At 64.6% G+C, this 55,628-nt stretch carries 54 protein-coding genes (1 of these 54 running past the window's edge); 31 read left to right on the plus strand and 23 right to left on the minus strand.

Going from position 1 to position 55,628, the window contains the following annotated elements:
• The 5 genes from E8F20_RS27160 to E8F20_RS27180 form a co-directional block, all read right to left on the minus strand.
• Positions 1-737 (minus strand): formyltetrahydrofolate deformylase (locus tag E8F20_RS27160; RefSeq protein WP_280286519.1); only part of this gene is annotated, 737 nt, incomplete at its 3' end.
• A 35-nt stretch (positions 738-772) separates the two neighbouring features.
• A complete protein-coding gene (locus tag E8F20_RS27165) occupies positions 773-1,903 on the minus strand; it encodes an aminomethyltransferase family protein (protein WP_280286520.1) in 1,131 nt (376 codons plus the stop codon).
• 41 nt (positions 1,904-1,944) lie between these two features.
• Complete coding sequence (locus E8F20_RS27170; RefSeq protein ID WP_280286521.1) at positions 1,945-2,961, minus strand: DUF3445 domain-containing protein; 1,017 nt, start codon at positions 2,959-2,961, stop codon at positions 1,945-1,947.
• A gap of 17 nt (positions 2,962-2,978) precedes the next feature.
• Positions 2,979-3,908 (minus strand): PDR/VanB family oxidoreductase, encoded by a 930-nt coding sequence (locus tag E8F20_RS27175; RefSeq protein ID WP_280286522.1) that lies wholly within the window; start codon positions 3,906-3,908, stop codon positions 2,979-2,981.
• Positions 3,905-4,432 (minus strand): dimethylamine monooxygenase subunit DmmA family protein, encoded by a 528-nt coding sequence (locus tag E8F20_RS27180; protein WP_280286523.1) that lies wholly within the window; start codon positions 4,430-4,432, stop codon positions 3,905-3,907. Before E8F20_RS27180 ends, E8F20_RS27175 begins: the two co-directional genes overlap by 4 nt.
• A 174-nt stretch (positions 4,433-4,606) precedes the next feature.
• Here E8F20_RS27180 and E8F20_RS27185 point away from each other — a divergent pair, with 174 nt between their 5' ends.
• On the plus strand, positions 4,607-5,275 hold the full coding sequence (locus tag E8F20_RS27185) for a LuxR C-terminal-related transcriptional regulator (RefSeq protein WP_280286524.1): 669 nt from the start codon (positions 4,607-4,609) through the stop codon (positions 5,273-5,275).
• A 247-nt stretch (positions 5,276-5,522) separates the two neighbouring features.
• On the opposite strand, the gene E8F20_RS27190 is transcribed toward E8F20_RS27185, so the two are convergent.
• From E8F20_RS27190 to E8F20_RS27210, 5 genes are all read right to left on the minus strand, one after another.
• The gene (locus tag E8F20_RS27190) at positions 5,523-6,878 is read right to left on the minus strand and encodes a cytosine permease (protein ID WP_280286525.1); all 1,356 of its coding nucleotides are present in this window, start codon (positions 6,876-6,878) and stop codon (positions 5,523-5,525) included.
• 5 nt (positions 6,879-6,883) lie between these two features.
• A complete protein-coding gene (locus E8F20_RS27195; RefSeq protein ID WP_280286526.1) occupies positions 6,884-7,570 on the minus strand; it encodes an isochorismatase family cysteine hydrolase in 687 nt (228 codons plus the stop codon).
• Positions 7,571-7,695: 125 nt separating this feature from the next.
• Positions 7,696-7,854, minus strand: a complete 159-nt coding sequence (locus E8F20_RS27200; RefSeq protein WP_274801613.1) for a hypothetical protein — start codon at positions 7,852-7,854, stop codon at positions 7,696-7,698.
• Between the two features lie 68 nt (positions 7,855-7,922).
• Positions 7,923-8,966 carry an LLM class flavin-dependent oxidoreductase gene (locus tag E8F20_RS27205; protein ID WP_280286527.1) on the minus strand — a complete coding sequence of 348 codons (1,044 nt, stop codon included), beginning with the start codon at positions 8,964-8,966 and terminating at the stop codon, positions 7,923-7,925.
• Positions 8,967-9,463: 497 nt separating this feature from the next.
• Entirely contained in the window at positions 9,464-9,949 is a 486-nt protein-coding gene (locus E8F20_RS27210) for a flavin reductase family protein (protein ID WP_280286528.1), read from the minus strand.
• Between the two features lie 348 nt (positions 9,950-10,297).
• On the opposite strand from E8F20_RS27210, the gene E8F20_RS27215 reads away from it, so the two are divergent.
• The 3 genes from E8F20_RS27215 (at position 10,298) to E8F20_RS27225 (ending at position 14,177) form a co-directional block, all read left to right on the plus strand.
• Entirely contained in the window at positions 10,298-11,695 is a 1,398-nt protein-coding gene (locus tag E8F20_RS27215; RefSeq protein ID WP_280286529.1) for a cytosine permease, read from the plus strand.
• 150 nt (positions 11,696-11,845) lie between these two features.
• On the plus strand, positions 11,846-12,670 hold the full coding sequence (ppk2, locus tag E8F20_RS27220) for a polyphosphate kinase 2 (protein ID WP_280286530.1): 825 nt from the start codon (positions 11,846-11,848) through the stop codon (positions 12,668-12,670).
• 31 nt (positions 12,671-12,701) lie between these two features.
• Positions 12,702-14,177, plus strand: coding sequence for a lytic transglycosylase F (locus E8F20_RS27225; protein ID WP_280286531.1), 1,476 nt, complete (start codon positions 12,702-12,704; stop codon positions 14,175-14,177).
• A 1-nt stretch (position 14,178) separates the two neighbouring features.
• Here the strand turns inward: E8F20_RS27225 and E8F20_RS27230 are convergent, their stop codons facing one another.
• The 3 genes from E8F20_RS27230 to E8F20_RS27240 form a co-directional block, all read right to left on the minus strand.
• A complete protein-coding gene (locus tag E8F20_RS27230) occupies positions 14,179-14,496 on the minus strand; it encodes a heavy metal-binding domain-containing protein (protein WP_280286532.1) in 318 nt (105 codons plus the stop codon).
• Positions 14,497-14,693: 197 nt separating this feature from the next.
• Complete coding sequence (locus E8F20_RS27235; RefSeq protein ID WP_280286533.1) at positions 14,694-15,119, minus strand: organic hydroperoxide resistance protein; 426 nt, start codon at positions 15,117-15,119, stop codon at positions 14,694-14,696.
• 64 nt (positions 15,120-15,183) lie between these two features.
• Positions 15,184-15,330 carry a hypothetical protein gene (locus E8F20_RS27240; RefSeq protein WP_280286534.1) on the minus strand — a complete coding sequence of 49 codons (147 nt, stop codon included), beginning with the start codon at positions 15,328-15,330 and terminating at the stop codon, positions 15,184-15,186.
• A 360-nt stretch (positions 15,331-15,690) separates the two neighbouring features.
• On the opposite strand from E8F20_RS27240, the gene edd reads away from it, so the two are divergent.
• The 10 genes from edd (at position 15,691) to E8F20_RS27290 (ending at position 27,560) form a co-directional block, all read left to right on the plus strand.
• Positions 15,691-17,517: a phosphogluconate dehydratase gene (edd, locus tag E8F20_RS27245; protein WP_280286535.1), complete on the plus strand. Its 1,827-nt coding sequence runs from the start codon at positions 15,691-15,693 to the stop codon at positions 17,515-17,517.
• A complete protein-coding gene (locus E8F20_RS27250) occupies positions 17,514-18,482 on the plus strand; it encodes a glucokinase (protein WP_280286536.1) in 969 nt (322 codons plus the stop codon). The genes edd and E8F20_RS27250 overlap by 4 nt, the downstream gene beginning before the upstream one ends.
• Before the next feature lie 119 nt (positions 18,483-18,601).
• Entirely contained in the window at positions 18,602-19,333 is a 732-nt protein-coding gene (locus E8F20_RS27255; RefSeq protein WP_028630341.1) for a response regulator, read from the plus strand.
• Between the two features lie 4 nt (positions 19,334-19,337).
• Positions 19,338-20,753, plus strand: coding sequence for an ATP-binding protein (locus E8F20_RS27260; RefSeq protein WP_280286537.1), 1,416 nt, complete (start codon positions 19,338-19,340; stop codon positions 20,751-20,753).
• 166 nt (positions 20,754-20,919) lie between these two features.
• A complete protein-coding gene (locus tag E8F20_RS27265) occupies positions 20,920-22,173 on the plus strand; it encodes an ABC transporter substrate-binding protein (RefSeq protein WP_280286538.1) in 1,254 nt (417 codons plus the stop codon).
• Positions 22,174-22,399: 226 nt separating this feature from the next.
• A complete protein-coding gene (locus tag E8F20_RS27270) occupies positions 22,400-23,308 on the plus strand; it encodes a sugar ABC transporter permease (protein ID WP_028630344.1) in 909 nt (302 codons plus the stop codon).
• Positions 23,301-24,146 (plus strand): carbohydrate ABC transporter permease, encoded by an 846-nt coding sequence (locus E8F20_RS27275; RefSeq protein ID WP_280286539.1) that lies wholly within the window; start codon positions 23,301-23,303, stop codon positions 24,144-24,146. Before E8F20_RS27270 ends, E8F20_RS27275 begins: the two co-directional genes overlap by 8 nt.
• Before the next feature lie 11 nt (positions 24,147-24,157).
• Positions 24,158-25,309, plus strand: a complete 1,152-nt coding sequence (gene ugpC, locus E8F20_RS27280) for a sn-glycerol-3-phosphate ABC transporter ATP-binding protein UgpC (protein WP_280286540.1) — start codon at positions 24,158-24,160, stop codon at positions 25,307-25,309.
• A 202-nt stretch (positions 25,310-25,511) separates the two neighbouring features.
• Positions 25,512-26,645: a carbohydrate porin gene (locus E8F20_RS27285; RefSeq protein WP_280286677.1), complete on the plus strand. Its 1,134-nt coding sequence runs from the start codon at positions 25,512-25,514 to the stop codon at positions 26,643-26,645.
• Between the two features lie 12 nt (positions 26,646-26,657).
• Positions 26,658-27,560, plus strand: a complete 903-nt coding sequence (locus E8F20_RS27290; protein ID WP_280286541.1) for a D-hexose-6-phosphate mutarotase — start codon at positions 26,658-26,660, stop codon at positions 27,558-27,560.
• Positions 27,561-27,668: 108 nt separating this feature from the next.
• Here the strand turns inward: E8F20_RS27290 and E8F20_RS27295 are convergent, their stop codons facing one another.
• On the minus strand, positions 27,669-28,529 hold the full coding sequence (locus E8F20_RS27295) for a MurR/RpiR family transcriptional regulator (protein ID WP_171016547.1): 861 nt from the start codon (positions 28,527-28,529) through the stop codon (positions 27,669-27,671).
• A gap of 182 nt (positions 28,530-28,711) precedes the next feature.
• On the opposite strand from E8F20_RS27295, the gene zwf reads away from it, so the two are divergent.
• From zwf to E8F20_RS27320, 5 genes are all read left to right on the plus strand, one after another.
• On the plus strand, positions 28,712-30,181 hold the full coding sequence (gene zwf, locus E8F20_RS27300) for a glucose-6-phosphate dehydrogenase (RefSeq protein ID WP_280286542.1): 1,470 nt from the start codon (positions 28,712-28,714) through the stop codon (positions 30,179-30,181).
• Positions 30,168-30,881: a 6-phosphogluconolactonase gene (gene pgl / locus E8F20_RS27305; protein WP_280286543.1), complete on the plus strand. Its 714-nt coding sequence runs from the start codon at positions 30,168-30,170 to the stop codon at positions 30,879-30,881. Before zwf ends, pgl begins: the two co-directional genes overlap by 14 nt.
• A 16-nt stretch (positions 30,882-30,897) precedes the next feature.
• Complete coding sequence (locus E8F20_RS27310; RefSeq protein WP_280286544.1) at positions 30,898-31,587, plus strand: bifunctional 4-hydroxy-2-oxoglutarate aldolase/2-dehydro-3-deoxy-phosphogluconate aldolase; 690 nt, start codon at positions 30,898-30,900, stop codon at positions 31,585-31,587.
• Between the two features lie 260 nt (positions 31,588-31,847).
• On the plus strand, positions 31,848-33,473 hold the full coding sequence (locus tag E8F20_RS27315; RefSeq protein ID WP_280286545.1) for an NADP-dependent glyceraldehyde-3-phosphate dehydrogenase: 1,626 nt from the start codon (positions 31,848-31,850) through the stop codon (positions 33,471-33,473).
• Between the two features lie 74 nt (positions 33,474-33,547).
• The gene (locus tag E8F20_RS27320; protein WP_280286546.1) at positions 33,548-34,366 is read left to right on the plus strand and encodes a shikimate 5-dehydrogenase; all 819 of its coding nucleotides are present in this window, start codon (positions 33,548-33,550) and stop codon (positions 34,364-34,366) included.
• Between the two features lie 124 nt (positions 34,367-34,490).
• Here E8F20_RS27320 and E8F20_RS27325 read toward each other — a convergent pair whose 3' ends face one another.
• From E8F20_RS27325 to E8F20_RS27360, 8 genes are all read right to left on the minus strand, one after another.
• Entirely contained in the window at positions 34,491-34,967 is a 477-nt protein-coding gene (locus tag E8F20_RS27325) for a MarR family transcriptional regulator (protein WP_137822911.1), read from the minus strand.
• A gap of 133 nt (positions 34,968-35,100) precedes the next feature.
• Positions 35,101-36,642, minus strand: a complete 1,542-nt coding sequence (locus tag E8F20_RS27330) for a methyl-accepting chemotaxis protein (protein WP_280286547.1) — start codon at positions 36,640-36,642, stop codon at positions 35,101-35,103.
• 13 nt (positions 36,643-36,655) lie between these two features.
• The gene (locus E8F20_RS27335) at positions 36,656-37,423 is read right to left on the minus strand and encodes a class II aldolase/adducin family protein (RefSeq protein WP_280286548.1); all 768 of its coding nucleotides are present in this window, start codon (positions 37,421-37,423) and stop codon (positions 36,656-36,658) included.
• 12 nt (positions 37,424-37,435) lie between these two features.
• Entirely contained in the window at positions 37,436-38,419 is a 984-nt protein-coding gene (locus E8F20_RS27340) for a 2-dehydropantoate 2-reductase (RefSeq protein ID WP_280286549.1), read from the minus strand.
• A 43-nt stretch (positions 38,420-38,462) separates the two neighbouring features.
• The gene (locus E8F20_RS27345) at positions 38,463-39,254 is read right to left on the minus strand and encodes an ABC transporter ATP-binding protein (RefSeq protein WP_028628776.1); all 792 of its coding nucleotides are present in this window, start codon (positions 39,252-39,254) and stop codon (positions 38,463-38,465) included.
• A complete protein-coding gene (locus tag E8F20_RS27350; RefSeq protein WP_280286550.1) occupies positions 39,254-41,050 on the minus strand; it encodes a branched-chain amino acid ABC transporter ATP-binding protein/permease in 1,797 nt (598 codons plus the stop codon). The genes E8F20_RS27345 and E8F20_RS27350 overlap by 1 nt, the downstream gene beginning before the upstream one ends.
• Positions 41,047-42,084 carry a branched-chain amino acid ABC transporter permease gene (locus E8F20_RS27355; protein WP_280286551.1) on the minus strand — a complete coding sequence of 346 codons (1,038 nt, stop codon included), beginning with the start codon at positions 42,082-42,084 and terminating at the stop codon, positions 41,047-41,049. Before E8F20_RS27355 ends, E8F20_RS27350 begins: the two co-directional genes overlap by 4 nt.
• A 243-nt stretch (positions 42,085-42,327) precedes the next feature.
• On the minus strand, positions 42,328-43,479 hold the full coding sequence (locus tag E8F20_RS27360; protein ID WP_280286552.1) for an ABC transporter substrate-binding protein: 1,152 nt from the start codon (positions 43,477-43,479) through the stop codon (positions 42,328-42,330).
• 737 nt (positions 43,480-44,216) lie between these two features.
• On the opposite strand from E8F20_RS27360, the gene E8F20_RS27365 reads away from it, so the two are divergent.
• The 11 genes from E8F20_RS27365 (at position 44,217) to E8F20_RS27415 (ending at position 53,921) form a co-directional block, all read left to right on the plus strand.
• Positions 44,217-45,329 carry an amidase gene (locus E8F20_RS27365; RefSeq protein ID WP_280286553.1) on the plus strand — a complete coding sequence of 371 codons (1,113 nt, stop codon included), beginning with the start codon at positions 44,217-44,219 and terminating at the stop codon, positions 45,327-45,329.
• 25 nt (positions 45,330-45,354) lie between these two features.
• Complete coding sequence (locus E8F20_RS27370; protein ID WP_280286554.1) at positions 45,355-46,527, plus strand: acyl-CoA dehydrogenase family protein; 1,173 nt, start codon at positions 45,355-45,357, stop codon at positions 46,525-46,527.
• A 27-nt stretch (positions 46,528-46,554) separates the two neighbouring features.
• A complete protein-coding gene (locus tag E8F20_RS27375) occupies positions 46,555-46,917 on the plus strand; it encodes an IacB protein (RefSeq protein ID WP_280286555.1) in 363 nt (120 codons plus the stop codon).
• A 5-nt stretch (positions 46,918-46,922) separates the two neighbouring features.
• Entirely contained in the window at positions 46,923-47,438 is a 516-nt protein-coding gene (locus E8F20_RS27380; protein ID WP_280286556.1) for a nuclear transport factor 2 family protein, read from the plus strand.
• A gap of 44 nt (positions 47,439-47,482) precedes the next feature.
• A complete protein-coding gene (locus E8F20_RS27385) occupies positions 47,483-48,757 on the plus strand; it encodes an aromatic ring-hydroxylating dioxygenase subunit alpha (protein ID WP_280286557.1) in 1,275 nt (424 codons plus the stop codon).
• 11 nt (positions 48,758-48,768) lie between these two features.
• Positions 48,769-49,245, plus strand: a complete 477-nt coding sequence (locus E8F20_RS27390) for an aromatic-ring-hydroxylating dioxygenase subunit beta (protein WP_280286558.1) — start codon at positions 48,769-48,771, stop codon at positions 49,243-49,245.
• Between the two features lie 10 nt (positions 49,246-49,255).
• On the plus strand, positions 49,256-49,996 hold the full coding sequence (locus E8F20_RS27395; protein WP_280286559.1) for an SDR family NAD(P)-dependent oxidoreductase: 741 nt from the start codon (positions 49,256-49,258) through the stop codon (positions 49,994-49,996).
• An 89-nt stretch (positions 49,997-50,085) separates the two neighbouring features.
• Positions 50,086-51,045, plus strand: a complete 960-nt coding sequence (locus tag E8F20_RS27400) for a PDR/VanB family oxidoreductase (RefSeq protein ID WP_280286560.1) — start codon at positions 50,086-50,088, stop codon at positions 51,043-51,045.
• Between the two features lie 18 nt (positions 51,046-51,063).
• Positions 51,064-51,564, plus strand: a complete 501-nt coding sequence (locus E8F20_RS27405) for a flavin reductase (RefSeq protein WP_280286561.1) — start codon at positions 51,064-51,066, stop codon at positions 51,562-51,564.
• A gap of 392 nt (positions 51,565-51,956) precedes the next feature.
• Complete coding sequence (locus tag E8F20_RS27410; protein WP_280286562.1) at positions 51,957-53,237, plus strand: OprD family porin; 1,281 nt, start codon at positions 51,957-51,959, stop codon at positions 53,235-53,237.
• Between the two features lie 60 nt (positions 53,238-53,297).
• Entirely contained in the window at positions 53,298-53,921 is a 624-nt protein-coding gene (locus tag E8F20_RS27415) for an NIPSNAP family protein (RefSeq protein WP_280286563.1), read from the plus strand.
• Positions 53,922-54,115: 194 nt separating this feature from the next.
• Here E8F20_RS27415 and E8F20_RS27420 read toward each other — a convergent pair whose 3' ends face one another.
• Positions 54,116-55,000, minus strand: coding sequence for a LysR family transcriptional regulator (locus E8F20_RS27420; protein ID WP_280286564.1), 885 nt, complete (start codon positions 54,998-55,000; stop codon positions 54,116-54,118).
• A 135-nt stretch (positions 55,001-55,135) separates the two neighbouring features.
• On the opposite strand from E8F20_RS27420, the gene E8F20_RS27425 reads away from it, so the two are divergent.
• Positions 55,136-55,628, plus strand: partial view of a muconate cycloisomerase family protein gene (locus E8F20_RS27425; protein WP_028628791.1) — the beginning only. 629 nt of this gene lie beyond the right edge of the window; the window shows 493 of its 1,122 coding nt (coding positions 1-493); it begins with the start codon at positions 55,136-55,138; its stop codon lies beyond the right edge, outside the window.

Raw genomic sequence — 55,628 nt, forward strand, 5'->3', positions numbered from 1 at the left:
GGCAGGTAGGCGTGGTCCACGCGCTGGACTTCCTGCTCGATGATCGGGCCTTCGTCGAGGTCCGAAGTCACGTAGTGCGCGGTGGCGCCAATCAGCTTCACGCCGCGCTCGTAGGCCTGGTGATAGGGCTTGGCGCCCTTGAAGCCGGGCAGGAAGGAATGGTGGATGTTGATCGCGCGCCCCGAGAGTTGCTTGCACAGGTCATCGGAGAGGATCTGCATGTAACGGGCCAGGACCACCAGTTCCGTCTGCGTTTCGTCGACGATCTTCATCAGCTCGGCTTCCTGCTGGGCCTTGGTGTCGCGGGTCACCGGCAGGTAGATGAAGCGGATGCCTTCGCGCTCGGCCATCGGCCGCAGGTCCAGATGGTTGGAGACGATGGCGGTGATCTGCATGTCCATCTCACCCTTCTGGTGGCGGTAGAGCAGGTCGGTGAGGCAATGGTCGTACTTGCTCACCATCAGCAGCACGCGCATGGGGCGGTTGCCTTCGAACAGCTCCCAGTCCATCTCGAAGGGCACGGCAACGTCATCGAAGCCCTGGCGCAGGGCGTCGATGTCCGGCTTGGCGCCAGTGTTGAAGCGGAACACCGCGCGCATGAAGAAGCGCCCGGTGTACTCGTCGTCGAATTGCGCCAGCTCGCTCAGGTAGCACTGCCGTCCGGCGAGGTAGGTGGTGACCGCGGCGACAATGCCGGAGGTGGCCGGGCAGCTGATCTTGAGGATGAAGTGATTCATGTCGGTTGCTCTCGTGCAGGCAAGTAGCGGCGCGCTCAGCCCTTGGCGGTGCGCTTCTTTTTCTCGGGGTCGTCGAACGGCAATGTGTGGGCGATGGCTTTCACGCTGAGGCTGCCGCGCACTTCCAGGGGCACCCCCTGCTCGGCGATCTGTGGCTCGACGCGGGCGATGGCCATGGAGCGTTCGGTGAGGCGCGAGTACATGGCGCAGGTGATGACGCCGACCTGGCGGCCTTCGTGCCAGAGGGTGTCGCCGTTCTGCGCGGCGACATGGCCGTCGAGCAGCACGCCGAAGATCTTGAAGCGCTCCTGACCCTTGAGCCGGTAATGCTCGCCGGCGCCACGGAAGTCCTGCTTGCCGGGCGATACGGTGAAGTCCAGGCCCAGTTCCCACAGGGTGTCGCCGGCTTTTTGGTCGGCGAAGGGGTACATCTGCGAGTTGTCGTAGGGGAAGAACAGCAGGTAGCTCTCCACCCGCAGCCAGTCCAGCGCGGTGAAGGCGCAGGGGATGATGCCGAGGTCCTTGCCCTTCTCCAGGATGCCGTCCCAGATGATTGGGGCGTCGGCGGCCTTGCAGAAGATCTCGTAGCCGCGCTCGCCGGTATAGCCGGTGCGGGAAATCATTACCGGGCGGTCGAACAGCTTGGTCTGGGTGTGGTGGAAGTAGGGCAGGTCGCGGATGCCCGGCACATGCTCGGCGAGGAAGTCCACGGCGCGAGGCCCTTGCAGGGACAGGTCGTGCAGGTCGTCGTCGAACAGCACCGCCACCTGGCGGCCCTGGGCCGAGCGGATCAGCACTTCGTGGCCCGAGCCTGCGCCATGCACCACCATGAAGGCGTTGGGGCCGGTGCGGTAGACGATGCAGTCGTCGATGAACTTGCCGTCTTCATCGAGCATGCAGGCGTAGACCGATTTGCCCGGATACAGCTTGCTGATGTCACGGGTGGTGGCGTATTCCAGCAGGCTTTCGGCATGCGAGCCGACGTAGTGCACTTTCTTCAGGCCGGACACATCCATCAGCCCGGCGCGGGTACGGATGGCCTCGTGGTGGTCGGCGAGGTCGCTGGCATAGGTCCAGGCGGTGCCCATGCCGTTCCAGTCTTCCAGGTTCGAACCAAGTGCCAGGTGGCGTTCGCGGAGCGCGCTGATGCGCCATGAGTGAGCCATGGGGGAATCCTCTTGTCGTGGTTGTTCTATGGCGTGATGCGTCAGGCGTCGGTGTCGAACCGGCGTAGCCAGTCCACCAGCGTCTGGCGGTAGCGGGTGATGCCCTTGTAATCGGCGATGGGATCGGGCAGGTCGCGCATCACCCGGTGCAGGCGCTGCGCCCAGGCCGGGTTGCTGACCAGTTCATCGAGGCTGATGAGGTAGGTTCGGATGCCAAACAGCAGCGCGTTGGAGCGCGGCAGGCGCGCCATCAGTTGCAGCTCGACGCGCAGGTGCACCAGGCGGCCGACGTTCTCCGGGGTGACCTTGCCGCGATCGTTGCCCCACTCGTGGTAGGTCTCGGGCGAGGTGTCCAGGCGCGGGTTGATGGTCAGGGTCCAGTTCAGGCGGCGCACCGGCTGGCCGACCTGTATGTTCAGCAGGTACTTCAGCGCGCGGTCGAACACGCCCATCTGGTGCGCCATGGGCACTGGCGAGTGCCACTGCTTGAAGCTCATGCCGGCGTCGAAGCGCAGCGACCAGTCCGCCGGGCAGGTGACCATGCCGGCGTCCATGTAGAGGTCGCCGTCGCGCTGGTCGAGCACCGCGAAGTCGCCCTGCATTTGCCGGGTGATGTACTCCAGCGGCTCGCAGGGCAGTGTGGCCGGGTCGCCGTAGGTGAAGTGCTGGTCGATGCCCAGCGCCAGGTTCTGCCAGTGCCAGGCCGTGCCGTCACGGGTCAGGCGGAAGTGCTGCGGGTAGTCGCGGGAAAGGTGCTCCATCAGCATTTCCAGAGTGTCCCAGGCGGCCTGGGCCATGTGCGGCATCACCAGGCAGCGGTCCGGGTCCAGTTCCAGCACGCGGGCGCGTTCGGCCATTTCCGAGATGTAGTGCTCGTCGACGTCGAAGCAGTGCTCGAACACCGAACCGGGATCGCGGGACACCGCCGGCTCCAGGTTGACCGAGTACATGTACTGGTCTTCCGGGAAGGGAAAGGGAAAGCGGGCGATGGCGGCCGGGCTGTTGCGGAAGCTGAAGTCTTCCCGGTAGCTCTCCAGCGGTTTGAAGGTCAGGGTCATGGGGGGCGTCTCCGGGGTCAGATATCGAGCAGGATCGGGCTGCCGCAGCCGCGCGATACGCAGGGCATCAGGCTGCTGGTGCGCTCGATGGCGCTGAGGAAGTGGTCGCGATGCTCCACGTCGCCTTTCAGCCAGGGCGTCTGGCACTGGCCGCAGACTCCGCCCCGGCAGAGGTTGGGCACCTCCACGCCGGCGGCTTCGAGGGCTTCCAGCAGGCTTTCGTCCGCCGCCACTTCCAGTTGCTGGCCACTGCGCGCCAGCTCGACGCGAAACGGCTGGCCGGGCTCCGCCGCGGCAAAGGCTTCCCAGTGCACGCGGCGCGGGCTCCAGCCCTGGGCGGTGGCCTGTTCCTGAAGGTCCAGCAGCAGCGATTGCGGGCCGCAGGCGTAGACGTGGGTGCCCAGCGTGCGGCCCTGCAGCAGGCTGGCGAGGTCGAGGCGGTGCTGGCCGCCGATGTATTCGCGCAGGCGTGGGCCCAACTGCTGGCGCAGTTCCTCGACATAGGCGTCGCTGGTGCCGGCGCGGTAGGCGTAGTGCAGCTCGAAGTCGGCGCCCCGGCGCAGGAGTTCCTGGCCGTAGGCGATGAAGGGGGTGATGCCGATGCCGGCGGCCACCAGGATGTGCTCCCGTGCCTCTCCGTGCAGCGGGAAGAGGTTGGCCGGTGGCGACAGGCGCAGGCGGTCGCCGACCTTCAGGTGCTGGTGCAGGTAGCGCGAACCGCCCCGCGAGGCGTCCTGCTGGCGCACGGCGATGCGGTACTGGCGGGTGTCGGCGGGGTCGCTCAGCAGCGAGTAGGCATTGCGCCGGCCGTTGGGCAGGTGCAGTTGCACGTGGCTGCCCGCCGAGAACCCCGGCAATGTGCCGGCCAGTGCTTCGAAGCGGTATTCGCGGATCACCGGGGTGAGCTCACGGATGGCGGCAACGCGGACGTCGAGCAGGGCGCTCATGGGCGAACCTCCTGGTAGGGCTGGTCGGCATCGGCGCAGACCCCGAGGTAGGCACCCAGGCGCTGCGAGAAGTGACGGCGCACCTCCAGCACTACGCCGCACTGGGCACAGGTCAGGTGCCCGGCGCTCGTTGCCGGCTGGCAGGTGGCGCAGTGCACGCAGAACACCCGGCGGGTGCCGTCCGGGTTACTGCTTATGAGAATTTCGTCGGCTTGCAGGCCAGCGGCCCGCGCCAGGGCGTGCAGCGGCCAGACGAAGGCTTCGTCGCCCCGCAGGTCCAGGCGCAGGCCGACGCGGGCATCCTTCAACTGGGTGCTCAGGACCAGTTGCAGGGCGGCGAGGTTGGGGAAGTCCGGCAGGGCCAGGTGGGTCAGCCGGGCCTGGCCCAGCTGCGCGGCGAGGGCGACGCAGTCATCCCGCCCCGTGCCCTGGGTCACCAGCAGGTGCGCGGTGGCTGTCAGGCTCGGCTGGCCGCTGGGGTAGCGCGGCACGCTGAACGGGTGGTCGGTTGCAGTGGTGTTCATGGTGTCCTCGCGGATTCGCCTGTTTCCTCGTGGAGAAAATATTTTCTCTTTGGGAATCGGCGCTCAATCCGCAGGAGGAGGTATGCCAAAAGGGGTAGTGCCCTTGCGGAGGCATGGAAGTTGCTGCTTCTGGGGACTTGCCAACCCAGAGGCGACCACCGGAGGAGGATAGGGATGCACAACGCCAGTCTGTTACCGTCCGCCGCGCCGCCGGTGCCTTCGGCCGATGAGCTGACCGAGCGCGAAGGGCAGACCCTGTCGCTGATCGCCTCGGGGCTGAGCAACAAGCAGATTGCTCGGGAACTGGGCATCAGCGACGGGACGGTGAAGATTTACGTGCGCAACCTGCTGCGCAAATTCCGTCTGCACTCGCGTCTGGAACTGGCCACCCGGGTCCACCGCAGCAGTGCCTCCTGGGCCAGGGTGGACGATGTCCCGCTGCACTGCGAGGGTGCGGGCCCGGCTGCGCCTGCACCGAATCCGCCCGCTCCGGGGCTGCTCGATGAACTACCGGGGCTGATCTACCGGGGCGACAACGATCGCACCTGGTACATGGAATACGTCAGCGCCGGCTGCCTGACCCTCACCGGCTACACGGCTGAATACCTGACCCGCGACCCCGAGCACAGCTACGGCTCGCTGATCCTCGACGAGTACGCCGACTACATCTGGTACTGCGTGCAATGCGCGCTGCTCAAGCGCGAGCCCTACCAGCTCAGCTACCGCATCCGCTGCGCCGATGGGCGCATCAAGAATGTCTGGGAGACCGGAGTGGGTGTGTACTCCAGTTCGGGCGAAGTGCTGGGGATCGAGGGTGCGATCTTCGAGCGCCGCGACGAGTAGGTAGCCCGGATTGGATCCGGGCTACCTGCCGCACGAGGGGCGCTTTTGTCGGATGTGGTTGAGCGAAGCGATACCCATCGGCGGAGGGGCGATGGGGCTCGCAAGCTCGCGGAACGCCACCCGCCCCATCCTACGGACTGCACGAGGGGCGCTTTTGTAGGATGTGGTTGAGCGAAGCGATACCCATCGGCGGAGGGGCGATGGGTACCGCAAGCTCGCGGAACGCCGCCCGATCCATCCTACGTTGCTATAAAAGCTGAAGGTCGCGCGCCAGGCTGCGGCGCATTGCCCAGTAGTAGGTCAGTGCCGGCACCAGCAATCCCACCACCCAGGCCAGGTCGACGCCATCCAGTGCCTGGGCGATGGGACCGACGTAGAGGGTGGTGTTCATGAAGGGAATCTCCAGCAGGATGGTCAGCAGGAAGCTGCCGCAGGCCACCCCGTTGATCCGACCGTAGCGGCCGTTCAGGTCGAAGATGTCCGGTACGCAGTAATCCCCTTTCCTCAGGCAGTAATAGTCCACCAGGTTGATGGCGGTCCATGGGATGAGGAAGTAGCTCATGAAGAAGATGAAGTTCAGGAAGTAGCTGATGAAGTTGTCCTGGCTGATGGTGCACAAGGCCGTGGCGATCACGCTGATGGCCAGCATGAATAGCCCACGCACGGCAGGCGTGACGCGCAGGCGCGAGAACGGCTCGATCACCGTCACCGTGGACATGAAGGCGCCATAGAGGTTGAACACGTTGATCGCCACCTGGCCGTAGAGGATGAAGGCGAACACCGGTAGCGCGGCGACGCCGAACAGCAGGGCCAGATGGCTGCCGACGTTGTCGGAGAAGCCGCTGATGGCAACGCTAAGCACGGCGCCGAGGATCATCATCCAGGCTCCGCCCACCACCGTGCCGGCGTAGCTGTACCAGAACACCCGCGACATGGGCGTCGAGCTCGGCAGGTAGCGCGAGTAGTCGGCGACATAGGGTGCGTAGGACAGCTGCCAGGTGACCGCGATGCTCACCGCCACCAGGAACTTCGACAGCGAGAAACCCGCCAGCGACCACTGGCCTTCCGGGATCGGCAGGCTGAGGGCTATGACGGTGGCGATCAGGAAGACCAGCAGCGAAAGCCACGACAGCACCTTCTGCAGGCGGTGGATCAGCCGGTAGCCATAGAGCGCCACCAGGAAGCACAACGCGCCGATCAGGTAGATGTTGGCATCGCCGTCCAGCGGGCTGACCGACGCGATGGCCTGGGCCGCCAGCAGGGTATTGCTGACGAAGAAACCCAGGTAGATGAGCATCACGAACAGCAGCGGCAGCACGGCACCTATCACCCCGAACTGGGCGCGGCTCTGGATCATCTGCGGGATGCCCAGCTTCGGTCCCTGGGCCGAGTGCGAGGCCATGAAGATGGCCCCGATCAGCGAGCCGAGGATGATCGCCAGGGCGCTCCAGAACAGGTTGAGGCCGAGCATTACCGGCAGCACGCCGGAGGCGATGGTGGTGATGTTCATGTTGGCGCCGAACCAGATGTAGAACAGCGACGCCGGCTGGCCGTGACGTTCGTTTTCGGGGATGAAATCGATGCTTCTTTTCTCGACGTGCATGGCGATCACTCCTGATTCCGGCGCGGCAGGCCGAGCGCGGTCTGCAAGCGGGCGATGGTGGCGACGAACTGGTCGGGGCGGTGGGCGAACTGGTCGGGTTCGGTCGGGCGGAAGGACCGGTGGGGCTCACCGTCCAGGGCCTTGAGGTACTGCGCGGTGGCGTAGATCTCGATGGAGTAGACCCAGTTGGCCATGATCAGCAGGGCGGCGCTGTGTGCCGCTTCCGTGGTGCTGGCACAGGCGTCGGCGATGAGGTCGACGCCGTAGCCCAGGGCGAAGGCGTCCAGCACCGTGGCCAGCACGCAGGCGTCGGTGAGTACACCGCTGACGATCAGCCGCTTCACGCCCAGTTCGCGCAATTGCCGGTCCAGGTCGGTTCGGTGGAAGGCGCTGTAGCGCGGTTTGTCGATCACCCGGTCGCCGGGGCGGGGCGCCAGGCGCTCGATGATCGCCACCTGGCGGGTGCCGGCGCAGTAGCTGAGCGGGCGTCCGGCGCTGTCCAGCGGCTCGCCGGGCGGCAGGTCGCTGCCGTCCGCCGCGTTGATGTGGCGGGTGTAGATGATGGGGATGTCGATGCCGCGCAGTGCTGCGAGCAGTTCGGCGTTGTTGTCGATGACCCGGTGCAGGTCATGCAGGGGGAAACCATCCTCCTGCTGCATGTCGATAACCAGGCAGGCGCTGTCTGTGTTCATGAGCAACTCTTGTTGTTGTTCAGCCATGAGTACGCGGCCGCGAACCGCATCGTCCAGGCGCACGGAGGCGCCTTGGTCGGGCGGTGAGACGTCGGACGCGGGCGAAGTTCAGCGTTGAGAGTTGGTCAGCGGACTATCTGCCAGAAGCCGTTCTGCTTGGCCGTGACGGAAGAGCGCAGGCGCTTGAGGAAGAGATGGGCGGGCGTCCACTTGCCGCGCAGATAGGCCATGGCGGCCCCGGGCAGTGGCTTGCGGGTGCAGAGGGTGAGGCCAGTCTTGTGCATGGCGTTCGACCACCTGTGGATAGGTAAATGGCAGCCGGATCGCCCGATCCGGCTGCCAGCGGCGGACTTTAGCGGAAAGCCGGCACCACGTGCTTGATGAAGAGTTCCAGGGACTGCTTCTTCTCGGCGTGGGAGAGGCTGTTGTCGGCCCAGAAGCTGAACTCGTCCACGCCCAGTTCCTGGTAGTGGCGAATACGCGCGATGACTTCTTCCGGGGTGCCGATCATGGTGTTCTTGCGGATGTTCTCCAGCTCGAACTCCGGGCGGTCCTTGAACTTCTCTTCCGGGCTCGGCGGGAGGAGGCCGTTGACCGGGGTTTGCTTGTTGCCGAACCAGGCATCGAAGGTGCGGTAGAAGCGCGAGATGGCGGCTGCGCCGACTTTCCAGCCTTCCGGGTCGTCCACGCTGTGCACGTGGGTATGACGCAGCACCATCAGTTGCGGGCGCGGCACGTCCGGGTTGTTGGCCAGGGCTGCTTCGAACTTGTTCTTCAGGTCCACCACTTCTTCGTCACCCTTCATCAGCGGGGTGACCATCACGTTGCAGCCATTGGCCACGGCGAAGTTGTGGGAGTCCGGATCGCGCGCGGCGATCCACATCGGCGGCGTGGGCTTCTGGAGCGGCCGGGGCGAGGAGGTGGAGGTGGGGAACTTCCAGATCTCGCCGTCGTGGGCAACGTCCCCCTGCCAGAGGGCTTTCACCACCGGGACCATTTCGCGCAAGGCCTGGCCGCCGCTGGTGGCGGGCATGCCGCCGGCCATGCGGTCGAATTCATACTGGTAGGCGCCTCGGGCCAGGCCCACTTCCATGCGGCCATTGCTGATCACGTCCAGCAGGGCGCACTCACCGGCGACGCGGATGGGGTGCCAGAAGGGCGCGATGATGGTGCCGGCGCCCAGGCGAATGGTCGTGGTGCGGGCGGCCAGGTAGGAGAGCAGCGGCATGGGGCTCGGCGAGATGGTGTACTCCATTGCATGGTGTTCGCCGATCCAGACCGTGCTGAATCCGCCGGCCTCGGCCATCAGCGTCAGCTCGGTCAGATCTTCGAAGAGCTGGCGGTGGCTGATCTGCTCGTCGTAGCGCTCCATGTGCACGAACAAAGAGAATTTCATGTCGCTTACCTCGAACCTTTTTCTGCGTGGCCACGGAGCGGCCGCTGCGGTGGGGTGACGCCGCCAGGGGCTTCTGACCTGTTGGGCGGCTTGCTGAATATTGGTATACCATAATACGGAATATCTGCAAGGTCTTTCCGCCAGAACAACTACCCGGCAAGGATGGCCCCGTGGTTGCCTCACGCCCAACGGGCGGTATGTCCGCAGGTGTTGGGCTTCTTCCCGGCAGGACTGCGTCCTGCTTGGCGAATGAATTGGCTCTGCCTGCATTACGTGTTGCAGGAAGCCGTATTGCCCGTAGGAGCTGGCTTGCCAGCGAATAGCCCCGTTTCGCTGGCAAGCCAGCTCCTACAAGGCTCTTGGACCGATGGTAAATCTCGTGCAACAGCTAACGCAGACATAGCGAATGAATTCGCCCCTAGAAAAACGCCCGGTGCGAGGGCGAAAAAAAGCCCCCAATCAAGGGGGCGGGAATCAAAGCACACATCAACTTGATGTCAGGCGAAGGCCTGCAGCGCGCCCATCTTGCCGCGGCAGTAGATCATCGGGATCACGTCCTGTTCGGGGACAATCAGGTTCTTCACGGCACCCACCAGGATGGCGTGGTCGCCGCCTTCGTATTCGCGCCACAACTCGCATTCGATGATGGCGGTGGCATTGGCCAGGATCGGGTTGCCCAGGTCGCTCAGGGTCCAGTCGATGCCCTGGGCCTTGTCCTTGCCCTTCTTCGCGAAGGCGTACGCCTCGTCGCGCTGCTCGGCGGACAGCAGGTGAATGGCGAAGCGTTTGCTCTTGATCAGCACCGGATAGGAGTCGGAGCTGTAGTTGGGGCAGAACAGCACCAGGGCCGGATCCATGGACAGGGAGCTGAAGGCGCTGGCGGTCAGCCCGACGATCTGGCCGTCGTCATCCAGGGTGGTGATGACAGTGACGCCGGAAGGGAAGGAGCCCATGACTTGTTTGTAGGCATTGGTGTCGATCATTTCGGGTACCTATCGGGAGCAAGTGGCTGCGACCGGCAGCGCATCTATGTCTGATGGTATACCGTAATACCTTCAATGCAAGCAGATTTTTCCCACAGCCGCGCGCAGGCCGACGAACGCGGGGGAAATCCGCTGGAGGCCAATAAATACGGGCGTGTAGCGGAAAAAGGTTGAACGTTTCAGCAAGAATCAGGGCAGCTTTCAGTACAGTTCTGATTCTAAAATACCCTTGTCTGAGTCTTGGAATACCATAATATGGTGTTCGCATTTGGGCGGTTGACGTCGTCGTCACAGGACCCGATTGCGCCCTTCGTGGCTTTCTACAAAGACAATAAGCAAGGCAAGACGATGTCCGAGAATTCCCAGCAGACGCTGATCGAGAACCATACCGTCGACTATGTGCCGCCCGCCGAGCGTCATGGCAAGGCCCGCGACCTGTTCACACTCTGGTTCAGCACCAACATTGCACCACTGCCGATCGTCACCGGGGCCATGGTGGTCCAGGTGTTCCACCTCGACCTGCTCTGGGGCCTGTTGGCCATCGTGCTGGGGCATATGGTTGGCGGCGTCTTCATTGCGCTGGCCTCCGCCCAGGGACCGCAGATGGGCATCCCGCAGATGGTCCAGAGCCGGGGCCAGTTCGGCCGCTATGGGGCGCTGCTGATCGTCCTGTTCGCGGCGGTCATCTATGTCGGATTCTTCATTTCCAACATCGTCCTGGCCGGCGAGTCGATCCACGGTATCGCGCCAGCGGTGCCGCTGCCGGCGGCCATCATCATTGGCGCCATCAGTGCCACCGCGATCGGTGTGATCGGCTATCGCTTCATCCACACCCTCAACCGCATCGGCACCTGGGTGATGGGCGGTGCGTTGCTGGCCGGTTTCATCACCATCTTTTGCAGTGAGCTGCCAGCGGATTTCTTCAGCCGTGGCGGCTTCAACCTGTCGGGCTTCCTGGCGACCATCTGCCTGGGGATCATCTGGCAGCTGAGTTTCTCGCCCTACGTTTCTGACTACTCCCGCTACCTGCCGGCCAGCATTGGTATCGCCAAGCCGTTCTGGGCCACTTACTTCGGCGCCTGCCTGGGCACCATCCTGTCCTTCAGCTTCGGCGCGGTGGCCGTGCTGGCGACCCCGGAAGGCACCGAGGCCATGGCGGCGGTGAAGCAGGCCACCGGCGTGCTCGGCCCGCTGCTGATGGTGCTGTTCCTGCTCAACATCATCAGTCACAACGCGCTCAACCTATACGGTGCGGTGCTGTCCATCGTCACCTCGATCCAGACCTTCGCCGGCAGCTGGACGCCGAGCATCCGCGTGCGGGTGGTCCTGTCGGCCGTAGTGCTGGCCGGTTGCTGCCTGATGGCCCTGAGCGCCTCGGCCAACTTCATCTCCCACTTCATCGGGCTGATCCTGGCGCTGCTGCTGGTCCTGGTGCCCTGGGCCACCATCAACCTGGTGGATTTCTACCTGATCAAGCGCGGCCGGTACGACATTGCCTCGATTTTCAGGGCCGATGGCGGGATCTACGGACGCTTCAACCCGCATGCCATCACCGCTTACTTCATCGGCATCCTGGTGCAACTGCCGTTTGCCAATACCGCGCTCTACGTCGGGCCCTACGCCAACTACATCGAAGGCGTCGACCTGTCCTGGCTGGCCGGCCTGCTGGTGACCGCGCCGCTGTATTACTGCCTGGCCACCCGCGGCAAGAAGGTGCTGACGGGGGCGTTGAGCCTGGCCGAATGACCGTCTGAGTCCGTTCTCGTGGAACGCCCCTACCTGCCTGGCAGGCCGGGGCGTTCCGCTTTCCGGGGCGTCGCCTGCCGTTTCGCCCTGCAAGATGCCAATGCTCAGCTAGCTTGTAATGATCGGATTCCCCCAGGAGTGGAGCAGGTCATGGCAAAGGGCAAGAAGAAGGCTGCCGCCGGTGCGACGGTGGAGCGCGAAAGCTTTGGTCGCAAGGAATATGAAAGCGAACTCAAGCGCCTGCACGTGGAGCTGGTGAAGCTCCAGCAGTGGGTGGTGGACCAGGGACTCAAGGTGTGCATCGTCTTCGAGGGGCGTGATGGCGCCGGCAAGGGCGGGACCATCAAGGCCATCACCGAGCGGGTCAGCCCCCGCGTGTTCCGCGTGGTGGCGCTGCCTGCACCCACTGATCGAGAGAAGACCCAGATGTACGGCCAGCGCTATCTGGCCCATATGCCGGCGGCCGGCGAAGTCGTGATCTTCGATCGCAGCTGGTACAACCGCGCTGGCGTCGAGCGGGTCATGGGCTTCTGTACCGAGGAGCAGGCGCGCAAGTTCCTCGCGGTGACGCCGCTGTTCGAGAAGATGATGGTCGAGTCCGGAATCATCCTGATCAAATACTGGCTGGAAGTGAGCGCCGAGGAGCAGACCCGGCGTCTCAAGGACCGCATCGATGATGGGCGCAAGATCTGGAAGCTGTCGCCCATGGACCTCAAGTCCTACGCCAGATGGGACGACTACACCCGTGCCCGCGACGAGATGTTCGCCGCCACCGATTCATCCTGGGCGCCCTGGTACATGGCGCATTCCGAAGACAAGCGGCGCGTGCGGCTGAACATCATCAGCCACCTGCTCAAGCAGATCCCTTACAAGGATCTGACCCGAGAGCAGAAAGTGGAGCTGCCCAAGCGCGGCAAGCTCGGCAAGTACAAGGCTGCCCCCTATCCGTTCCGCATGGTCGACGAAGTCTTCTGAAGCCGCAGACCGGGCGGCGAAGGTGGATGTCATGAAATCGATGCGCTGCTGGCTGTTGCTGGTGTGGGCCCTGTTGATGCTGGTGCGGGGAGCCTGGGCTGAGGAGCTGCCCAGCGCCGAACTGAGCAAGGCCGAGGAAGCCGAGGTGGATGCCTTGGTGCTCCCCTTGCCCAAGGCCTGGACAGGGGACTTCGAGGCCATGCGCGAGCGCCGCCTGGTGCGCATCCTGGTGCCGTACAGCAAGACCTTCTTCGCAGTGGACCGGGGACGCCAGCGGGGTATCGCCTATGAGATTGGCAAGGCGCTGGAGAACTGGCTGAACAAGAAGTACCCCCACAAGAGCAAGTCCCTGCAGTGGCGTGTGGTGTTCATTCCAGTCGGCCGTGGTGAGCTGCTTTCCAAACTCGTGAACGGGGAGGGGGACATTGCCGCCGGTGGTCTGTCGATCACCGACAAGCGCCAGCAAACGGTGGACTTCACCGCCCCGTTCGCCAGTGGTGTGCGCGAAGTGGTGGTCACCGGGCCGAAGAGCGTGAAGCTCGAGAAGCTGGAGGACCTGGCGGGCAAGGAGGTGATGGTGCGGCCATCCAGCAGCTACTACGAGCACCTGATCGAACTCAACGCCAGCTTCCGGGAAAAGGGACTGGAGCCCATCGTGATCAAGCCGGCGGACGAGAACCTGGAGTCCGAGGACCTGCTGGAGATGGTCAATGCCGGCCTGATCAACGCCGTAGTGGTGGACCGTTACATCGCCGAGACCTGGAAGAGCGTACTCGTCGACCTGGATATCCATGTGGACATGCCCGTCCGCGACGACATCCAGCTCGCCTGGGCCATCCGCAAAGAGAGTCCGCAGCTCCTCAAGGCACTGGATGGGTTCGTCAAGACTCACAAGCTGGGGACCTCGTTCGGTAACAGCCTGCGCAACAAGTATGTGAAGAACAGCAAGGCGCTCTTCGACGCCACCGATGAGGAGGAACTGGCACGCTTCGCCGCGCTGGTGGGCTTGTTCGAAAAACACGCCGGCACCTACGACTTCGACTACCTGATGCTCATGGCGCAGGGGTTTCAGGAGTCCCAGCTCAACCAGGAGGCGCGCAGCCATCGTGGCGCGGTTGGGGTCATGCAACTGCTGCCCAGCACCGCAGCCGACCCCAACGTGGCCATCGAGGAAATCGACAAGAGCGCCGACCGCAACATCGAGGCCGGCAGCAAGTACATGCGCCTGCTGGCCGACAAGTACCTGAACGACCCCGAGCTGACGCCGCTCAACCGCACCCTGATGACGTTCGCCGCCTACAACGCGGGGCCGGGAAACCTGCGCAAGTTCCGCCGCCTGGCGGAGAAGTCCGGCCTGGACAAGAACGTCTGGTTCGGCAACGTCGAGCACGCCGCTGCGCGCCTGGTCGGGCGCGAGACGGTCGATTACGTCGGCAACATCTACAAGTACTACGTGGCCTACAAGCTCGCCCGTGACAAGGAGATGGCGAAGGCCCGTAAGTCCTGACTCAGAGGGTCACGGCAGTGCCGCTGATGCTCACCATCAGCATGCTGCCGTTCTGCCCGACAACCTCGTAGTCGATATCGATGCCGACCACCGCATTGGCACCGAGCTTTTCTGCGCGCTCGGACAATTCCTCGAAGGCGATTTCGCGGGCCTTGGCCAGTTCCTTTTCATAGGCGCCGGAGCGGCCGCCGATGATGTCCCGGATGCCGGCGAACAGGTCGCGGAACACGTTGGCGCCGAGAATGGCTTCGCCGACCACGATGCCTTTGTACTCACGAATGGTCCGGCCTTCGAGGGTGGGGGTAGTGGACAAGATCATGTTGCACTCCTTGGCGGGTTTGAAGTGCGTTCAGTGTAGGGGGTGATTTCAACTAGAACTGTGCAGGAGCGGACTTGCTCGCGAACAGCCCGCGCTCGATCCTTCGCGAGCAAGCGCGTTCCTACGGCTGGATTTCCAGCCACCGAAAAAAGGGCGGGCCCCCCTTTCGGGATGCCCGCCCTTGTCGGTGGTGCGACTCAGACCAGGGTCAGGGTCACGTCGATATTGCCGCGAGTGGCGTTGGAGTAGGGGCACACGATGTGGGCCTTGTCCACGATGGCGCGGGCTTCCTCGCGGTCCAGGCCGGGGATGTCGATGCGCAGTTCCACTTCGATGCCGAAACCGGTGGGAATGGCGCCGATGCCTACGATGCCTTCGATGGAGGTCTCGGCCGGCAGCTTGTGCTTGTCGCGGGCGGCGACGAACTTCAGTGCGCCGAGGAAGCAGGCCGAGTAGCCGGCTGCGAACAGTTGCTCGGGGTTGGTGCCTTCGCCGCCGGCGCCGCCCAGCTCGCGCGGGGTGGTGAGGCTGACGTCGAGTACGCCGTCGGAGGAGATGGCGCGGCCGTCACGGCCGCCGGTGGCTTCTGCGTAGGCGCGGTAGAGAACGTTTTCGATGCTCATGATGGTTTCCTTTTCAGTCCGGTTTGGATTGCGTGGTGTGCGTGAGTGGTCGGGGTTATCTGGATCAGCCGTCGTGGTTGATCAGCCATTCCGGGTACTGGGCGCCGCTGCCGTTGCCGTTGCCGCTGCTTTTCTGCTCGCTGCTCCCGGTATCGGCGAAGCTGGTGGAGGAAAACGCGAGGATGGCGGTGAAGGTGATCAGGGCTTTCATGGCGATTCTCCGATGTAGTTGGTTCGTTAATGTTTTGCGTGCTAAGTAAGTTGGTGAGACAGAATTTACTGCTGAGTTATTTTGCGTGCAAGTTAATTTTTAGAGCATTTCGTTCTAGTGCCAAATCAGAAAAGACATAAGCCTCTGGAATGCGCCATGAGTGGAATAGGTGGCGGAGCGGGGCGGGCGTTATGCTGCGGGCCCGGCCCGAGTCGGTGGTCTATATGATTGAGAGCGGGTCTCTTTGATTTTGTTGTTGTAATAACAAAATATTTTGAATTACCTAGTGAATTTTTAATCGAATTGGCAGTATTGTGGTTTGTATAAAAACAAATTCACCCGCTACCTGGAGTCGAATCCATGCATCCCCGCGTACTTGAGGTAACCGAACGCCTGGTGGAGCGCAGCCGCGCAACCCGCGAGCGCTACCTGGCGATGATTCACAAGGCGGCCAGCGATGGGCCGCAGCGCGGCAAGCTGCAATGCGCCAACTTCGCCCATGGCGTGGCCGGTTGCGGTGGTGGCGACAAGCAGCGCCTGCGCCTGATGGATTCGGCCAACGTGGCCATCGTCACCGCCTACAACGACATGCTCTCGGCTCACCAGCCGTACGAGGACTACCCGGAAAAAATCCGCCAGGCCCTGCGCGACATCGGTTCGGTGGGCCAGGTGGCCGGCGGTGTACCGGCCATGTGCGATGGCGTCACCCAGGGGGAGCCGGGCATGGAGCTGGGCATCGCCAGCCGCGAAGTGATCGCCATGTCCACCGCGGTGGCGCTGTCGCACAACATGTTCGATGGGGCACTGTTCCTCGGTATCTGCGACAAGATCGTCCCCGGCCTGATGATGGGCGCGCTGCGCTTCGGCCACCTGCCGTCGATCTTCGTGCCGGCCGGGCCCATGCCGTCGGGCTTGTCGAACAAGGAAAAGGCCGAAGTGCGCCAGCGCTACGCCGAGGGCAAGGCCAGCCGCGATGAGCTGCTGGAGTCGGAGATGAAGGCCTATCACAGCCCCGGCACCTGCACTTTCTACGGCACCGCCAACACCAATCAGATGCTCATGGAAGTGATGGGCCTGCACCTGCCGGGCGCCTCCTTCGTCAACCCGAATACCCCGCTGCGCGAGGCACTGACCGTGGAGGCGGCGCGCCAGGTCACGCGCCTGACGAAGCAGGGCGGGCAGTTCGTGCCCATTGGCGAAATCGTCGATGAGCGTGTGCTGATCAACTCGATCGTTGCCCTGCACGCCACCGGTGGTTCCACCAACCACACCCTGCATATGCCTGCCATCGCCCAGGCGGCGGGCATCCAGCTCACCTGGCAGGACATGGCGGATCTCTCCGAGGTGGTGCCGACGCTGGCCCACGTCTATCCCAACGGCAAGGCCGACATCAATCACTTCCACGCCGCTGGCGGTGTGGCCTTCCTGGTGCGCGAGCTGCTCGATGCCGGCCTGCTCCATGAAGACGTCAACACTGTCATGGGGCGCGGCCTGCGCCATTACACCCGTGAGCCGTTCCTGGAGGACGGCACGCTGGTGTGGCGCGAAGGTTCGGGCACGAGTCTGGACGCATCCATCCTGCGCCCGGTTTCTACGCCCTTCTCGCCGGAAGGTGGTCTACGCGTGATGGTGGGCAATCTCGGTCGAGGCGTGATGAAGGTGTCCGCCGTGGCACCGGAGCACCAGGTGGTCGAGGCCCCGGCGCGGGTCTTCCATGACCAGCAGGCGCTGGCCGATGCCTTCAAGGCCGGTGAGCTGGACCGCGACCTGGTGGCGGTGATGCGCTTCCAGGGCCCGCGCAGCAATGGCATGCCCGAGCTGCACAAGATGACCCCCTTCCTCGGTGTGCTACAGGACCGTGGCTTCAAGGTGGCCCTGGTCACTGATGGGCGCATGTCCGGCGCCTCGGGCAAGATTCCCGCCGCCATCCACGTCTGCCCGGAAGCCTTCGACGGCGGGCCGCTGGCACGGGTGCGCGACGGCGACCTGATTCGCGTAGATGGCACCACCGGCACGCTGGAAGTCGTGGTGGATGCCGCCGAATTCGCCGCCCGCGAGCTGGCACCCTGGGACCTCGAAGCGAACGTGGGAACGGGGCGCGAACTCTTTGCCTTCATGCGCGAATCCTTCAGCAGTGCCGAGCAGGGTGCCAGTGCCTTCACCCGCAACCTGGAGAGCTTGAAGTGAAGTTGGCGCTGGTCGGAGACATTGGCGGTACCAATGCGCGCTTCGCACTCTGGCGCGACGAAAAACTCGAGTCTGTGCGCGTGCTGGCCACCGCCGACTTCGCCGGTCCGGAACAGGCCATCAGTCACTACCTCGCCGGCCTCGGCCTGGCGCTGGGTAGTCTGGGTGCCGTCTGCCTGGCGGTGGCCGGGCCCGTGAGTGGCGAGCACTTCCGCTTCACCAACAATCACTGGCGCCTGAGCCGCTCGGCCTTCTGCCGCACCTTGCAGGTGGAGGAGTTGCTGCTGATCAACGACTTCTCCGCAATGGCCTTGGGCATGACCCGCCTGCGCGAGCACGAAAAGCTGCAGATCTGTCCCGGCGTCGCCGACCCGGGCAGTCCGGCGGTGGTGATCGGCCCGGGCACCGGCCTGGGCGTCGGCACCCTTCTGCCATTGGGCGAAGGGCGCTGGAAGGCGTTGCCGGGGGAGGGCGGACATGTCGACCTGCCGGTGGGCAACCTGCGCGAGGCAACCCTCTGGCAGCAACTGCACGGCCAGCTTGGTCATGTCAGCGCCGAGAACGTGCTCAGCGGCAATGGGTTGCTACAGCTCTATCGTGCGGTCTGTGCCGTGGACGGTCATGCACCGCGCCTGGCTTCGCCTGCGGAAGTGAGTGCGGCGGCGCTGGCGGGCGACCCGCTGGCTGAAGAAGTGCTGGACCTGTTCTGTGGCTGGCTTGGGCGAGTGGCCGGTAACAACGTGCTGACCCTTGGCGGCCGTGGCGGTGTGTATATAGTCGGCGGCGTGGTGCCGCGCTTCGCAGCCTTCTTCCAGAAGAGCGGCTTCGCCCGCGCCTTCGCCAGCAAGGGCTGCATGAGCGGTTATTTCGAAGGCATCCCCGTGTGGCTGGTGACAGCTGAGTACCCCGGCCTGGAAGGCGCGGGCGTCGCCCTGCAACAGTCGCCATTCCGTAGGATGGCGTAGAGCGCGGCGAAACCCATCAACCCCAGCGGTGGGTTATGCAGGCTCGCGGAATGCCGCCCGACCCACCCTACCGCCGTGTTCGAAAACGAGCGTGTCGATAACAACAAAGGACGGCCACTGTGAGCCAATCCGGAAAATCCATTCTCCTGGTGGATGACGACCAGGAGATTCGCGAACTGCTAGAAACCTACCTGAGCCGCGCTGGCTTCCAGGTACGCAGCGTGGCCGATGGCGACGGCTTCCGTCGTGCCATGGGTGAAGAAGCGGCGGACTTGGTGATACTCGACGTGATGCTGCCCGACGAAGACGGCTTCAGCCTGTGTCGTTGGGTGCGCGCCCATCAGCGCCTCGCGCAGGTGCCGATCATCATGCTCACCGCCAGCTCCGACGAAGCCGACCGCGTGATCGGCCTGGAGCTGGGCGCCGACGACTACCTCGGCAAACCCTTCAGCCCCCGCGAGCTGCTGGCGCGGATCAAGGCCCTGTTGCGTCGCGTCGGTTTTGGTCAGGAGCGTGCGGTGGTCGAGGTGCTGGCCTTCGATGAATGGCGCCTGGACATGATCAGCCATCGTCTGTTCCACCTGGACGGCGAGGAGGTGATCCTTTCCGGCGCCGACTTCGCCCTGCTGAAGCTCTTCCTCGACCACCCGCAGCAGATCCTCGATCGCGACACCATCGCCAACGCCACCCGTGGCCGCGAGGTGATGCCCCTGGAGCGCATCGTCGACATGGCCGTGAGCCGCCTGCGCCAACGCCTGCGTGACACGGGCAAGGCGCCACGGCTGATCCGCACCGTGCGCGGCGCGGGCTACTTGCTGGCGGCGCAGGTGACGCCGCACCACCATGCTTAGGCTGATGCCGCGCTCGCTGCTCGGGCGCATGCTGTTTCTCACCCTGCTGGTGGTACTGCTGGCCCAGGCGTTGTCCAGCGTCATCTGGGTCTCGCAGTTGCGCGCCAGCCAGATGGAAGGCCTGCTCACCAGCGCCCGCAGCCTGGCGCAATCCATGGTCGCCAGCGTCAGCTACATCCGCTCGCTGCCCATCGGCTACCGCCCCATGGTGCTGGATCAGTTGCGTTCCATGGGCGGCACGCGCTTCTTCGTGTCCCTCAACGACAAGCCGCTGGAGATGCGCGTGCTGCCGGAAACCCCGCGCAAGCGCGCGGTGCTCGACGAGGTGGAAGCGGTGCTGCGTGAACGGCTGGGCAAGCAGGTGGACCTGTCCCTGCACTTCGTCAATCCGGACGATCTGCGCATCTTCAACAGCGGCCTGAAGCTCGATGAACTACCGCGCTCCTGGGCTCACTACGCGCTGACCCTGGAACCGGTGAATCCGCCCATCCTGGTCACCCAGATCCAGATCGGGCCCAGCGAATGGCTGTACCTCGCATCCTTGATGCCCGAGCCCTATGCCACGCTGGAAGACCAGGGCCTGCCCACCCAGCAGCTGTGGTTCATCCTCCTCACTAGCTCGTTCCTGCTGCTGTTCATCGGCCTGCTGGTTCACTGGCAGAGCCGCCCGCTGAAGCGTCTGGCCAGGGCCGCACGGGAAATGTCCCTGGGGGCGGAAGTGGAACCGCTGCAGGAAGCCGGTGGCAGCGAAGTGGCCGACGTGAGCCGCGCCTTCAACAGCATGCGCGAACGCATCAGTCGCTACCTCAGCGAACGCAGCCAGTTGTTCAGCGCCATCTCCCACGACCTGCGTACCCCCATCACCCGACTGCGCCTGCGGGTGGAGCTGCTGGAGGACGAGACACTGCAGGCCAAGTTCAGCCGTGACCTGGATGAACTGGAACTGCTGGTGAAGGGCGCGCTGCAGTGCGTGAAGGACACCGATATCCACGAGAACATCGAGCCGGTGGATCTCAATCACTTGCTGCACGGGCTGATCGAGCCCTACCTCGGCTCCGGCCAGGTGACGCTCGAAGGGGAAGCGAGTGCGTCCTATCCCGGCAAGCCCCTGGCCCTGCGTCGCTGCATCGGCAACCTGGTGGACAATGCCTTGAAATACGGTGAGCGCGCGCACCTGCAGATAGAAGACAGCGACGACGCCTTCGTGCTGCATGTCGACGACGAAGGCCCCGGCGTGCCGGAGCAGAAGCTGGAACAGGTGTTCGAGCCGCACTTCCGCCTGGCCGGCCATACGCAGGGCTATGGGCTGGGGCTGGGCATCGCGCGGAATCTGGCGCACAGCCATGGCGGAGAACTGAGCCTGCGCAATCTGCGTGAAGGCGGCTTGCGAGTGACGCTGTGGTTGCCCAGGCAGGCCTGATTTTCTCCCTCTCCCGGAGGGAGAGGGAGTCAGCCCGAGTTTTGTAACCACCCCGTGACCATCCACTATCCCTTTGTTACCCGCGGGCTTGAAGGCCGTGGTTAGACTGCAGGCAAGCGCAAGCACCGACTTGCACAGTCATAAAAACAAGAAGGTATCCCCGTCCATGAATGCCATCTCCCGCCTGGCCGCTGTCGTTTCCCTCGCCTCCCTGTTCCCCCTGTCCGCCCTCGCCGGCGAAGTGGAAGTCCTGCATTGGTGGACGTCCGGTGGCGAGAAGCGCGCCGCCGATACCCTGCAGAAACTCGTCGAAGAGAAAGGCCACACCTGGAAGGATTTCGCCGTTGCCGGTGGTGGTGGCGAGGCCGCCATGACCGTGCTGAAGACCCGCGCCGTTTCCGGCAACCCGCCGTCTGCCGCGCAGATCAAGGGGCCGGATATCCAGGAGTGGGGCGAGCTGGGTCTGCTGGCCGAACTGGATGAGGTCTCCAGCGAAGGCAAGTGGGATTCGCTGCTGCCCAAGCAGGTGGCGGACATCATGAAATACGACGGCCATTACGTGGCTGTGCCGGTCAACGTGCACCGGGTCAACTGGCTGTGGATAAACCCCGAGGTCTTCCAGAAGGCCGGCGCGACGCCGCCAACCACCCTCGACGAATTCTTCGCCGCCGCCGACAAGCTCAAGGCGGCCGGCTTCATCCCGCTCGCCCACGGTGGCCAGCCCTGGCAGGACGGCACGGTGTTCGAGGATCTGGTGTTCAGCATTCTCGGCCCGCAGGGCTACCACAAGGCCTTCGTCCTGCAGGACAAGGCGACCCTCACCAGCGACAAGATGGTGGAAGTCTTCGCCGCCCTGAAGAAGCTGCGCAGCTACGTCGACCCCGACGCCGCCGGCCGCGACTGGAACAGCGCCACCGGCCTGGTTATCAACGGCAAGGCCGGCATGCAGGTCATGGGCGACTGGGCCAAGAGCGAGTGGAGCGCCGCCGGCAAGGTGGCGGGCAAGGACTACCAGTGCCTGCCATTCCCCGGTACCCAGGGTAGCTTCGCCTACAACATCGACTCACTGGCCATGTTCAAGCTCAAGGATGAAGCGAACATCCAGGCGCAGAACGACCTGGCGCGCACGGTGCTCGAGCCGCAGTTCCAGCAGTTCTTCAACCAGAACAAGGGCTCCATCCCTGTTCGCCTCGATCAGGACATGTCGAGCTTCGACGCCTGCGCCCAGCAGTCCATGAAGGACTTCAAGGAAGCGGCGGCCGGCGATGGCCTGCAGCCCAGCCTGGCCCACGGCATGGCCGCCTCCAGCTACGTGCAGGGCGCGGTGTTCGACGTGGTGACCAACTTCTTCAACGACCCCGCCGCCGACCCGAAGAAGGCCGCGCAGCAACTGGCCGCCGCGATCGAAGCGGTGCAGTAAGCGCGCACCCGGGCGGGCCTTGCCCCGCCGGATTCCAGGTCTGATTTCCGGCACATGCCCAGGCATGTGCCTTGGGATCGGTCGCGCCTGAATTACCTGTAGGAGCCAGCTGGCTGGCGATGCGGAGTTGGTCGGCTACCTCGATGCCGGTCGGCTACCTCTGTTCGCCAGCAAGCTGGCTCCTACGAGGTCCGTGCCACCGCTCTTTCCTTGCGAGGAGTTATCCATGTCTTCAACCGCAGTCTTCGCCAAGGCCTCACCGCTGGACGCGCTGCAACGCTGGCTACCCAGGCTGGTGCTGGCGCCCAGTGTGCTGATCGTGCTGGTCGGCTTCTACGGCTACATCCTCTGGACCTTCCTGCTGTCCTTCACCAACTCGCGCTTCATGCCCAGCTACAAGTTCGTCGGGCTGCAGCAATACGAGCGCCTGCTGGACAACGACCGCTGGTGGGTGGCGAGCCAGAACCTGCTGGTCTACGGCGGGATGTTCATCGGCATCAGCCTGGTGATCGGCGTGTTCCTGGCGGTACTGCTGGACCAGCGCATCCGCCGCGAAGGCTTCATCCGCACCGTCTACCTCTACCCCATGGCACTGTCGATGATCGTTACCGGCACCGCCTGGAAGTGGTTGCTCAACCCCGGCCTCGGCTTGGACAAGCTGCTGCGCGACTGGGGCTGGGAAGGCTTCCGCCTGGACTGGCTGGTGGACCCTGACCGGGTCGTCTATTGCCTGGTGATCGCCGCCGTGTGGCAGTCCTCGGGCTTCGTCATGGCGCTGTTCCTCGCCGGCCTGCGCGGGGTGGACCAGTCGATCATCCGCGCCGCCCAGGTGGATGGGGCGAGCCTGCCGACCATCTATCTGCGCATCGTCCTCCCGAGCCTGCGTCCAGTGTTTTTCAGCGCGCTGATGATCCTCGCTCACATCGCCATCAAGAGCTTCGACCTGGTGGCGGCGATGACCGCCGGCGGCCCCGGCTACGCGTCCGACCTGCCGGCGATGTTCATGTACGCCCACACCTTCACCCGCGGCCAGATGGGCCTCGGCGCCGCCAGCGCGATGCTCATGCTCGGCGCGGTGCTGGCGATCCTGGTGCCCTACCTGTACTCCGAACTGAGGAACAAGCGCCATGACTAGCCTGGCCGGAAAATCCGCCTTCAGTTTCAGCCGCCTGGCCATCCACGCCACGCTGTTCGTTGCCTGCGCCGTCTACCTGGTGCCGCTGGTGGTGATGCTGCTGACCAGCTTCAAGACGCCGGACGACATCCGCACCGGCAACCTGCTGTCGCTGCCCGATGTGTTCACCCTGGTGGGCTGGGCCAAGGCCTGGGCCAGCGTCGGTGGCTACTTCTGGAACTCGGTGAAGATCACCGTGCCAGCTGTGATCATCTCGACCCTGCTCGGCGCGCTGAATGGCTACGTGCTGTCCATGTGGCGCTTCCGCGGATCGCAGCTGTTCTTCGGGCTGCTGCTGTTCGGCTGCTTCCTGCCGTTCCAGGTGGTGCTGCTGCCGGCGTCCTTCACCCTCGGCCAGTTCGGCCTGGCCAACACCACCGGCGGCCTGGTGCTGGTGCATGTGGTCTACGGCCTGGCCTTCACCACGCTGTTCTTCCGCAACTTCTACGTGAGTATCCCGAACGCCCTGGTGAGCGCGGCGCGGCTCGACGGGGCGGGGTTCTTCACCATCTTCGGGCGCATCCTGCTGCCCATGTCGGTGCCGACCATCATGGTCTGCCTGATCTGGCAGTTCACCCAGATCTGGAACGACTTCCTCTTCGGCGTGGTGTTCGCCAGCGGCGATACCCAGCCCATCACCGTGGCCCTGAACAACCTGGTGAACACCAGCACCGGAGCCAAGGAATACAACGTCGACATGGCCGCCGCGATGATCGCCGGCCTGCCCACCCTGCTGGTCTACGTGCTGGCCGGCAAATACTTCCTGCGCGGGCTCACTGCCGGCGCTGTAAAAGGCTAGGAGTCGCACCTATGGCAACCCTCGAACTGCGCAACGTCAACAAGTCCTACGGCAGCGGCCTGGCGGACACCCTGAAGAACATCGAGCTGTCCATCGACTCCGGCGAGTTCCTGATCCTCGTCGGCCCTTCGGGTTGCGGCAAATCCACCCTGATGAACTGCATCGCCGGGCTGGAGAGCATCAGCGGTGGCGCGATCATGGTCGACGGCCAGGACATCAGTGGCATGAGCCCCAAGGATCGTGACATCGCCATGGTGTTTCAGTCCTACGCCCTGTACCCGACCATGAATGTGCGCGAGAACATCGCCTTCGGCCTGAAGATCCGCAAGATGCCGGCGGCCGATATCGACGCCGAGGTAGCGCGCGTGGCCAAGCTGCTGCAGATCGAGCACCTGCTGCAGCGCAAGCCGGGTCAGCTCTCCGGTGGCCAGCAACAGCGCGTGGCCATGGGCCGGGCGCTGGCGCGGCGGCCGAAGATCTACCTGTTCGACGAGCCGCTGTCGAACCTTGACGCCAAGCTGCGGGTGGAGATGCGCACCGAGATCAAGCTGATGCACCAGCGGCTGAAGACCACCACCGTCTATGTCACCCATGACCAGATCGAGGCCATGACCCTGGGCGACAAGGTGGCGGTGATGAAGGACGGCATCATCCAGCAGTTCGGCACCCCGCAGCAGATCTACAACGACCCGGCCAACCTCTTCGTCGCCGGCTTCATGGGCTCGCCGCCGATGAACTTCATCCCCCTGCGCCTGCAGCGTCGCGACGGCCGCCTGGTGGGCCTGCTGGACAGCGCCGACGGCCACTGCGAACTGCCCCTGGGCGACGCCGACGGCGATTTGGAAGGGCGCGAGCTGATCCTCGGTATCCGCCCGGAGCAGATCCTGGTCGGTGTCAGCGACCTGCCCGCCATTCGTGCCGAAGTGCAGGTCCTGGAGCCAACCGGCCCGGATCTCCTGGCCTTCGTCGAGATCAACCAGACCAAGGTCTGCTGCCGCCTGGCCCCCGATGCGCCGGTGCGAGTGGGCGACACCCTCGACCTGCAGTTCGCGCCCGACAAGGTGCTGCTGTTCGACGCGCAAAGCGGCGAGCGGCTGTGTGCACCGGGAAAGGCCCGCAGCCCTGAGCGGCAAGCCAAGGTGGCGCAGCTCAAGGGACGTTGAACCGTAGCCCGGATGAAATCCGGGGATTGGCTGGCACGGCCTTCCCGGATTGCGTCCGGGCTACCTGAAAAGACGATCCAACGACGTACAACAATAAAAATCTGGAGTGGACATGAGCACGACGATCAAAGGTTTGTGGGTACTGCCCTGCGCGCTTTTCGCGGTTTCCGGTGTGGCGCAGGCGGTGGAGTTCACCGGCTACATGCGCAGCGGCGCCGGCGGTTCCAGCGAGGGCGGCACACAATCCTGTTTCCAGTTGCCGGGGGCGCAATCGAAGTACCGTCTGGGGAACGAATGCGAGCAGTACATCGAACTGGACCTGCGCCAGGACCTGCTCAAGCTCGATGACGGTTCGGTGGTCAGCGTCGAAGGCATGGCGCAGCTCTACAACGAGTACGGCCATACGCCCGAGTTCACCGGTGATCATGGCTTCGCGCGGATGAACCAGATGTACGCCGAGTGGAGCAACATGCCGGCGCTGGGCGGCGGCTCCTTCTGGGCGGGGCGCCGCTTCTACAAGCGGAACGACATCCACATCTCCGATTTCTACTACTGGAACCAGAGCGCTACCGGCTTCGGCTTCGATGAAGTGGCCATCGGCGACCTCAGGTACAGCTATGTGTTCTCGCGTAAGGACAACTACGACCAGGACCCTTACATCAACCGACATGACTTCAACGTCGCGGGCTTCCAGACCAACCCCGGCGGCGAAGTGGAGCTGGGCGTCAGCTACCTCGCCAAGCCCGACAGCACGGACGCCCACAGCGGCTGGTCGGTGGCGGCGCAGCACAAGCAGAAGGCGTTCCTCGGCGGGGTGAATACCTTCGCCCTGCAATACGGGCGTGGCCCGGGCACTGCGCTGGGCTACACCGGCGACCCGACCCTGGACAACGCCAACCAGAGCTGGCGCGTGGTGGAGTTCTTCGACTGGCAGGTGACCCCACGCTTCGGTGGCCAGTTCGAGGTGATCTACCAGAAGGACAAGCGCCCGGATGGCGACGACCAGAACTGGTTGTCCGTCGGCGTGCGTCCGAGCTATGCGATCACCGAGCAGTTCAAGCTGGTCACCGAACTGGGCCGCGACCAGGTTGAAGCCCCGGGCGGCACCCGCAAACTGACCAAGTTCACCATCGCGCCCACCTGGTCGCCGGCCGGTCCCGGCTTCTGGGAACGCCCGGAAATCCGCCTCTATTACACCTACGCGAGCTGGAACGAAGCCGCCCAGCGCGCGGCCAGCGAACTGGCAGCGGGCTCGGCGCTGTCGGATACCGGCGCCTTCGGCGATGCCCTGCACGGCTCCAACTTCGGTGTGCAACTGGAGTACTGGTGGAAATGACCGGGAACGACGATGACCTCCGGTGAAATCCGCCGTCGCGGGCCGTGCCTGGTGAAGGCAGGGGAGGGTGCTGACCATCCCCTTGCCGGCCTGTTGCGTCCGGCGAATGGGCAACCCTTTCGCTGGGCCGAGCATCAGGGGCGCGAGCTGCTGTTGGTGGAGCACCCGCGCTGTTCGGCGGTGTTCAGCCGCCAGGGCGGCCAGTTGCTGCACTTCCAGCCATCCGGCGAACGTCCGTTGCTCTGGTGCGCGGCGCGTTGGCCGCGCATCGGTGCCATTCGTGGTGGCGTCCCGGTCTGCTGGCCGTGGTTCGGTCGCCACCCCATGGAAGGTGGCTGGCCGCACCACGGTTGGGCGAGGTTGTCGGATTGGCGACTTATCCACAAGGAGGCCGACACCGACGGCGTGCGCCTGAACTGGTGTCTCGACCTGCACGACTGGCAGGTGGAGCTGGTGGCCGAGCTGGGCGAGCGCATGAGCGTGCAATTGGTCACCCGTCACCGTGACAGCGAGCCCTGCGTGCTCAGCCACGCGTTGCACGCCTATTGGCGAGTCAGCGATGTGGCGCGGGTCGGGTTGCTGGGGCTGGACGGCGCCGAAGGCCGCGACCTGCTGAGCCGCGAGGCGTGCCGGCAGGAAGGTGAGTTACGGGTGATCGATGGCTGCCACACGGTGTTCCGGCGCGGTGGGCGGGTGCGGATTCAGGACGCCGGGTGGCAGCGGCGGTTGTGCATCGAAGGTGGGCGCAATCCTGGCACCGTGGTCTGGCATCCGGGCAGCCGGCCCTTGGCGGAAGTCAGCTGGTCGGAAGGGCTTGGCTTTCTCTCGGTACAGGGCGCGGCCTGCGGTGAGGACAGCGTGGAACTGGTGGCGGGGGAGGAGGCGCGGCTGAGTTTGAAGGCGTGGGTGGGGTGAAGCCTAGGGTGGATCATGCTTCATCGATCCTCCATCGGAGTCGTACCAGGGCGCAATGGTGGATGGAAGAGCGCCATCCACCCTACAGAAATCAGGGCGCAGTCGTCCTCAGCTCGGCTCCTCATCCGCCGGATAGCGGCTGGCGTTCAGGCTTTCCTTGATCTTGCGCAGGTGTGGCTGGAAATCCACGCCGCGGCGCAGGGTCATGCCGGTGGCGAGCACGTCGAGCACGGTGAGCTGGATGATGCGCGAGGTCATCGGCATGTAGATGTCGGTGTCTTCCGGCAGGGGAATGTCCAGGCTCAGGGTGCTGGCCTTGGCCAGCGGCGAGTTGGCTGCCGTGAGGCCGAGTACCGAGGCGCCGTTCTGCCGTGCCAGGCGTGCCGCTTCCACCAGCTCACGGGTGCGGCCGGTGTAGGAAATGATCACGAAGAGGTCGCCGGTATGCGCCACCGAAGCCAGCATCCGTTGCATCAGCACGTCGGAATGGGCCGACACCGCGAGGTTGAAGCGGAAGAACTTGTGCTGGGCGTCCAGGGCTACCGAGGCCGAGGCGCCCAGGCCGAAGAAGTGGATCTGCCGGGCCTGGATCATCAGGTCCACGGCGCGGCTGATCAGTTGCGGGTCGAGGCTCTGCAGGGCGCTGTCCAGGGAGGCAATGGCACTGCCGAAGATCTTCCGCGTGTAGGCCTCGGGGCCGTCGTCGGCGGACACCGCCTGGCTCACGTAAGCGGCACCGCTGGCCAGGCTCTGCGCCAGTTGCATCTTGAGTTCGGGGTAGCCGTTGACGCCGAAGGAGCGGCAGAAGCGGTTCACCGTAGGCTCGCTGACCTGCGCGGCCTGGGCCAGTGCGGCAATGCTGTAGCGGGTGGCCTGCTGCGGGTCGCGCAGGATGACTTCGGCGACCTTGCGCTCGGCCTTGTTGAGTTCGTCGAGGCGGTTCTGGATCTGCTCCAGCAGGTTGTGCACGCGGTCCATTGGGATTCCTGGGAAGGGGCCTGCAATTGGTGGCCTATCGTACTGAGCGCATCCAGGCGGAGCCACCGCAATCTCGCATGTCGGAAAATGTAGTTTTATTACTACATTTTGTCTTGATGTAACGCTTAACTGGGTGTATTCATAAGCTTATGTTTGATAGAAGAACAAATATCATGACCTCGCAACCTGTCGAACCCTGCACCCTGGTCCTCTTCGGTGGCCTGGGTGATCTGGCACTGCGCAAACTGTTTCCCGCGCTCTATCAACTGGACCGCGCCGGCCTTCTGTCGGCCGACACGCGCATCCTCGCCCTGGGGCGCGAGAACGGCGAACCCGACTCGCATATAACCGCCATCGGCGATCACCTGCGCTGCTACGTGCCGGCTAAAGAAGTGGAGGAGGGCGCGGTACAGCGCTTCATGTCGCGGCTCGATTACCTGACCATGGACTTCCTCGACGCCAGCGCCTATCCGGCCCTGGCCGACAAGCTGGGGCCGGTTGCCCGGCTGATCGCCTACTTCGCCACGCCGGCCGCCGTGTACGGCGCCATCTGCGCGGGCCTGGCCGCCACGGGGCTGGCCGAGCGCACCCGCGTCGTGCTGGAGAAGCCCATCGGCCATGACCTGGAATCCTCCCGTGCGGTGAATGACGCCGTGGCGGCGCACTTCCCGGAGAACCGCACCTACCGGATCGACCATTACCTGGGCAAGGAGACGGTGCAGAACCTGATTGCCCTGCGTTTTGCCAATAGCCTGTTCGAGACCCAGTGGAACCAGCACCACATTTCCCATGTGGAAATCACCGTGGCCGAGCAAGTGGGCATCGAAGGTCGCTGGGGCTACTTCGACCAGGCCGGCCAGCTGCGCGACATGATCCAGAACCACCTGCTGCAATTGCTCTGCCTGATCGCCATGGACCCGCCCAGCGACCTCTCTGCCGACAGCATCCGCGACGAGAAGGTGAAGGTGCTGAAAGCCCTGGCGCCTATCGCCCAGGAGCAGCTTGGCCAGCAAGTGGTACGTGGCCAGTACGTGACCGGCAACATCCTCGGCAAGACGGTGCCCGGCTACCTCGAAGAGGAGAACGCCAATACCCACAGCGACACCGAGACCTTCGTTGCCCTGCGTGCCGAGATTCGCAACTGGCGTTGGTCCGGCGTGCCCTTCTACCTGCGTACCGGCAAGCGCATGCCGCAGAAGCTTTCGCAGATCGTCATACACTTCAAGGAACCGCCGCACTACATCTTCGCGCCCGAGCAGCGGCCGCTGATCAGCAACCGCCTGATCATCCGCCTGCAGCCGGACGAAGGCATTTCCCTGCAGGTGATGACCAAGGACCAGGGGCTGGATAAGGGCATGCAGCTACGCAGCGACCCGTTGCAGCTGAGTTTCTCCAGCACCTACCGCAGCGCGCGGATTCCAGATGCCTACGAGCGGTTGCTGCTGGAAGTGATGAAGGGCAACCAGAACCTCTTCGTGCGCAAGGATGAAATCGAGTACGCCTGGAAGTGGTGCGACCAGCTGATCGCCGGATGGCGCCAGCAGGGCGACGCACCCAGGCCCTACGCGGCGGGAACCTGGGGGCCGGTGGCCTCCATCGCATTGATCACCCGTGATGGCAGGAGCTGGTATGGCGATCTGTAATCTCGACCTGCCGACGCAGGTCACCGGGCTCAGTCTCGGCAGCCCTGAACAACTGGCCGGCGAACTGGCCATCACCGTGGCCAACGCCCTGCGCGTGGCCATCGAATCCCGCAATGCGGCCGTGCTGGTGGTATCCGGTGGACGCAGCCCGGTGGCCTTCTTCGAGCGGCTCTGCGTGCAGACGCTGGACTGGTCGAAGGTCACCGTCAGCCTGGCCGACGAGCGCTTCGTGCCGGTCAGCCACCCCGATAGCAACGAAGGCCTGGTGCGCCGCCATTTGCTGCAGGGCGCGGCCTCCAACGCACGCTTCGTCGGTCTCTACCACAGTGCGCCGAGTCTGGAAGAGTCAGCCCGCCTGGCCGATGCGGCCCTGGCCCGGCTGGGCGCCATCGACGTGCTGGTGCTGGGCATGGGCGAGGACGGCCACACCGCCTCGCTGTTCCCGTCCAGCCCGAATCTGGATCAGGCGCTGAATGCCGACTGCGCGCAACGCTGCCTGCCGATGCAGGCACCCAGCGTACCGCGGCAGCGCCTGACCCTGACGCTGCCGTTGCTGACCAGCGCACACCTGATCCTCCTGGCCGTACAAGGCCAGGCCAAGCTGGCCACCCTGGCCGACGCGCTGGCGGGTGATGACGTGGCGGCCATGCCGATCCGCGCCTTCCTCCGCCGTCCCCTGGAAATCCACTGGTGCCCCTGAGCCCGAAGGAACGCCCATGACCAGTCTCCCCACCCATCGGGCCACCAGTCGCGAAGCCGTGCCGAGCATGGCCGACAAGGCGGCCCTGATCGATATCCTCTGCGGTGCGGCGCGCATCCTCCCGGTGATTACCATCGAACGCGAGCAGGACGTCCTGCCCCTGGCCGATGCCCTGGCCGCCGGAGGCCTGCGCACCCTGGAAGTGACCCTGCGCTCCGAGCACGGCCTCTCCGCCATCCGCACCCTGCGCGAACAGCGCCCGGAACTTTGTGTCGGTGCCGGCACCGTGCTGGATGAATGGATGCTGGCCGAAGCCGAGGCCGCCGGCTCGCAGTTCATCGTCACCCCCGGCTGCACCGCCGAACTGTTGCGTGCGGGCGTCTACAGTCCGTTGCCGCTGCTGCCCGGTATCAGCAGTGCGTCGGAAATCATGCTCGGCTACGCCTTGGGTTATCGCCGCTTCAAGCTGTTCCCGGCGGAAATCTGCGGTGGCGTGAAGGCCCTGAAAGCCTTCGGCGGACCCTTCCCCGGCATCCGTTTCTGCCCCACTGGCGGGGTCAACCCCGACAACCTGCACGACTACATGGCCCTGTCCAATGTGATGTGCGTGGGCGGCACCTGGATGATGGATAAGGACTGGATACGCAACGGCGACTGGCTGCGCATCCAGGAGGCGACGGCAGCGGCGTTGGAGTTGTTGAACTGAGGCCCGCGCCGAACCTTCCTCGCTCTTGTGGGGGCGAATTCATTCGCCAAGGGGCACGCAGTGCCCCCAGGAGATTCATAGGGTGGGCCTTCGGCCTGCCTGGCGATTGAAATCGCCCCCACAGGTTTCCATCCCCCCATGATCGATATCGAATGCCCAGCGGGAGCGGATTCCGCCAAACGGTTTGCTGAAACGATTTACCCAATTAAAAAACCGCGTTAAAACCGACTTCCAGTGGTTCCGATCCAGAGGAAAGTGCAATGACCCACAACAACAAGCTCGAAGCCCTGTTCCCCACTGCCGACCAGATTCCCGAGCGCTACCGCCCCGGTGCGCCGATCGAACAGCGCGAATACCTCGTCAACGGCGAGCTGATCCGTTGGGACGGCCCCCTGGCCGCCGTGCGCAGCCCGATCTTCCTGGCCACCGACAAGGGTGATGAGCAGGTGGTGCTGGGCAGCACGCCGCTGCTGGACGCCGACGCTGCGTTGGCCGCCCTGGAGGCCGCCGTTGACGCCTATGACCATGGTCAGGGGCTGTGGCCGACGATGCGCGTGGCCGAGCGCATCCAGCACGTGGAGAAGTTCCTTGCCCGCATGCGTGAGCAGCGCGACGCAGTGGTGAAGTTGCTGATGTGGGAGATCGGCAAGAACCTCAAGGATTCCGAGAAGGAGTTCGACCGCACCTGCGACTACATCGTCGACACCATCGAGGCGCTCAAGGAGCTCGACCGTCGCTCCAGCCGCTTCGAACTGGAACAGGGCACGCTTGGCCAGATCCGCCGCGTGCCCCTGGGCGTGGCTCTGTGCATGGGCCCCTACAACTACCCGCTGAACGAGACCTTCACCACGCTGATCCCGGCGCTGATCATGGGCAACACCGTGGTGTTCAAGCCGGCCAAGTTCGGTGTGCTGCTGATCCGCCCGCTGCTGGAGGCCTTCCGCGACAGCTTCCCGGCCGGCGTCATCAACATTATCTACGGCCGTGGCCGGGAAACCGTCAGCGCCATCATGGCCAGCGGCAAGGTGGACGTGTTCGCCTTCATCGGCACCCACTCCGGCGCCGCCGACCTGAAGAAACTGCACCCGCGCCCGCACCGCCTGCGCGCGGCGCTGGGCCTGGATGCGAAGAACCCCGGCATCGTGTTGCCCAAGGTAGACCTGGACAACGCCGTCAGCGAAGCCATCACCGGTGCACTGTCCTTCAACGGTCAGCGCTGCACGGCATTGAAGATCCTCTTCGTTCACGAGGATGTGCTCGAACCCTTCCTCGACAAGTTCTGCGCCAAGCTGGCCGCGCTCAAGCCGGGCATGCCCTGGGAAGACGGCGTGGCCCTGACCCCTTTGCCCGAACCGGGCAAGGTCGATTACCTCAACACTCTGCTGGCGGATGCCGTGACCAAGGGCGCCAAAGTGGTCAACCCGGGTGGCGGCAGCCACCGGCAGAGCTTTTTCTATCCCGCTGTGCTGAGCCCGGTGAGCCCGGACATGCGCCTCTACAACGAAGAGCAGTTCGGTCCGCTGATTCCCGTGGTGCCTTACCGCGAACTGGAAGAGGTGATCGACTACGTCCTGCATTCCGACTACGGCCAGCAACTCAGCCTGTTCGGCAACGACTCGGCACAGGTCGGTCGTCTGGTGGACGCCTTCGCCAACCAGGTGGGCCGCATCAACATCAACGCCCAGTGCCAGCGCGGCCCGGACACCTTCCCCTTCAATGGGCGGAAGAACTCGGCCGAGGGCACGCTGTCGGTACATGACGCCCTGCGCGTGTTCTCGATCCGCACCCTGGTGGCCACCAAATTCCAGGCGGACAACAAGGAACTGGTCAGCGAGATCATCCGCAACCGCGAATCGAACTTCCTGACCACGGATTACATTTTCTGACCATCCCAGCAGGGGCGACACTCTTGTGGGGGCGATTGAATTTGCCCCCACAAGATCGGTTAACGGAGATTCCAATGCCCCGCACCATCAGCCGGGATACCCAACTCTGCATGTCGCTGTCCGGCCGCCCCGGTAACTTCGGCACGCGCTTTCAGAACTACCTCTACCAGGCCCTGGACCTGGACTTCGTCTACAAGGCCTTCACCACTCGCGACCTGCCGGCCGCCATCGGCGGTATCCGCGCCCTCGGCATTCGCGGCTCGGCGGTGTCCATGCCGTTCAAGGAGGCCTGCATCCCACTACTGGACGAACTGGACGCCTCGGCCGCAGCCATTCAGTCGGTGAACACCATCGTCGCCGACAACGGCTGGCTGAAGGGCTACAACACCGACTACAGCGCGGTGACCAGCCTGCTGGCGAGCCATGCCGTGCCCAACGACATCCGCTTCGCCCTGCGCGGCAGTGGCGGCATGGCCAAGGCCGTGGCCAGCGCCTTTCGCGACAGTGGTTTGCGCCACGGCACCATCGTTGCCCGCAACCTGGACACCGGCCCGGCGCTGGCCCGAGGCTCTGGCTATGAATGGCGGGCGGAACTGGGTGATGAAAAGCCGCAGATGCTGGTCAACGTGACCCCGCTGGGGATGGAAGGCGGCCCCGAAGCCGCCGCCCTGGCCTTCAGCCGCGAGCAGGTGCTGGCAGCCGACTGGGTTTTCGATGTGGTGGCCCTGCCGGTGGAAACCCCGCTGATCCAACTGGCCCGCGAGCTGGGCAAGCCCGTAATCACCGGCGCCGAAGTGATCGTGCTGCAAGCGGTGGAGCAGTTCGTGCTCTACACCGGCGTGCGGCCGGAGGCGGAGTTGATCGAGAAGGCGGCAGCGTTCGCGCGGGGATAGAGGATCACCTGTGGGGGCGATTTCAATCGCTAAGGGGCACGCAGTGCCCCCAAAAGGGCAGACCTGCGGGCTGCATAGCGAATGAATTCGCCCCCACGAGAGAAGAGGGGGGCGGGGCGGAGGCTCAATCCTCCGGCAGGTTCGCGTAGATCTTCTCCAGCGTGCCGTTGAGCTTGGCGATCTGGGCTGCGCTGAGGTCCTTGAAACTGTTGGTGAAGATATGCGCGGTGTTGACCTGGATTTCTTCCACCATGTGCCGGCCCTTCTCGGTAATGGTCACCTGGGTGACGCGGCCGTCGTTGCTGCAGGGAGCGGTGTCCACCAGGCCGTCTTCCTTCATGCGGTAGACGATCTTGGTGACGGTGGAGAGCTTGGCGATGGCGTGCTCGGATATCTCCGAGATGCTCGACTGGCCGTTCTCCTTGAGGATGAAGAGGATTCGCCAGCGCGGGATGTCCAGGTCGATCTTCTTCAGGGTCTTTTCCATGGCCATGTTGTAGCGGCCATAGACGCGGGCGATCCAGTAGAAGGGGAATTCCTCCTTCTTGAAATCGTCACTGGCGGGGTTGTAACGGTTGAGGCGCTTCTTCGGGGTGATCATGCGAAGTGGGGCAAAGGTTCCGGCTGACAGGGGAAGAGTTATAGGGGGTTGCGCGTGGGCTGTCGACAGCCGCGTGGCGCAGTCTTGACCCCGATCAGGATTAGCCGGTTGCCACACGGGCAACCGGCGTGTCTCAGCCCTGCAGGAAACGCTGGGCCAGGTCGAGTTGGGAGTGGGCCAGTTGGTGCAGCTCCTGGCCGATCTGGGTGCTGCGTTGCGCCTGGCCGGCGCTCTGCTGGGCGAGGCCGGCGATGCGGGCGATCTGGCGGTTGATTTCCTCGGCCACCTGGCCCTGTTGCTCCACCGCGCTGGCCATCTGCAGGCTCATGCCGCTGATCTGTCCGACTTCGCCGCTGATGCGCCGCAGCGCCTCGCGCACTTGCGCCACGTCGCGGCTGGATTGCTGAGCTGCCGCCTCGCCGCGCCGGGCGGTGGCCAGGGCGTCGGCGCTACCGTTGCGCAGGCGTTCGATGGACTGCTGGATCTGCCCGGTGGAGTCGCGGGTCCGGGAGGCGAGGGTGCGTACCTCATCGGCCACCACGGCGAAGCCCCGGCCCGATTCCCCCGCCCGGGCCGCTTCGATCGCGGCGTTCAGGGCGAGCAGGTTGGTCTGTTCGGCGATGCTCTGGATCACTTCAGCGATACCGCTGATGGATTCGATGGACTCGGCGAGCTGGCCCACCGCGTCACCGATGGCTTCCACCGAGCCGCTCAGGGTCTCCATGGAGGCCTGGCTGTCGGCCGCCAGCCGGTCGCCGTCGCGGGCCAGGCGATCGACGGCCTGGGTCGCCTCGGCGCTGTCCTGGAGGTTGCGCGACAGTTCCTGGATGGTACTGCTCATCTGCTGCACCGCGGCGGCGGACTGCTCGGTTTCCTCCAATTGGCGTTCCAGTTGCCCGGCTTCGCCGGCGACCAGTGCCGACGATTCCCCGGCGCGGCTGCGCAGGATGTCGCCGTTGATATGGATGCGCGCCATTACCGTGCGCAGGCGTAGCTGCAGGTTGCCCAGGGCCATGTCCAGTTCGGCGTCGATGCCGCCGCGCCCGCTGTAGGCCGAAGCCAGCAGCGGGTCGCTGTAGACCTGTGGATAACGCGCCAGGCCGCCACGAGTGCCGCGCCGGCGATTGTAGGCCGCCTGCAGGGTGATGGCACTGATGCCCGCCAGCAGGCCCAGCGCCTCCAGGGGCGACAGGGCGCCGGCGACGGTGGCCGTGCCGACGCCGAGGGCGGCCAGCAGGGCCAGGCTGTGCTCCCCGGCCAGGCGCAGGCCGCGTTGCCAGGGGGCTTCGGCGCTCAAGCCCCGGCGCAGCCGGGCGTAGAGGGCATCGGCGCGTCGGCAGCTCTCCCGTTCCATGGGGTGGTAGACGGTGCCGAGTGCCACCAGTTGGCCGCCGTCGAACAGCGGCACCACGTAGAGGTCGCTCCAGAAGGTGCCGCCCTCCCGGTGCTGGCCCATCAGCGGGCCGTTCCAGGGCACGCCGGCGCGCAGGGTGCGCCACATCCGCTCGATCACCTGTTCGGGCATGCCCGGGTGGTTGATGCGGGTGAAGGCCTGGTTCAGCAGTTGGTCCCGGCGGTAGCCGCACAGCGCCAGGTAAGCGTCGTTGCACTGGAGCAGACGACCCTCCGGGTCCAGTCGCGAAATGGGCGGTTCGATGAAGTCCTGGGTGTTCATCCGCGGCTCCTGCCTACCAGCTCGGGCCGCGATTGGTGTGCATCTTGCGCACCATGGCATCGAAGAACTTGGTGGCGAAGCCGCTTTCGCGGATCAGCATGGCGGTGAGGTCGGTGCATTTCCCCTGGATGGCCACGGGCAGCGGGTGGTCCTCGCCGCCGAGGGCGCCCGCTGCGCACTGGATCTCCGCCGCGCGCTGCACGGTCCAGAGCAGGAAGAAGGTGTTGGCGATACTGCTTTCGCCCACGGCGATACCGTGGTTGCGCAGCACCAGGATGTGCTTGTCCCCGAGGCTCTCGATCATCCGAACCTTTTCGTCATCGAACAGGGTGATGCCCTCGAACTCGTGGTAACCGATGCGGCCATGGAGCTGGGCGCCGTAGAAGTTGTCGTGGGAGAAACCGGATCGCTTCTGGACGATGGCGGAGATGGGCGTGGTGTGGGTGTGAATGAGGCAATGGATATCGTCCCGCGCACCATGCACCGCACTGTGCAGGGCGAAGCCGGCGGGGTTGGCATCGAAGGGAGACTCCTCCAGCTTGCGGCCGTGCAGGTCCACCTTGAGCAGGTTGGCCGGCGTGACCTCGGTGTAATTGAGGCCGAAGGGGTTCACCAGGTAGTGGTGGGCGGGGCCGGGCAGGCGCGCGGAGATGTGGTTGAAGATGGTTTCAGTCCAGCCGAAGTAGTCCACCAAGTGATAGCAGTGGGCGAGCTGGACCCGCAGGGCCCACTCCTCGTCGCTGCAGTGGCTGGGCTGGGTGATGGGGGCGATGGCGTTCATGGACGGCTCCGGTCAGGGGCGTGGCTGGTCGGCGCGAAAGCGCGCCAGGGCGACCAGGTGGCGAGTGATGGGCATGGGCAGTTCAAGGCGCTCGGCCAGTTCCAGTACCGAGTCACCGATGGCGGCCAGCTCCAGGGGGCGGCCTTTGTCATAGTCCTGGAGCATCGAGGTGCGCACCGCGCCCATGCCGGCGCCCAGGTCGAGGAAGGTTTGCGGATCGAACTCGATGCGTGCGCCGTAGGCCGCTGCCGTCAGCAAGGTCTCGTGCAGGCAGTCGCTGGCGAGCTGACGCAGGTCGGCCTGGCCATAGATCTGCTCCAGGGTGGCGCCGGTAATCACCGACAACGGGTTGGAGCTGAGGTTGGCGATGGCCTTGGTCCAGACCGAATCGCGGATGCGCTCGCTGGCGCGGGCTTCGATTCCCGCTCCCGCCACGACCGCCCGCAGTTGTTCCAGGCGGGAGGTGAGGCGGTTGTCGGGCTCGCCGAAGATCATCAGGTGCGGGTTCTGCGCCTCGGCCACGGCGGGGGCCGGGCATTGCGCGGTGATGAAGACCACGCAGCCGATCACCCGGGCGAGGTCGATGCGTTCGGCGAGCAGGCCTTGCGGGTCCACGGCGCGGATGTGCTGGCCGGCGAAGCGGCCTTGCAGACCGTGGAAGTACCACCAGGGCAGGCCGTTGACCACGGGCACCACCAGACTCCCGGCGTGCAGCAGCGGCTGGATGTCGGCGGCGAGGGCGGGCAGGGCATCGGCCTTGGCGCAGAGGAAGACGATGTCCTGGGGGCCGAGGTCGTGAGCACGGTCGCTGGCGGGGACGTGGACGAAGTGGTGGCCGTCGAGGTCGTCCAGGTGGATGCCGTTCGCGCGGATGGCTGCCAGGGTGGCGCCTCGGGCCAGGACCGAGACCGCATTGCCGGCGTCGGCCAGACGTGCGGCCAGGGTGCAGCCGATGGCGCCCGTCCCGGCGATGCAAATACGGGGTGAGTGATTCATGGTTCCTCCTTGATGGCCCGGCCATGGCGGCCGGGCCGGTGCGTCAGCTGGCGAGCATCTCCTGGTGCTTGCTCGCCAGGCCGAGGTAGGCCTCGATCACGCGCGGGTCGTCGGCCAGCTGGGCGGCGGGACCTTCCATGGCGATCTGTCCGGTTTCCAGCACGTAGGCGTAGTCGGCCACCCGCAGCGCGGCTCGGGCGTTCTGCTCCACCAGCAGGATGGACACCCCCTGCTGGCGCAGGGTGGTGATGATGCGGAAGATCTCGCGGGTGATCAGGGGCGCCAGGCCCAGGCTGGGTTCGTCGAGCATCAGCAGCTTGGGTTTGGCCATCAACGCGCGGCCCACGGCGAGCATCTGCCGCTCACCGCCGGAGAGGGTAGCGGCGAGCTGGTCGCGGCGCTCCCGCAGGCGCGGGAAGAGGTCGTAGACCTCCTTCAGGGTCTCACCGTGGTCGCGCTTGCCGCTGCGGTGGCGCTGGAAGGCGCCGAGCAGCAGGTTGTCGGCGACGGTCATGCTGCCGAACAGCTCGCGCTTCTCCGGCACCAGGCCGAGGCCGCGCGACACCATCACTTCCACTTCCGGCACCGCTTCCAGGCTGCCGTCGAACTCGACCCGGCCACGGGAGCCGAGCACGCCCATGATGGCCGAGAGCAGGGTGGTCTTGCCGGCGCCGTTGGGGCCGATCACGGTGACGATCTGCCCTTGGCCAACGGTGAGGCTGGCGTTGCCAAGGGCCTCCACCTTGCCGTAGGCGACGCTGAGATCACGGACCTCCAGCACAGCGTTGGCCACGAGGTTTTGCGGCTGCTTCAGGTCTTGAATCGGCATGTTCATCACTCGGCTCCTCCGAGATAGGCTTCCAGCACGGCCGGGTCTTTCTGTACGTCGGCCGGCAGCCCGTGGGCGATGCGCTGGCCGAACTCCATCACCACTACCCGGTCCACCAGGCCCATGACGAAGTCCATGTCGTGCTCCACCAGCAGGATCGCCATGCCTTCGCTGCGCAGACGGCTGAGCAGCATGCCAAGGGCTTCCTTCTCCTTGTGGCGCAAGCCGGCGGCGGGCTCGTCGAGCAGCAGCAGGCAAGGGTTGGCGCAGAGGGCGCGGGCGATCTCGAGGATGCGCTGCTGGCCGAGGGCCAGGCTTCCGGCTTCGGCATCGAGGTAGTCGCCCAGGCCAACGCGCTCCAGCTGGCGGCGGGCTTCGGCCAACAGTTCGGCTTCCTCGGCGCGGTCCAGGCGCAGCGCGGCGCTGAGCACGCCCTTGTGGCCGCGCAGGTGGGCGCCGATGGCGACGTTCTCCAGCACGCTCATTTCCGGCAGCAGCTTCACATGCTGGAAGGTGCGGCTCATGCCCATGGCGGCGATGTTGCGCGAAGGGATGCCGTTGATGCGCTGCCCGCGGAACAGCACCTCGCCCGAGGTGGGCGTATCCACACCGGAGAGCTGGTTGAACAGGGTGCTCTTGCCGGCGCCATTGGGGCCGATCAATGCGAGGATTTCCCCGGCGCGCACGTCCAGGTTCATGTCGTTGTTGGCCACCAGCCCACCAAAACGGCGGGTCACATTGCGGGCTTCCAGCAGCACTTCACCGGCCGCAGGCAGAACGCGGCGCGGCAGCTCGGCGGCGGCCCCGACGCTGATCACCTTGCGTGGCTTCCAGGACGCCGGCACCAGGCGCAGCAGCAACGGCCAGAGGCCGCCGGGTGCACGCTGCATGAGCAGGATGATGATCAGCCCGAAGACAATCACCTCGTAGTTGCCGGTGCTGCCGAAGAGTTGCGGCAGCAGGTCCTGCAGCCACTGCTTGAGCAGGGTCAGCACGCCGGAGCCGAGCAGTGCGCCCCAGACGCTGGCGACGCCGCCGATCAGCGCCATGAACAGGTAGTCGATGCCCATGTGCAGGCCGAAGGGCGTGGGGTTCACGAAGCGCTGGGTGTGGGCGTAGAGCCAGCCCGAGACGGCGGCGAAGAGGGCGGAGATGACGAAGATCACCAGCTTGGAGCGGAAGGTGTTCACCCCCATCGACTCGGCCATCAGCTGGCCGCCCTTGAGGGCGCGGATGGCGCGGCCTTCGCGGGAGTCCAGGAGGTTCTGGGTGACCAGCATGGCGCAGAGCAGCACCGCCCAGATCAGGTAGTAGATCTCCTCGCCCTTGTTCAACTCCCAGCCGAACAGGGAGATGGAAGGCAGGCCGCTGACGCCGGTGTGGCCACCCAGGGATTCCATCGTGCCGAACAGGTAGTAGAGCGACAGCCCCCAGGCGATGGTGCCCAGTGGCAGGTAATGACCGGAGAGCTTGAGTGTCAGGGCGCCGAGCAGCAAGGCCACCGCGCCGGTCAGGACCAGCCCCACCAGCAGGGTCAGCCAGGGGGAGGCGCTGGCCCAGGCCAGCCAGTCCGGCAGGTCCTGCACGGTGGTCAGGTAGGCGCTGGTATAGGCGCCAAGGCCAACGAAGGCGGCCTGGCCGAAACTGGTCATGCCGCCGACGCCGGTGAGCAGGACCAGGCCGAGGACCACCAGCGTGTAGAGGCCGATGTAGTTCAGCAGGGTGACGTAGAAGGGCGGCAGCAGCAGCGGCGCGACGCCGAGCACGGCCACGAGGGCGAGGATCAGGTAGCGCGGTTTCATTCATCGTCCTCCACGTGACGGCTGGTGAGGGAGCGCCAGAGCAGGAAGGGGATGATCAGGGTGAAGACGATGATCTCCTTATAGGTGCTGGCCCAGAACATCGAGAACGCCTCGATCAGGCCAACGCCCAGGGCGCCCAGGGCAGCCACCGGGTAGCTCACCAGGCCGCCGATGATGGCGCCGACGAAACCCTTGAGGCTGATGACGAAGCCCGAGTCGAAATAGAGGGTGGTGATGGGGGCGATGAGGATGCCCGACAGCGCGCCGATGAAGGTGGCCAGGGCGAAGGTGGACTTGCCCGCCAGCGTCGGCGAGATGCCCATCAGCCGTGCACCCAGGCGGTTCACTGCGGTGGCGCGCAGGGCCTTGCCATACAGGCTGCGCTCGAAGAACAGGAACAGGCTGATGATCAGTGCCAGGGACACGGCGATCACCCACAGCGTCTGGCTGTTGAAGGTCACCGGGCCGAGGGTCAGGCCGGCCTCGGAGAACGGTGCAGTGCGCGCGCCTTCCGGGCCGAACATCAGCAGGCCGATGCCCACCATGGACACATGCACGGCGATGGAGACGATCAGCAACACCAGGGCGCTGGACGAGGCCAGGGGTTGGAACACCAGGCGATAGAGCTGCGGTCCGAGGGGCACCACCAGCGCCAGGGTCAACAGTGCCTGGATCGCCATGGGCAGGTCGGCCAGGGGCAGGCCACGGATCAGGCCCACCATGGCCAGGGCGTAGGCGAGCTTGAGGACGATCCGCCTGGGAAAACGGAACCCGCGGCTGGCGCGGGTGGCGTCATACAGGTCCATGGCGCAATCGGCCAGGGTGAGGGCGAGCAGCAGCCAGACCAATGCAGTGGGCTGGCCAGCCTGCAGGGCGGCCATGGTCAGCGCGCCGTAGGTGACGAACTCGCCCTGGGGGATCAGCAGGATGCGCGTCACGGTGAAGACCAGCAGGATCGACAGCGCCAGCAGCGCATAGATGGCGCCGTTGGTAATGCCGTCCTGGCCGAGCAGCAGGGCAATCTGGAAATTCATGGTGGGAACTCTTGTTGCGAAAAGGAGGACTTCGGCCTTTACGTAGGGTGGATAACGCTTCTTTCATCCACATTCGGAGCTCGGTCTGGGCTCCGGTTGGTGGACATGAAAAGCGATGTCCACCCTACGGCGCGCTTTTCTGTGGGGAGCGAATTCATTCGCCAAGGGCAGCAACGCTGCCCCTGTGGAATCTGCAGGGCGGACCTTCGGCCCGCATAGCGATTGAAATCGCCCCCACAAGGCTCAGTTACTGCCGAGCAGGGTCCAGGTGCCGTTCTTTACCTGGATCAGTTCGCGACCGCGCTCGTCGAAGCCGCTGTGGTCATCCGGCGTCATGTTGTAGACACCCTGGGTGGCGGGGACCTCGTGGCTTGCCTCCAGCGCATCGCGCAGGGCGGCGCGGAACTCCGGGGTGCCCGGCGCGGCCTTGGCGGCAGCCAGCGGGATGGCCTTTTGCAGCAGCAGGCCGGCGTCGAAGGTGTTGGCGCCGAAAGTGGCCGGCTTGCTGCCGTTGAGTTTTTCGTAGGCGGTCACGTACTCACCTGCGATGGTCTTGGAGGGGTGGCTGTCGGGCATCTGGTCGAGCACCAGCATCAGGCTCGCAGCCAGGATGGTGCCTTCCACCTTCTTGCCACCGAGCTTGAGGAAGTCCGGCAGGGCGGCACCGTGGGTCTGGTACATCTGGCCGCGATAGCCCTGGTCGAACAGGGTGGTCTGTGGCAATACCGCGGCGCTGCCGGGGGCGGCCACCAATACGGCGTCCGGACGGGACGCGAGCACCTTCAGGCTCTGGCCGGTGACCGAAGTGTCCTGGCGCTGGAAGCGCTCATTGGCCACCAGTTTGATGCCGTGCTCAGCGGCTATGGTGCCCATCACCTTGGACCAGTTCTCGCCGTAGGGGTCGGCGGTGCCAATGAAGCCCAGGGTCTTCACGCCACGGGTGGTCATGTCCTCCACCAGGGCCTTGGCGATCAGGTCGTCGTTCTGGGTGGTCTTGAACACCCACTTCTTCTGCTCGTTCATCGGCAGCACCACGGCGGCGGTGCCCACCGGGGCCAACAAGGGTACGCCGGCCTCGGCGACGAACTGGATCACGCCCATGGCGTTGGGCGAGCCGCTCGGGCCGATGATGGCGTCCACGTTCTCTTCACTGATCAGCTTCTTCAGTGCCTTGACGGTGGCGGTGGGGTCGCTGCCGTCATCCAGGGCGATGTACTTCACCGGCTGGTCGCCGGCCTGGGTGGGCAACAGCGGCACGGAATTCTTCTGGGGCAGCCCGACGAGGGCGATGGGGCCGGTGGAGGAGGTGATGACGCCGACCTTCACTTCGGCCTGTGCGAACGACAGGCAGGCGGCGCTGAGGAGCAGGGTGGACACGGCTTGTTTGAAGTGCATGACGTACTCCGGGGTTGCAAGGCTATTGGAGAGGCAAGGACCCGCAGTGCGCGCCGGCTGCTAGGGGCCGATGCGCGGTTGGCTTGCCGCCTTCTTGTTGTTCTGGCGCCACGAGGCGCTACCGGCGGGTATCCCGCTCGGCGGGAAACCAAATTGCAGCTCCCGTGCCAGAAAACCTGCTCTGTGCCGGTGCGGTGATGGCGGGGGCCTGCTTGCCTTGCCTGTTATCTCCTCTAGCCAGCGCTTTCTGATGCCTCCATCGGACGCTTCCGAAAAAACCCTTTCGCACCAGTGGCAATCGGCCGTGCAGTGGTCTTTTGCATGGGGTTTTTTGCGTCTGAATCAGTGTTTTTTTTGGTTTGAAAATCTGTGTTTTATTGCCGGTTTTTTTGCGACGAAGTGCAAACATTTTGTTCGATAAACGCACATCAACAGGTGCGAAGGAAGATGGGTGCTTCCTTTGGAAAATATGAGAATTAATCTCATAAAAATCATAACTAACTGATAAGTAACGATTTATTTGGTTGTGTTGTGTGAATTTTCCATTTTATCCCTGTTACCGAACTGCACGTTACTGGTGCTGGGTTACTCAAAAATGCACCGAAAATACACACTCATTTTCTTGTGATAATTCAATTGACATTTCACGTAATTCTTCCGATTTTAGATTTACGCGATCGACACCCCCGGACAGGGGCTCGATCGAGCACCAACAAGAACGCCAATGGGTGAAGCAGATGACGATAGTGGTCGAGAAGCTGGAGCTGGGGGGCACGGGGCGAGCCGTGATGGTGAAGGACACCATCGATATCGCCGGCCACCCGACCCGTGCCTCCAGTCGCGCGCTGGAAGAAGCGCCGGACGCCGAGCGTCATGCCAGTGTGGTCCAGGCGCTGCTGGACGCGGGCTGCCGCATCACCGGCAAGACCAGCCTGCATGAACTGGCGTTCGGCACCACTGGCCTCAATGCCTGGACCGGTACCGCGGAGAACCCGCGCTATCCAGGCCGCGTACCCGGTGGCTCTTCCAGCGGTTCGGCTGCCGCCGTCGCCGCTGGCCTCTGCGACTTTTCCCTGGGTACCGATACCGGTGGCTCGGTGCGCGTACCCGCCGCCTGCTGCGGTGTTTTCGGCCTCAAGCCCACCTTCGGTCGTATCAGCCGCGCCGGCGTGATGCCGGCACAAACCTCGCTGGACTGCGTCGGTCCCTTCGCGGCCAGCATTGATCTGCTGATCGAGGCCATGGCGGTCATCGACCCGTCCTTCCAGGCGCTGCCCAGCGTCAGCGGCATCCGCATCGGCGTGGTGCCAGTCGAGGCCAACCCGGAAGTGCAGGCGACCCTGGACGCCGTGCTGGAAGCCTCGGATTTTGAGTTGCACAGCGCCCCACTGCCCGGCATGCAAGCCGCTTATGACGCAGGCCTGGCCATTATCAACCGGGAAACCTGGAACGCCTGCGGCCACCTGGTGGACACCGGCCTGGTGGGCGCCGATGTTGCGTCCCGCCTGCTGGCTGCCAGCAAGACCACCGATGCCGCCCTGGCTGAAGCCGAAGCCATTCGCGCCGCCTTCACCGCCGAGGTCGACGCCGCCTTGGCGCGCTGCCCGATCCTCGCCCTGCCGACCCTGCCCGATTACCCGGCGCGGGTGGCAGACGCCGCCGACACCCGCGCGGCCATTGGCATGACCGCTTTCGTGCGGCCGTTCAACCTCACTGGCCACCCGGCACTGAGCATGCCCTTCGAGGGCGCCTCGAAACTGCCGGTGGGCCTGCAACTCGTTGCCGCCAAGGGCGCGGATGAACTGCTCTGCGCAGTCGCCCGCGAGCTTGCGCGTCGCCTCGAACAATAACCAAGAAGCCCACCTGGAGAGCCCCATGTCTTCGCTAAGCGCGCTGGATTACCAGCACCCCGCCCCGATTACCGCGAGTGAAGGATTCCAGGCGCTGCTCGCCGACATCCGCGAGCGTGCCCGGCACGAGGAATTCGACCGGCAGAAATTCATTTCCCAGGACGTGATCGAGCGCTTCAAGGAGCTTGGCGTCTATCGCGCGCTGGTGCCCACCCGCTTCGGCGGCGACCAGCGCTCGCCCATGGCGTTCTGCCAGATGGTGGAGGAAATCTCCGCTGCCGACGGCTCCGCCGGCTGGGTCGCCAGCTTCGGCATGAACCCGGTGTACCTGGCGGCGCTGCCCCTGGCGACCCTGGAAAAGGTCTACGCCAATGGTCCGGACGTGGTCTTCGCCGGTGGCATCTTCCCGCCGCAGCCGGCCGCCTTCGTCGAGGGCGGGCTGGAAGTGAACGGGCGCTGGAAATTCTCCAGCGGCTGCATGGGCGCCACCCTGATTGGTGTCGGCATCAGCCCGAAAACCGGCGACACCGTCGGCCTGCCGCGCCTGGCCGTGATGCCGCGCGAAAAAGTGAAGATCGAGGAGACCTGGGACGTGGTCGGCCTGATCGGTACCGGCAGTCATGACGTGGTGATCGACGGCGTGGTCGTGCCGGAAGATTGGACCTTCGTTCGCGGCGGTCCGGCCAACCTCGACGAGCCGATGTTCCGCTACCCGTCGCTGTCGTTCGCCACTCAGGTGCTGTCCGTGGTCGGCCTGGGCGTTGCCCGCGCCGCGCTGGACTACCTCAGCGGCATGGCCAGCGGCCGTTTCTCCGTGACTGGTGCTCCGGCCCTGGCCGACCGCCCCCTGGCGCAGATGCAGATGGCCAAGGCCGAGGCCGAACTGCGCGCCGCCCGCGCCTGGTTCTACGAGGCGATGGAAAGCGCCTGGGCAACCGTGCTCGCCGGCGACGCCGTGAGCGTGGAACAGACCAACCTGCTGCGACTGTCCTCGACCCACGCCACTCGTGTGTCTGCCGAAGTGGCGCGCAGCGCGCAGATGCTCTCCGGCATGACGGGCGTGTACCGCGACAACCCGCTGTCGCGCTTCGTCAACGATACCCTGGTGATCACCCAGCACGCCTTCATGGGCGACATGACCTACCAGAACGCTGGCGCGATCTTCTTCGGCAACAAGCCGCTGCCCGGCTACCTGTGAATTCCAACTGACTGATCGGTGATTTCGATGAGCGAGAAAAAAGCCCTGCGCGTCCTGTTCTGCATGGGTATCAACCAGAACTTCTTCGACGCCCCGCGCGAAGAACAACTGCAAGTCTGGGCCGCCTTCAGCGAAATGTGGAACGGCATCCACGACCTGCCCGGTGTGAAGGTGTTCGGCAACATGGACGACGACCAGAGCATGGTCGGCCCTTCCAGTGGCTACCCCTGGACCACCTACCTGCTGGCCGACGTGCCGGACATCGAGACCGTACATGCTGCCTGCAACCTGTTCCGCACCACAGCGGTGGGCGACGGCACCTACAAGCTCTGGCGGTACGCCAAGGTCGAGGCCCGCACCGGCCGCGAACTGATCATCCAGCGCGCGTGACCGCCATGACTGAAGCCCTTGAGCAACGCCTGCGCCAACTGGAAAGCGAGCATTCCGTGCGGGCCTGCATGAACCGCTACATGGAGCTGTGCGACGCACTGGATGCCCGCACGCCCCTGGATGAGCTGGCTGGCCTGTTCACCGCCGACGCCGTCTGGGAAGGCAAGGGGGCCAAGTACGCCAAGAGCTTCGGTGGCTACCAGGGGCGTGAGGCGATCCGCGCCATGTTCGCCACCTACATGGTCGAGCCGGCGCACTTCGCCCTGAACGTGCACTTTCTCTGCTCCGAGCTGATCCGCGTCGAAGGCGCGCAAGCGGTCGGCAGCTGGGTGATGTTGCAGACCTCGACCTTCGCCAGTGGCGCCTCGCACCTCAATGCGGCGCGCCTGACAGTGAAGTTCCGCGAGGAGGAGGGCACCTGGCGCATGGCGCATTTCCAGACCGAGAACCTGTTCAGCCGTCCGGTGGAGGCGTGGAACAGCGACGCGCACCTGCCGGTTCCGGACAAGAACGGCGAATGACCTTTTTTCTGTAAGTCGGCGCCTTGCGTCGACGAGGAGTGATCGTGACCAACCTGATCGAAACCGTGAACCTGGCCAGCTCGCCGGCCGACCTGGTGCTGCACGACCGCGTGCACACCTCTCTCTACACCGACGCCCGCATCTTCGACGAAGAGCTGGAGAAGGTCTTCTACAGCACCTGGATCTGGGTGGCCCACGCCAGCGAGATTCCAGACGGCGGCAGCTACAAGAGCACCTACATCGGCAAGCAGCCGGTGATCGTCGTGCGCGACCGCAAAAAGGACGTGCACGTGCTGCTCAACCGTTGCCGCCACCGTGGCGCAACCGTTTGCGAACACAAGAAGGGCAAGGCCAACAGCTTCGTCTGCCCGTACCACGGCTGGAGCTACGCCCTGGACGGCAGCCTGCGCGGCGTGCCGCACCCGGAAAGCTATGCCGACTGCCTGGACAAGGGCGAGCTGCCGCTGGTGAGCCTGCGTGTCGAGCAATACAACGGCATGATCTTCGCCACCTTCAAGGACGACATCGAGCCGCTGGTGGACTTCCTCGGCCCAGCCAAGAAGTGGATCGACCTGTTCATGAAACAGGGGGCCGGCTACGGCGTGAAGGTTTCCGGTGAGCACCGCTTCCGCTTCCCCGGCAACTGGAAGATCCAGCTGGAAAACACCACCGACGCCTACCACTTCCCGCTGGTGCACAAGTCGTTCCTGTCATCGGTGGACGAGCAGACCCTGGAACTCTTCGACTTCGTCAAAGGGCCGGGCTACGTCGAGGACCTGGGCAACGGCCACAGCGTGATGGTGATGATTCCCGACCTGGTTGACCTGGAAGCCGACCTGGACAAGCCGATCCCCGAGCGCTTCGAGGCCCTGGCCAATGATCTGCGCGCCGAAGGCATCGAGGAGCAGCAGGTGCGCCGCATCGTCCGCGCCGTCGGCGGCTCCGGCTTCAACCTCAATCTGTTCCCCAACGTGGCCTGCTCCATGGCCTTCTTCCGCGTGCTGCAGCCGATCTCGGTGAACGAGACCGAAATCCACCACGCGGTGATCACCATGGACGGCGGCCCCGCCGTGGCCAACCGCTACCGCCTGCGCCTGCACGAACACTTCCAAGGCCCCATGGGCTTCGGCACCCCGGACGATTCCGAGGCCTGGGAGCGCGTGCAGAAGGGCGCCCAGGCGGGCACCGACCTCTGGATCATGCTCAACCGCGGTCTGCCCGGTGAGAAAGAGAGCGAGGACGGGCTGATCAGCGACGTGAGCGCCGAGACCGGCATGCGCGCGGCCTATCAGCAATGGAAAAAGATGATGTCGGTGTGAGGAGAAAAAACATGAATCTTGAACTACTCAACCACGTCAGCGCCTTCATCTGGCAGGAAGCGGACATGCTCGACCACGGCGAGTTCGACGCCTGGTTGAACCTGTGGTCCGACAAGGGCACCTACATCATCCCGATCGATCCGAACGAGACCGATTTCGAGAACACCCTGAACTACGCCTACGACGACCACCACATGCGCCAGCTGCGCGTGCAGCGCCTGATCGGCGGCGAGTCCATCTCCACCAGTCCGCGCGCCCGCACCGTGCGTGCCCTGTCGCGCTTCCGCGTGCTGGGGGAAGAGGACGGCGTGGTCACCGTGCGCTGCGCACAGAACCTGCGGGAGTTCCGCAAGGACGTGCTCAAGCACTACACCGCCGACATCACCTTTCAGCTCAAGCGCGAAGGCGAGGGTTTCAAGATCCAGCGCAAGCTGATCCAACTCATAAATTCCACCGACACCCTGGCGGGTATCGGTTACATCCTCTGAGGCACTGGCCATGACCCAAGTAGCTCTGGTTACCGGTGCGGCACAAGGCCTCGGTCTCGCCATCGCCAGCCGCCTGTTCGCCGCCGGTTACGCGGTGGTGATCACCGACCTGTCGCTGGCGCGTGCCCAGGCCGCTGCCGACCGGCTCGACCCCAGCGGCGAACGCAGCCTGGCGCTGACGCTCGACGTGGCCAGCAAGGCCGACTTCAAGTCGGCGCTGGCGGCGACCCTGGAACGCTTCGGTGCGCTGCATGTGGTGGTGAACAACGCCGCCATGACCATGACGACGCCTGTCATGCAGATCAGCCCCGAAGAATTCGACCGCGTCCTGAGCCTGAACACCCGCAGCGTCTTCGTCGGCTGCCAGGTGTTCGGTGCGCATATGGCCGCGGCCGGCTACGGGCGGATCGTCAACATGGCTTCTCTGGCCGGACAGAACGGCGGCACCGCCACGGGCGCGCACTACGCCGCGTCCAAGGGCGCCATCGTCACCCTGACCAAGATCTTCGCCAAGGAGCTGGCGGCCAATGGTGTGACCGTCAACGCCATCGCGCCCGGGCCGATCGAATCGCCCGCCGTGCGCGCAGCGGTGCCGGCCGAGCGCATAGAAGGGCTGCTGGCCAACATCCCGGTCAAGCGCTTGGGCGATGCGGATTTCCTCGGCGACCTGGTGGTGCAACTGGCGCGTCCGGAAGCCTATTTCACCACCGGGGCGACCTGGGATGTGAATGGTGGGTTGTTCATGCGCTGAGTGCGCGAAGCGACAAAGCAAGGCCGTGCGTGCAGTGCGGTGGGTAACAACGAGAACAAGCAGCACCTCGAAGGTGCGGGAAGGCCGGTATGAGTGAGCAAGTGTTGAATCTGGTGGTCCGCAAGCGGGTGGAGCAGGGCGAGGGCGTCGTGATCCTCGACCTCGCCGACCCGTCGGGCAAACCCCTGCCGGCGTTCGAGGCCGGCGCCCATGTGGATATCCACCTCAAGCCCGGCCTGGTGCGCCAGTACTCCCTCTGCGGTGATCCGGCGAATGCCTCCGTCTACCGCCTTGGCGTACTGCGTGACCCGGCTTCCCGTGGTGGTTCGGTGGCGGTCCACGAACTGCTGCAGGAAGGCAGCGAGGTGGCCATCGGCGCACCGCGCAACCTCTTCCCGCTGGCTGCCGGCGCGAGCCGTTCGATCCTCATTGGCGGTGGCATCGGCATCACCCCGATGATCGCTATGGCCCACGAACTGACCGCGCAGGACAGCGCCTTCGAGCTGCACTACTGCGGTCGCTCGCGCAGCCGCACCGCTTTCCTCGATGAGCTGGAAAACGCCGACTTCTCTGCCTGTGTGCACACCCACTTCGACGACGAAGACGCCGCGCAGAAACTCGACCTGCCTGCCGTGCTGGGTAAGCCGGCCGACGACGTTCATGTGTACGTCTGCGGCCCGGCCGGGTTCATGGACTGGGTGATTGCCGAAGCCGGCAAGGCCGGTTACGCCGACGATCACATTCACCGCGAGTACTTCCAGGTTGAAGTGGACGCCAGCGGCGACAGCTTCGAAGTGGTCGCCGAGCGCAGCGGCAAGACCGTGCAGGTGGCCGAGGGCCAGAGCATCGTCGACGCGCTGGCCGGCGTCGGCATCAAGATCGAGATCTCCTGCGAGCAGGGCGTTTGCGGTACGTGCCTGTGCGACGTGCTGGAAGGGGAACCGGACCACCGCGACGTCTACCTGACCGATGAAGAGAAGGCCGCCAATGACCAGATCCTGGTCTGCTGCTCGCGCGCCAAGTCACAAAAACTGGTGCTGGACATCTGACACCCGAGGGGCAAGACCATGGTCGATACCACTGGATTTCGTAATGCCATGGCGCTGTTGGGCGGCGCCGTTTCAGTCATCACCACCGATGGTGCCGCGGGCCGCTTCGGCTTCACCGCTTCGGCAGTGTGCAGCGTCACCGACCAGCCGCCGACGCTGCTGGTGTGCATGAACCGCTCCTCGTTCGCCAATGGCCATTTCAAGCAGAACGGCGTGCTCAGCGTGAACGTGCTGACGGCCGAGCTGAAGGAAATATCCGCCGTGTTCGCCAACCGCGAACTGAGCCCCGACGAGCGCTTCGCCCGCGCCAGTTGGAGCACTCTGGAGAGCGGTTCGCCGCTGCTGGACGACGCCCTGGTGAGCTTCGACTGCCGCATCGCCCAAGCCCATGAGGTGGGTTCCCACACCATCTTCTACTGCGAAGTGCTGGGCATTCGCCACGGCAAGAGCCAGGAAGGCCTGGTGTATTTCAACCGCGCCTACCACCGCCTGGGAGATGCCTCGCGCTCGGCGTGCTGAGCCGGGTTGGTGGGCTGGGTTCATGTAGGAGCGAGCTTGCTCGCGAAAGATCGTCGCGGGGGTGTTCGCCAGCAAGCTGGCTCTTGCGGCGAACTCCGCAGGTTGTGGCTGAGCGATGCGAAGCCCAGCAAGCGGAGCCCCGGAACGGAAGAAAGAATTCCGGAGTTTCTCCGGATTACCTGGCGAGTTTCCTTCGCCAAGTTTTGAGTTGTACCCATAACTAGAAATCGAGGGCGCCCGTACATGTTCGGGTAACGGGCCTTGCTACGCCTTTTTGCAGTAAGTGGTCATAAAAACAACACTGCGGATTAACTGCCTGAGTTGCTCTTTAGCGAATTAATCTGCTCCCACTCAATGTGCATTGCGTGCACATGTAATAAAGGATCACGTCCATGTTTCAGAACAGCTGGCTGGCCAGCGGCGTTGCCGCCGCGGGCCTGATGGGAATGCTCGTGCCGATGTCTGCCCAGGCGGACTTCGTGAAGGATCGGCAGATCAGTCTCGGACTGCGTAACTTCTATATCGATCGTGACTTCAAACAGGACAATGCCCCGCAGTCACGTATCGGTAGTTGGACTCAGGGTTTTGATTTTCGCGCCATCTCCGGATATACCGAAGGCCCGTTGCAGTTCGGGCTGGACCTTTCCGGGCAATATGCCTATCGCCTGGACGGCGGCGGTGGACGCGGCCCGGACAGCATCATTCCCTACGACGACAGCAAGGGTGAGCAGGCGCGTGATTACGGCCGTGCCGCACTGACGGGCAAGATGCGCTATTCCAAGACCGAGCTGAAGGTGGGCGAGCACCGCCCGATGCTGCCGGTTGCCTTCTACGACGACAGCCGCCAGTTGATCACCACTTACCACGGCTTCCTGCTCGACTCCCGTGAACTGGACAAGCTGACCTTCACCGCCGGCCGCTTCACCGAAATCAGCAGCCGCGAGTCGTCCAACCGCGAAAAGATGTACCTGTTCACCGGCCCCAACGGCCCGCGTCGCACCAGCGATGGGCTGAACTTCGGCGGTGCCACCTACGCTTTCAATCCGAGCCTTTCCGCCACCTACTTCTATGGCCAGCTCGAAGACATCTACCAGCAGCACTACGCCGGCCTGACCCACAACGCCGACCTCGGCAACGGTTATGGCCTGAAGACCGACCTGCGCTACTTCGACAACAGCGAGGACGGCAAGGCGCTCTACGGCGACATCGATAACCAGTCCTACGGTGCCATGACCACCTTGCGCAAGGGCGCCCACGCCGTCGGCGTCGGCTACCAGCGCATGCTCGGCGAGAGTGCCTTCCCGACCCTGAACGGCTACGCGCCGCAACCCTACCTGGTGAACTGGTCCACCGTCGGCTTCGTCAAGCCTAACGAAAGCTCCTGGCAGTTGCGCTACGACCTCGACTTCGCCGCCTACGGCGTACCCGGCCTCAAGTTGATGACCCGCTACCTGCGCGGCACCGGCATCGACCGTGGCAATAATGCCCTGGACCAGAACGTCGAGAGCGAACGCAACTTCTTCCTCAGTTATGTGGTGCAGAGCGGCCCGCTCAAGGGCGTTGGCGTCGAGTGGCGCAACATCGACGTGAAAACCCGCTATGGCAATGGCAGCGCCTCGGGCCCGGACTACCAGGAGAACCGCCTGATCACCACCTACACCTTCAAGTTCTGAGCCGCACGGGGCCGGCCGATGATGGCCGGCCCCGCTTTCGGCCAAGGCGAAGAGACCTCGATGCGACTCTACGAACTCATCACGTTCACCCTGCGGGTGCGCACCCCGGCCGCGGCCCTGGCGCGCCTGGAATCCACCCTGACCGAAGCGCTGCCGGGTTGCACCCTGGTCGGTTGCTGGTCGTCCGAGATCGGCCCTCTGAATCAGGTCGCCGTGCTGCGCGGCTTCAGCGATGAACAGACCCGCCAGGCCGAGCGCGAGCGCTACCTGCTGGCGAGGGACGCATTCGGTATCGAGGAATTCATGCTCGACATGAAGGTGGAGAACTACAGCCTGTTCCCCTTTCTCGAACCCCTCGCGCCGGGCGCCCACGGCCCCTTCTACGAACTGCGCGAATACAACCTGATTCCCTCCGGCCTGGCCCCCACCCTGGAAGGCTGGAAAAAGGCCGTCGGGCCGCGCACCGGAGAAGGCTATTCACAGGTCTACGCCGCCTTCTACGCCACCGACGGACGCACGCCGCGCTACCTGCACATCTGGCCCTACGCAACCCTGGAGCAGCGGCTCGACGTGCGCACGAGGGCTGTGGAGGACGGCGTGTGGCCGCCGGAGAACTCCGGGCCACAGCTGCGCGAGATGCATTCCACGGCCTACCTGCCGGCGAAGTTTTCGCCGTTGCAGTAGGGCGGGATGTGAAACCTTTTTAGCTTTACCTCGGCCCGTTCCACTCCTTTGCGGGCCTTTTTTTCTTGTTGTGGGGGCGGTTTTTCGTGGGGGCGAATTCATTCGCTATGGGCAGCGAAGCTGCCCCGAATATCCCCAGGGCAGACCTGCGGCCTGCTCAGCGAATGAATTCGCCCCCACAAGGTGTCCGCTGTTCAGCCGATGCGCCCTTCGGACAGCTCCTCGATCAGCGCCAGGCAATGGGTCAGCGCCGGCGAGGCATCGCCCACGCGACGGCTGATGATGATCGGGGAGGTGGCCTGGGCTTCCTGCAGGGTGGCGTAGCCGATGTCGATGCGGTGCAGCACCTGCACCGAGGCCGGCACCAGGGTGATGCCGATGCCGGCGGCGACCAGGCCGATGGCGGTCTGCAGTTCGTTGGTCCACTGCGCCACTTCGATCTGCAGGCCGTAGGCGGCGAACAGCGCGAGCACATGGTCGGCATAGCTCGGCCTGGGGTTTCCCGGATAGAGCACGAAAGGCTCCTGGGCCAGGTCGGTCAGGCTCACCGGGCCGGGCAACAACGGATGCCCAGCGGGGAGGGCGGCCACCAGCGGGTCGAGGGTCAACACCTGTTGCTGGATGGCGGGGTCGTTGATGTGGATGCGGCCGAAGCCGACGTCAATACGCCCGGCCTTGAGCGAGTCCACCTGTTGCAGCGTGGTCATCTCCGACAGCCCCAGTTCCAGGCCGGCGTCGCTGCGCAGGCGGCGAATCAGATCGGGCAGCACACCGTAGAGGGTGGAGGGCGCGAAGCCGATGCCGAGCCAGGCCTTTTCGCCCGACCCAATGCGGCGGGTATTGTCACAGACCTTTGTCAGCTGTTCGAGAAGGGTGCTGGAATGCTCATGGAAGAAGCGCCCCGCTTCGGTCAGGCGCAGGGGCCTGCCACGCTCCAGCAGGGCCACGCCCAGCTCCTCTTCGAGCTGCTGGATCTGGCGGCTCAGTGGAGGTTGCGCAATGTGCAGGCGTTCTGCGGCGCGGGTGAAGTTGAGGGTTTCGGCGAGCGCCTGGAAGTAGCGCAGGTGACGAAGCTCCATGGTGACTCCGGGGCGATTGCGTTTCAGGTTGGTCGATACCCTGGAGGTATCGAGCTAGACAAACTCTATATTGGACCTCGCGATTTGTCGCGGCCACTATCGGGACCAGATGAAACGAACCTGATGGGTATTGAAGTGAGCCAAGTTCTGATCGAAAGCGTCGAGGCGATCATCGTCGACCTGCCGACCATCCGCCCGCACAAGCTGGCCATGCACACCATGCAGAACCAGACGCTGGTGGTGATCCGCCTGCGTTGCTCCGATGGCGTCGAAGGCCTTGGCGAGTCCACCACCATCGGTGGCCTGGCGTACGGCAACGAGAGCCCCGAGAGCATCAAGCAGAACATCGACAGCCACCTCGCGCCGCTGCTGATCGGCCAGGACGCCTGCAACATCAACGCCGCCATGCTGCGTCTGGACAAGGCCGCCAAGGGCAACACCTTCGCCAAGTCCGGCCTGGAAAGCGCGCTGCTGGATGCCCAGGGCAAGCGCCTCGGTCTGCCGGTCAGTGAGCTGCTCGGCGGCCGTGTGCGGGATGGCCTGGAAGTGGCCTGGACCCTGGCCAGCGGTGACACCGCCAAGGACATCGCCGAAGCCGAGCACATGCTGGAAATCCGCCGTCACCGCA

Source organism: Pseudomonas sp. BN415 (assembly GCF_029871195.1).
Lineage (GTDB): Bacteria > Pseudomonadota > Gammaproteobacteria > Pseudomonadales > Pseudomonadaceae > Metapseudomonas > Metapseudomonas resinovorans.

Excerpts from the sequence above, each read along its gene's own strand:
- ppk2 (WP_280286530.1), top strand. The coding sequence starts at position 11,846 with ATGGCAAAGGGCAAGAAGAAGGCTGCCGCCGGTGCGACGGTGGAGCGC.
- edd (WP_280286535.1), top strand. The coding sequence starts at position 15,691 with ATGCATCCCCGCGTACTTGAGGTAACCGAACGCCTGGTGGAGCGCAGC.
- E8F20_RS27235 (WP_280286533.1), bottom strand. The coding sequence starts at position 15,119 with ATGAGCATCGAAAACGTTCTCTACCGCGCCTACGCAGAAGCCACCGGC.
- E8F20_RS27215 (WP_280286529.1), top strand. The coding sequence starts at position 10,298 with ATGTCCGAGAATTCCCAGCAGACGCTGATCGAGAACCATACCGTCGAC.
- E8F20_RS27415 (WP_280286563.1), top strand. The coding sequence starts at position 53,298 with ATGCGACTCTACGAACTCATCACGTTCACCCTGCGGGTGCGCACCCCG.
- E8F20_RS27360 (WP_280286552.1), bottom strand. The coding sequence starts at position 43,479 with ATGCACTTCAAACAAGCCGTGTCCACCCTGCTCCTCAGCGCCGCCTGC.
- E8F20_RS27230 (WP_280286532.1), bottom strand. The coding sequence starts at position 14,496 with ATGATCTTGTCCACTACCCCCACCCTCGAAGGCCGGACCATTCGTGAG.
- E8F20_RS27180 (WP_280286523.1), bottom strand. The coding sequence starts at position 4,432 with ATGAACACCACTGCAACCGACCACCCGTTCAGCGTGCCGCGCTACCCC.
- E8F20_RS27315 (WP_280286545.1), top strand. The coding sequence starts at position 31,848 with ATGACCCACAACAACAAGCTCGAAGCCCTGTTCCCCACTGCCGACCAG.
- E8F20_RS27365 (WP_280286553.1), top strand. The coding sequence starts at position 44,217 with ATGACGATAGTGGTCGAGAAGCTGGAGCTGGGGGGCACGGGGCGAGCC.
- E8F20_RS27210 (WP_280286528.1), bottom strand. The coding sequence starts at position 9,949 with ATGATCGACACCAATGCCTACAAACAAGTCATGGGCTCCTTCCCTTCC.
- E8F20_RS27405 (WP_280286561.1), top strand. The coding sequence starts at position 51,064 with ATGGTCGATACCACTGGATTTCGTAATGCCATGGCGCTGTTGGGCGGC.
- E8F20_RS27350 (WP_280286550.1), bottom strand. The coding sequence starts at position 41,050 with ATGAAACCGCGCTACCTGATCCTCGCCCTCGTGGCCGTGCTCGGCGTC.
- E8F20_RS27340 (WP_280286549.1), bottom strand. The coding sequence starts at position 38,419 with ATGAATCACTCACCCCGTATTTGCATCGCCGGGACGGGCGCCATCGGC.
- E8F20_RS27170 (WP_280286521.1), bottom strand. The coding sequence starts at position 2,961 with ATGACCCTGACCTTCAAACCGCTGGAGAGCTACCGGGAAGACTTCAGC.
- E8F20_RS27165 (WP_280286520.1), bottom strand. The coding sequence starts at position 1,903 with ATGGCTCACTCATGGCGCATCAGCGCGCTCCGCGAACGCCACCTGGCA.
- E8F20_RS27335 (WP_280286548.1), bottom strand. The coding sequence starts at position 37,423 with ATGAACGCCATCGCCCCCATCACCCAGCCCAGCCACTGCAGCGACGAG.
- zwf (WP_280286542.1), top strand. The coding sequence starts at position 28,712 with ATGACCTCGCAACCTGTCGAACCCTGCACCCTGGTCCTCTTCGGTGGC.
- E8F20_RS27345 (WP_028628776.1), bottom strand. The coding sequence starts at position 39,254 with ATGAACATGCCGATTCAAGACCTGAAGCAGCCGCAAAACCTCGTGGCC.
- pgl (WP_280286543.1), top strand. The coding sequence starts at position 30,168 with ATGGCGATCTGTAATCTCGACCTGCCGACGCAGGTCACCGGGCTCAGT.
- E8F20_RS27265 (WP_280286538.1), top strand. The coding sequence starts at position 20,920 with ATGAATGCCATCTCCCGCCTGGCCGCTGTCGTTTCCCTCGCCTCCCTG.
- E8F20_RS27185 (WP_280286524.1), top strand. The coding sequence starts at position 4,607 with ATGCACAACGCCAGTCTGTTACCGTCCGCCGCGCCGCCGGTGCCTTCG.
- E8F20_RS27240 (WP_280286534.1), bottom strand. The coding sequence starts at position 15,330 with ATGAAAGCCCTGATCACCTTCACCGCCATCCTCGCGTTTTCCTCCACC.
- E8F20_RS27200 (WP_274801613.1), bottom strand. The coding sequence starts at position 7,854 with ATGCACAAGACTGGCCTCACCCTCTGCACCCGCAAGCCACTGCCCGGG.
- E8F20_RS27410 (WP_280286562.1), top strand. The coding sequence starts at position 51,957 with ATGTTTCAGAACAGCTGGCTGGCCAGCGGCGTTGCCGCCGCGGGCCTG.
- E8F20_RS27190 (WP_280286525.1), bottom strand. The coding sequence starts at position 6,878 with ATGCACGTCGAGAAAAGAAGCATCGATTTCATCCCCGAAAACGAACGT.
- E8F20_RS27270 (WP_028630344.1), top strand. The coding sequence starts at position 22,400 with ATGTCTTCAACCGCAGTCTTCGCCAAGGCCTCACCGCTGGACGCGCTG.
- E8F20_RS27420 (WP_280286564.1), bottom strand. The coding sequence starts at position 55,000 with ATGGAGCTTCGTCACCTGCGCTACTTCCAGGCGCTCGCCGAAACCCTC.
- E8F20_RS27290 (WP_280286541.1), top strand. The coding sequence starts at position 26,658 with ATGACCTCCGGTGAAATCCGCCGTCGCGGGCCGTGCCTGGTGAAGGCA.
- E8F20_RS27370 (WP_280286554.1), top strand. The coding sequence starts at position 45,355 with ATGTCTTCGCTAAGCGCGCTGGATTACCAGCACCCCGCCCCGATTACC.
- E8F20_RS27175 (WP_280286522.1), bottom strand. The coding sequence starts at position 3,908 with ATGAGCGCCCTGCTCGACGTCCGCGTTGCCGCCATCCGTGAGCTCACC.
- E8F20_RS27325 (WP_137822911.1), bottom strand. The coding sequence starts at position 34,967 with ATGATCACCCCGAAGAAGCGCCTCAACCGTTACAACCCCGCCAGTGAC.
- E8F20_RS27285 (WP_280286677.1), top strand. The coding sequence starts at position 25,512 with ATGCGCAGCGGCGCCGGCGGTTCCAGCGAGGGCGGCACACAATCCTGT.
- E8F20_RS27395 (WP_280286559.1), top strand. The coding sequence starts at position 49,256 with ATGACCCAAGTAGCTCTGGTTACCGGTGCGGCACAAGGCCTCGGTCTC.
- E8F20_RS27260 (WP_280286537.1), top strand. The coding sequence starts at position 19,338 with ATGCCGCGCTCGCTGCTCGGGCGCATGCTGTTTCTCACCCTGCTGGTG.
- E8F20_RS27355 (WP_280286551.1), bottom strand. The coding sequence starts at position 42,084 with ATGAATTTCCAGATTGCCCTGCTGCTCGGCCAGGACGGCATTACCAAC.
- E8F20_RS27320 (WP_280286546.1), top strand. The coding sequence starts at position 33,548 with ATGCCCCGCACCATCAGCCGGGATACCCAACTCTGCATGTCGCTGTCC.
- ugpC (WP_280286540.1), top strand. The coding sequence starts at position 24,158 with ATGGCAACCCTCGAACTGCGCAACGTCAACAAGTCCTACGGCAGCGGC.
- E8F20_RS27275 (WP_280286539.1), top strand. The coding sequence starts at position 23,301 with ATGACTAGCCTGGCCGGAAAATCCGCCTTCAGTTTCAGCCGCCTGGCC.
- E8F20_RS27195 (WP_280286526.1), bottom strand. The coding sequence starts at position 7,570 with ATGAACACAGACAGCGCCTGCCTGGTTATCGACATGCAGCAGGAGGAT.
- E8F20_RS27375 (WP_280286555.1), top strand. The coding sequence starts at position 46,555 with ATGAGCGAGAAAAAAGCCCTGCGCGTCCTGTTCTGCATGGGTATCAAC.
- E8F20_RS27400 (WP_280286560.1), top strand. The coding sequence starts at position 50,086 with ATGAGTGAGCAAGTGTTGAATCTGGTGGTCCGCAAGCGGGTGGAGCAG.
- E8F20_RS27390 (WP_280286558.1), top strand. The coding sequence starts at position 48,769 with ATGAATCTTGAACTACTCAACCACGTCAGCGCCTTCATCTGGCAGGAA.
- E8F20_RS27380 (WP_280286556.1), top strand. The coding sequence starts at position 46,923 with ATGACTGAAGCCCTTGAGCAACGCCTGCGCCAACTGGAAAGCGAGCAT.
- E8F20_RS27310 (WP_280286544.1), top strand. The coding sequence starts at position 30,898 with ATGACCAGTCTCCCCACCCATCGGGCCACCAGTCGCGAAGCCGTGCCG.
- E8F20_RS27205 (WP_280286527.1), bottom strand. The coding sequence starts at position 8,966 with ATGAAATTCTCTTTGTTCGTGCACATGGAGCGCTACGACGAGCAGATC.
- E8F20_RS27330 (WP_280286547.1), bottom strand. The coding sequence starts at position 36,642 with ATGAACACCCAGGACTTCATCGAACCGCCCATTTCGCGACTGGACCCG.
- E8F20_RS27225 (WP_280286531.1), top strand. The coding sequence starts at position 12,702 with ATGAAATCGATGCGCTGCTGGCTGTTGCTGGTGTGGGCCCTGTTGATG.